Raw genomic sequence first — 55,551 nt, 5'->3', positions numbered from 1 at the left:
GCTGCCACCCGCCCGAGGGCGACGATGGCCTTCGGCTCCAGGAGCTCGAGCTGCCGGCGCAGGTAGGGGGCGCAGGCGGCCACCTCGTCGGGCCGCGGGTCGCGATTGCCCGGCGGCCGGCACTTGACGATGTTGCCGATGTAGACCCCGCCGCGGTCGCGGCCGCGATCGATGGCGGCGAGCATGGCATCGAGGAGCTTGCCGGCGCGACCGACAAAAGGCTCACCCTGACGGTCCTCCTCCGCGCCAGGCCCCTCGCCGATGATCACCAGATCCGCCTGCCGATCGCCGACCCCGAAGACCGTCTGCGTGCGCCCCTCGCAGAGCTTGCAGGCGTGACACCCGGCCACCCGCGCCGCCAGGGCGTCCCAGTCGAGGCCATCGCAGTCGTTGCTCGGATCGGCCGGCGTCGCGGGGGCGGCGGGCTCGAACGCCGCTGCGGCCGGCTGCGTTTGCGCCCCGCCGGCGGGCACCGAGGCAGCCGGCGCAGCGGCCCCCTCCGGCTCGGCATTCTGCCGGGCACCGCCCTGCGGCGGATGGCCACTGCTCGCCGTCCGGCCCGGCGCGCCACCGGCGGTGCCGGCTGGAGCCGGCATCGTCGCCGGGGCCGGCTCCAGCACGGCCGCGCCGCGGGGGATGTAGCAGTCGACCCCCAGGCGGCGCAGGTACTTCAGCCGCCGCGTATCCACGCCCTAGACGTCCCCGGCCTGCGGGTGGCGACGATCCGGCGCGGCCAGGATCTTGTTCAGGGCATTGATATACGCCTTCGCCGAGGCGATGACGATATCGATATCCGCCCCCTGCCCATTGGCCACCCGGCCGCCGCGCTCCAGGCGGATGGTCACCTCGCCCTGGGAGTCGGTACCCGAGGTGATGTTGTTCACCGAGTAGAGCAGCAACTCCGTGCCCGACTGGACCAGCGAGTCGATGGCCATCAGCGAGGCGTCCACCGAGCCACTGCCCGGGGCCACGGCCTTCTTCTCCTCGCCGTCGATCAGCAGCGAGACCGAGGCCTCCGGCGTCTCACCGGTCTCCGAGCAGACGTGGAGGCTGAGCAGCTTGATCCGCTCGTTCTCCAGCGCCGCGCCGGCCTCGGTGACCAGCGCCTGCAGATCCTCGTCGAAGATCTCGTGCTTCTTGTCGGCCAGCGCCTTGAACCGGGCGAACGCCTCGTTGAGCTGCTCCTCGGAGTCGAGGTGGATGTCCAGCTCCTCGAGCCGCGAGCGGAAGGCGTTGCGGCCGGAGTGCTTGCCCAGGATCATGCGGTTGGTGTGCCAGCCCACATCCTCGGCGCGCATGATCTCGTAGGTCTCGCGGTGTTTGAGCACACCATCCTGGTGGATGCCCGACTCGTGGGCGAAGGCGTTGACGCCAACGATGGCCTTGTTCGGCTGTACGTGGAAGCCGGTGATGTTGGCCACCAGCTTCGAGGTGGGCACGATCTCCCGGGCGTTGATCCGCGTCGTACAGGGGAAGACGTCCTGGCGGGTCTTCACCGCCATGACCACCTCCTCCAGCGCGGCGTTGCCGGCGCGCTCGCCCAGGCCATTGATGGTGCACTCCACCTGCCGCGCCCCGGCCTGCACGGCGGCCAGGGAGTTGGCCACCGCCACGCCCAGATCGTTGTGGCAGTGCACCGAGAAGACCGCCTTATCGGAGTTGGGGATGCGCTCGCGCAGGGTGCGGATGAGCCCGCCGAACTGTTCGGGCAGGTTGTAGCCCACGGTGTCCGGGATGTTGATCGTCCGCGCCCCGGCGTCGATGGCCGCCTCGATGATCCGGCAGAGGAAATCGTGCTCGGAGCGCCCGGCGTCCTCCGGCGAGAACTCCACGTCGTCGCACAGCTGCCGGGCCAGACTCACCGCGTGCACCGCCGCATCCACCACCTGATCCGGGGTCATGTGCAGCTTGTTCTGCATGTGGATCGGCGAGGTGGCGATGAAGGTGTGGATGCGCCCGGCCTCGGCCTGGGCCAGGGCCTCGCCGGCGGCGTGGATATCGGGATCCCGGGCCCGGGCCAGGGCGCAGACCCGGCTCTCCTTGATGGCCTCGGCCACGGCCCGGACGCTCTCGAAGTCGCCGCTGCTCGCCGCCGGGAAGCCGGCTTCGAGGACGTCGACGCGCATGCGCTCAAGCCCCTTGGCGATGCGCACCTTCTCCTCGCGGGTCATGGAGGCGCCGGGGCTCTGCTCCCCGTCGCGCAGCGTGGTATCGAAGATGTAGAGATGGTCGCTTGCACCCATGGCTGCTCAGCCCTGTGTCGTGGCGGCCTACGCCGCCGAATGGAATACGTTCACGGCGCCGCCGCGGGCGCCCGTGCAGAAACGGTCGTGGGGAAGGATTCGAGCCGGCCGTCAGGCCGGCAGTCGATCCCCGCCGCGCAGGCGGGCGTTGCTAAGCAGCCGCACGCCGCCAGCGCCGCTGCAGCGAAGCCAGCGGACGTGGGGCGCGGGATTGGCCGGGCAGGTATTCATAATGCCTTCGAATATATCGCCGCAGCACCGCCCGGGCAAGCGTTCAGGCGCGCCGGTGGCGACGCCGGCGGCGCAGCCGCAGCACGGTCAGCACCGGGCCGGAGAACATGTAGATCAAAAAGCCCAGACAGATCGCCGTCGGCGGGTGCACCGCCACCAGCGCCATGGCCAGCACCAGCCCCACCACCGAGGTGAACCGCACCCGGTAGCGGAAGTCGAGCTCCTTGAAGCTCTCGTAACGGACGTTGCTGACCATCAGCACCGCCCCAAGCACCACCACCACCCCCACCGGGATGGCGGCCTCAAGCCCGGTCAGCCCGATACGGTCGCCGAACCAAACCAGACCGACCACCGCCCCGGCCGCCGCCGGACTGGGCAGCCCCTGGAAGTGGCGCTTGTCGTCCACCCCGCTCTGGGTGTTGAACCGCGCCAGGCGCAGCGCGGCCCCGGCGACGAAGAGGAAGGCCACCAGCCAGCCAACGTTATCCCAGGGCGTGCCGGCGCCGGTGTTGCCCAGCGCCCACAGGAAGGCCACCGCCGCCGGGGCGAGGCCGAAGCTGACCATATCGGCCAGGGAGTCGTACTGCACCCCGAAGTCGCTCTGCGTACCGGTCAGCCGCGCCACCCGGCCGTCGAGGCCGTCGAAGACCATGGCCACCAGCACGGCCACCGCGGCGCGACCGAACTCGCCGTCGATGGCGGAGATCACCGCCATGAAGCCGAAGAACAGGCACCCCGTGGTGAACAGGTTCGGCAGCAGGAAGATGCCGCGGCGACGGACCCGCTTATTCATGCCGCGCCCCCGGCGCCGTATCCAGCGGGAGGCCGTCGGCGTTCCAGGCCATCACCCCGCCCTGCAGGTTGAAGACCGGCTCGAAGCCGTGCCGGGTGAGCAGGTGCGCCGCGCCGGCCGAGCGCATGCCGCTATGGCAGTAGACCACCACGGGACCACCATTCGGGCAGTGGCCGCGCAGCTCCTGCAGACGCCGACGCAGTTGATGCTTGGGGATGTGCACGGCGCCGGGGAGGACGCCGCCGCGGACCTCGGGACCGGTCCGCACATCGAGGAACAGGGTCTCGCCGTCGTTGACCCGGCGCACCGCCTCGGCCACCGGCAGCGGCCGATAGCGACGCGTCAGGCGACGCCAGAGCAGCCGCCCGCCGAGCACCGCCACGGCGGCGATCGCGACGAAACGGACAGGGTCCTGCTCGATCCAGTGAAGCAGCTCGGTCATGGGGCTCCCGGCGCCACCGGCGGGCGGGCCCGGGGGGCCCGCCCCACCCGCGGACGCTGGTTCAGTCGCGGTCGACCAGCTTGTTGGCCGCGATCCACGGCATCATCCCGCGCAGCCGCTCGCCGACCTCCTCGATGGGATGCTCGGCGGACAGACGACGGCGGGCGTGCAGGGTCGGCGCACCGGCCTTGTTCTCCAGCACGTACTCCTTGGCGAACTCGCCGTTCTGGATCTCCTCGAGGATCTCGCGCATCGCCTCGCGGGACTCCTCGTTGATCACCCGCGGGCCGCGGGTGAAGTCGCCGTACTCGGCGGTGTTCGAGACCGAGTAGCGCATGTTCGCCAGACCACCCTCGTAGAGCAGGTCGACGATCAGCTTGGTCTCGTGCAGGCACTCAAAGTACGCCATCTCGGGGGCGTAGCCGGCCTCCACCAGGGTCTCGAAGCCGGCCTCGATCAGCGCGGCGATGCCGCCGCAGAGCACGGTCTGCTCGCCGAACAGATCGGTCTCGGTCTCCTCGCGGAAGGAGGTCTCGATGATCCCGGAGCGGCCACCGCCGTTGGCCACGGCGTAGGCCAGGGCGATCTCCTTGGCCTGGCCGCTGGCGTCCTGCTCGATGGCGATCAGCGACGGCACGCCGGCGCCGGCGACGTAGGTCGAGCGCACGGTGTGGCCGGGGCCCTTGGGGGCGATCATGATCACGTCGTGATCGGCCGCCGGCTGGATCTGCCCGTAATGGATGTTGAAGCCGTGGGCGAAGGCGATCGCCGCGCCGTCCTTGAGGTTCGGCGCCACCTGCTGGTGGTAGATATCCGGCGCCGCCTCGTCGGGGACGAGCATCATCACCACGTCGGCGCCCTGGGTGGCCTCCTCCACCGAGGCGACCTCCAGGCCGGCCTCCTGGGCCTTCGCCGCCGAGCTGGAGCCCGGGCGCAGGCCGACGACCACGTTGACGCCGGACTCCTTGAGGTTGTTGGCGTGGGCATGGCCCTGGGAGCCGTAGCCGATGATCGCCACGCGGCGGCTGGTGATCCGCGAAAGATCGGCGTCCTGATCGTAATAGACCTTCATGTTTCCCCCTGAACGGATTCGCGAGTCCGCCCGCCGCCGGGCGGGCGGGAATGAGACGGGACGGCGCTAGACGCGCAGATGGCGCTCGCCGCGGCTGATGCCGATGACACCGGAGCGCACCACCTCCAGGATGTTGCTCGAGCCGATGGCGTCGATAAAGGCGTCGAGCTTGTCGCTCGTGCCGGTCATCTCGATGGTATAGATCTTCTCGGTGACGTCGAGGATGCGGCCGCGGAAGATGTCCGTCAGGCGCTTGAACTCCTCGCGCTGCTCAGCCACACCGGCGGTGACCTTGATCAGCATCATCTCGCGCTCGATGTGCTTGCCCTCGGTCATGTCCACGACCTTGATCACATCAAGAAGCTTGTTCAGCTGCTTGATGATCTGCTCGATGATCTGATCGTCGCCGATGGTGACCAGGGTCAGCCGCGAGATGCTCGGGTCATCGGTGGGGGCGACCGTCAGGCACTCGATGTTGTAGCCACGGGCCGTGAACATGCCCGAGATGCGCGAGAGCGCACCGGACTCGTTCTCCACCAGCATCGAGATGATGTGCCGCATGTAGCTCTCCCCCGGGACCGCGTTGTGCGGAGTAAATGCGGGAAAATACTGGCCGGTGGGGCGGAGGTCAAGCGGAGCGGGGGGGGGGGGGTCGGGACTGATCCCGCCCCTCCCCTCCCCTGGCGTCGGGGCCGGATGCCTAGACCTGCGCGGACTAATCCTCAAGTTCCACGGTGACGGTGATGGTATCCGAATAATCTCCGCGGGCATCCTCCGGGATCCGCTCCGGAAGGTAGACGTGCAGCGGCAGGTTGGCCTCGCCTTGCCCCCGATCGAATCGATAGGAGTTGCCGTCCGGGACGGGGGAGACGAAAAAGTCTATGGGGGCCGCACCGTCCACATCACTGGTCAGCTCATAGCGGAAACCTTTCCGATCGTCGCCGAACGGGACATCCTCCGGCTCGGCTGCTGCTCCCTCTACACCGACCTCAAAGGCGCTGCCCCGAGGGCCACTGAGTACGACCCGGACCGAGGTCTCACGGGCCTCCTCTCTGGGCAACTCTTCCCCCGGAAAACGGACACCATAATCCACTGGGTTATCCTCAAACACCAGACCGGCCGGCTGGGCTTCAACTTCCATAGAAACAGTAAGTTGGTCCTCGCCGTGTGCAGCCGAATCACTGCCACTGATCACGCCCGGCATGACGGCAAGGAGGCTGCCCACCAGCCAGAACGCTCCCGACACACGACACTTCCCAATAAGCCGCCGGGTTGGAAGCGCGCACCCTTTTCGCACCATGACGCTCTCCTTCGCCTATCGACAACGCCCACCTTCCATCCCGTCACCGTCCAGAGGGAGCGTGCCTGAGAGCTCCCAATGAGAGATCCGATCCAGCGGCGACTGATCAGCCGGTACGTAGACCGTGTCTCCGCTTTCAATCTCGCCATTGAGCATACGCACCTCCTCCAACAGGGATGCCCGCCTAGCCTCCGAGAGATCCGCCCCATCCACGATTTCCAGCAGGTAGGCCAGATGCTCCTCCAGGGGGTGCTCGCCGTCGTACTCGAACTCCACCCCGTCCACCGGCTCAACCGGATTCCTCGCAGTGACCCAGCGCCCTTGATCATCAACCGTTAGCCCCTGGCCGCGGACCAGCTCGCCGCCCTCGCCTAGATTCACCTTCTGGGCCAGCGCGGACTGGGGTACCTCGAGTCGCTCTGCCTGCTCACGGGTCGCCTGAACCCGATACTCACCCGGGGGCAGGCGGTCGAGGATATAAAGCCCGTCGTAGGCACTACGTTCGGTGGCGACCACCTCCCCCGTGTCCAGATCCACCGCCTCCATGGCAAACCCGGAAACCCCGGTGCGCCCACCATCATTGCGGCGACAATGGACGTGTCCATCCACCTCCCCCGTGACATGCAAGTCCTGTTCAAACGCTACGGCGTTACCCGGTCGCAATACATAGCTGCGGCCCTCGTCGCTGGGCTGAACAAAGGGATCGTCGATGGATGCCGTTTCCACCTGAAGGTCTACCGGCTCGTGAGTGTCGAGACGGCTGAGCCAAGCCTCGCCCTCCTCGTCGGTCTCCGTGCAGCTGCGGTCGGCGCAGACTCTTACACCCTCCTGCGGCTGTCCGTCGAGCTCAACACGCCCGAGGGCAGACCCCCGGTTGTAACCGCGACCGGCTGCCGGATCCATCTGCCACCCGCCATCCGGATGCGGGAGCGCCCCGACATCCACCCCGGCGCGAACACTCCAGCCACCGTCCGTGTCGATATCAGCGCGCCCCGTTAGCCGCCAGTAGTCGTGGGCGCCGCGCGAGAGCCCGAGGTGAAAGCGGTGGGGACGATCGTTCAGGCTGGCCGCAACACCACCATCGCCGCGCCAATCCGCGCCAAGATCACGGCTATGGCTAAGCGAGACGGTATTGAGCGAGGACTGCGGGTGTAAGTCGTAACTGCTGGAGAGATTGAACCGCCCCTCGCGACTGCGCCCCCATCGGGTACTGAGACTGCCGGAGGCGGTAACGTCGCCGTCCTGGTCCTCGCTAATACGCAATGCGTGGCGCAGCGTTAGATCAGCAACCCGCACGTTCTCCCGTGTACGCAACCTACGTCGGCGGTCGCCGTCGGTATCCCTCTCCTGCTCTAGACGCAGCCGGGTCCGGAATAGGCCTCCCACGGGCCCGGACGCCTCCAGTTCATGGCGCTCCGCCAGGCCACCGCGCAGGTCATCGGAATCCAGTCCATCGTTGTGCAGCACCTCATAACTGAGGTTCCAGGCACCAACGCCCCGCGTCGTTGCAACCTGCCAAGCGCGGTGCTCATCGTTTTCGAAGGCACCGCGCAACCGCGTCCAGAACCCGAGGGCGCTGACCGTAGTATCGACGCCGGCCAGTTCACGGGAGGGCTCATCCTCTTCTCCACCCTCGAACCAGTGAAAGTCCGACCCCACCGACCAAGTTCGGGTCAGTCCGACATCCATCCGGGCTCCAGCCCTCACGGACTCGCGGCGCTCGTCGCGCTGATAGAGACTCTGCCGCGGTCGCACTGCGTCCAAGCTGTAATGGACCGTCCCCGGCGGCAGCAGCCCCGGCCCGATCTCGATACGCCGAGCTATTTCCTCACGCTCGCCGTGGGGGCCGTAGAGCTTCACGGTATAATGGTTGGTGCCAGGTCGTGCGTCGATGTCATCGAACTCGTAGCGCTCGCCATCCCGCGCTGCGGGGTCGATGAAATCAATCAGATCCTCATCTCGATAGAGCTCCACCGCCCAGTCTTCGGGGGCCTCCCCCTCGATGATCTGGTCCGTAAACGTGGTGCGCGCTGCCCCGTCGGGGCGATTGGTCACGCTTGCGCCAGCACCGGAGCGACCGCCTCGCAGCAGATCGTAGCCGGGAGCCGAAACCCGGCCGAACTCGTAACGCTGCAGGGCGGCATGGCCCACTTCCTGGCCCAGCGTGCCATCAACCCTCCGCACCCCCTCCTCATCGGCCTGCGCGCGCCAATCGGCCTCATGGAGAAGGAAGTCTCCAGCAGCCGCCAAGCTCGCGCGGCTGGAGGAGCGTTGATCGCCCAGGGATTGATCCACAGAGAGTGACCAAGCCGGTCGCGCTATCCAGCGGCGTGGGTTGTCAGCCGGCGGGAGACGCCTCTTTCCACGCGCCCCCGGGGTACCGCCAGTCAGACTGGCCCAGCGCGCCTCCCGCTCCAGGCGGCTGAGCAACGGGAGTTCATCTAGTGCCCTCCCGCGCACCTCGGCACGCCGTGGCCGGTACTCGAACTCCACGGGCAGAAAGTGCTTTAGGGCATCCTCGCGGATATAGAGGTCGTCATGCTCCTCAATCCAGGCGTCGGCGTCGAGTTCGAACGCATCATTACCGACTCGACCCTCACCGGTTGCGGTCTCGAACGAGACGGACTCGTCCGGATCCAGCACCCAGCCGCTCACCCGTCCCTCCATCGCGTCGACCTCGATGGCCAACTCCAGATGGCGGGCCATCTGGCCAAGCGGGTAGAAGATCTCCCCGTCCTGCTGACGCATGTACTCCGACTCGGTCAACACGTGCCCCTCCAACTCCAGTCGGACGACCATATCCTCCTGCTCGTCCTCCTCCAGGGCATCGACCGAGAGAGGCGCCGGGGCCGGCAGCGGCCACCCGATTACGCAGGCGAGCGCCAGCGCGCCCGCTGGCCGGGTAAAACCGCCGCTCGGGTGTCGCATGGCACGCCTAGTTGACTTTTAGCGTGCGCTCAGTCTTCACGTGACCTCCGGCTTCCCCAAACCCGTCTTCGGGGTCATCGAAAGCCCGGTACACGACCCGAACCTCGTCACCGGCCTCAATGGCCGGATTATCCGCCGTAAAACCGAAGGTCCGCTGCTCCATGGCGGACGAGACCACGGCGCGGTTGCGAACCCAGAGCGGCTCGTCCGGATTCTCCGCATCGTAGACCTCAAGGCTACCGTATGCGCCCCGCTCTCCCTCGCGCTCGACGGCCACGTCCAATCGGGGATCGCCGTCTCCCTCGGCTGCGACCCATTGCGCCGAGGCAATGCGCGGCTCCGCCTCCGCCTCACCGTGGAGGATGGCAACCGGGATGGTCATGGCGAACAGCGTCTCGACCTCCAGCGCAATCTCGTCGTCATCGAGTTCGTCCTCCGCAAAGGCCTGCTGATCGCGTGAGGGCATGGTGCGCACAGCCAGACGGGCGCGGTACTCCCCCGGATCCACGCCATCGGGCACACGCGCCATCACCCGAACGGTCTGGTTCTCCCCCGGCGCCAGGGTCATCTGACGCGGGTGGTAACGCAGGAAGTCGGCGCCGTAGTGTGCTCGGTCATCTTCGGCACCTGGCTCCACGGGATCGATAAGTTCCGTAGAGCCGTCCTCCTCCACGGCCTCATCGGCCACGATCACGCGGTACTCCTGGGTCTCGCCAGATCGATTGAAAACCTCCACCTGTGCGCTGCGGCTCTGATCATCCAAGAACAGGCGCTGCGGCAGCATCTGCAGCGAGGCGGATGCCTTAATGGTCAGCGACCCGAGCAACACCCCGAGACCTAGGACGACAAACCGCTTTGTGGTGCTCATGAGTCCAGATTGCATCTCTGAGCCCGTTCCCCGAAGAAAACTAAAGGGCCCCGCCCCGGGGGCCCGGCACCTCGAAGAGAACTTCAGTCTGCGTAAGAGGCAATCACCTCAACCTCGGCCGAGTAAGTCCCGGAGGGCTGATCCTCGGGGACAGTTAATCCGTTGTCACTCCAGTTGACAGATTGTTCGTCCTCACCGTCTTCGTCCAACAGAAGGTTGCTACCGAACGACCAGCTGGTACTAAGCTCTAGATCCAGCGTCTCGTCCCCACCGTTCTCAAGCTCCAAGGTGACGATATTGTCCGCCTCGTCCTCGACGTAATCCCCGCCAAGCTCGAGCGTGTACTCCTCTTGCGACGCACCCGTAACGTCGATCGAAACGGGCTCGTCGCCGCCACCGGCATCCGGCGGGTAGTACGGTCCTTCACCGGGCAGGATCGGCTCCTCCCAGACGATATTCCCATCCGTAGCCACCGAAATGGGATTGCCGACCGTCAGGCTCGCATCCAGCGACGCACTATCCGAGGAGAAATCCGGATCATCTGCTAGCGCGGGAGCAGCCGCACCTAGAGCAAGCGCCGAGACGAACGTCACGGCCGGCGTACGGCATCTTAGGCGCATCAATGACGGCGCAGGTGCCTTGTTCGGAAAACCCATGGTTCGTTCCTCCGTGCATGGTCACCAAGGGCAACGGGGCGGGCGCGATTACCCGCCCCGCCCTGCAGGCAAGGGCTCCACGCTATTCAGTCGGCGTAGTCCACTTGGCCGGTCACCTGGATGCCGCGTTCGCCCTCTTCAGCGTCCTCCTCCACATCAACGGAGAAGTCGTGGTCGATGTCGTGCTCGCCGTCTGTGTCCAGACTCTGGTCATTCAGATCTACATGACCATCGAGCAGGTCGTCGCTACTGACGTCACCATCGACACCGAAGGTGATGCCTTCGGCACCATCATCTCCTGGGGATGCCGACAGCGTGTAGTCAAAGCTTGCATCGTCCTCACCGGTGACCTGGGCCGTGACATCGTCCATTGACTCAGACTCCCCCGGGAGCACGGTGTCGAAATCCAGGTCCCCATCAAGCCACTTAATCTCGAGGGGGGCGCCGACCTCGAGCGAGACATCAAAAGAATCGGTGTCAGTCGTGAAGTCGTCATCCGCCATCACATTCCCGGCCCCGATGGCCAGAACGGAACCCGCGGTCAGCGCCAGCGCACCCTTGGTCCAGTCGAACTTCCGCATGACTGCTTCTCCTCTGTTTCCCTGTGCGAATCCTTTGGTCTGCTTCAGCCAAGAAGCGACCTCCGGTGGTCCAGCCCCGGGTCATTTCTCCGGTCGTCGACCCGGGATTGGCTAGCACTTGGGACGCTACCAAAGGCCCCTGACCGTCTCCGTCCAGCTGTTCCGACGAATGGGCGCCCTCGACCGTCCGAAACATCAGACACCCGCGCACTGGCCGATCTGTCCATGGATCTGGACACTACACCCTTCCATCGCCCGTCGCCCCTCCGGTTAACTAGACGTTTACCAGTAAGGGGCCGCAACGCGGCCCCGGGAGGAGCGCAAGCGCGGGGCCACTTGGACAAGGAGTGCACCGATGAGCACGGAGCTCGAGGTCTTCATCCGCCGCTGTGCCAACGAGCAGGGCCTGTCCCTGGCCGAGGTCGCCCGGCGGGCCGGGATGAGCCGGCAGTCGCTCTACGATTTCTGGTCCCGCGACGGGTATCCGAACCTGGGCACGGTGGCGGAGGTGGCCGAGGTGCTCGGGGTGCACCCGCTGCGGCTGCTGGAGCTGCAGTTTCCGTCCAACGACCAAGACACCGACGACTGCCACACCCTGCGCTGGAACCTGGACCGGGCCGGTCTGGCCGCCGCGCTGCTTGAGCACGGCCCACAGCCCGTCGTCGGCCTGGACGCTGAGGGCCGGGTGGCGCTCTGCAATCCGGCCGCCAGCGAACTGCTCCAGCGCGCACCGCAGCGGGTCTTGGGCGAGCCGGCCGAGCGCATCCTGCCCGGTGAGGCGCTGGCGCGCGTCCGGGCGCAGTGTCCGCTGCTGGCCGACGGGACCGCCCCGCCGCGGGCTACGCCCTGCGGCAGTCTGCGGCTGAGCACCCGCCGCGGCGAGGATGGCGGCCTCTTGCAGGTTCGCGCGCAGGTGGTTGAGGCACCGCTCTACGAGCGCCCCCTGGTCCTGCTGCTGCTCGACTCCGGTCTGCCTGGCAGTGGTGCGGCAGACGAAGCACCACCACGGACCATCGACCGGGAGCCACTCACCGGCCTGCCCGATCGAGACTCCACGGAGGCGCTGCTGCGCTGGAGCCTCCAGCGCGCGGAGGCCCGGGGCGCCGAACTGGCCGTGCTGGTCGTTCAGCTCGACGGCTTCGAGCGCACCGAGGCCGGCCTTGGCGCGGAGATCGCCGATCGGGTGGTGCACGGCGTCGCCGAGCGTGTGGATGGCCAGCTGCGCCACGCCGATCTGCTCGGCCACCTGGGACGCGGCCAGTTCGCCGCCATCCTCCCGGAGACCGCCTCGCGGGACGGCGCTTTGCAGGTGGCACGGCGCATCGGCCAGGCCCTGGAGCAACCGGTCGAGACCGGCTCCTGCGCCTGTCAGCTACAGCCGCGCATCGGCATTGCCCTGTTCCCGGAGCACAGCCGCTGCGCCGCCACCTTGCTTGAGCAGGCCTGCTCGGCGGCTGGCCACACGGCCGCGGAACAGGCCCCCGCGCAGGTTATCGAGCCGGAGCTGAGTGACCGTGTAGCCCGCCGGGTCGCCCTGGTCCGCGACCTGCAGCGGGCCCTGACGCGGCACAGCCTGTGCGTCCATTATCAACCGGTCTTCGACCTGGGCAGCGGTGAGCTCACCGCCTTGGAGGCCCTGCTGCGCTGGCCCGAGGATCACGCCGCACGCCCTTCGATCCAGGAGGTCATCGACGCCGCCGAGCAGGCCGGGCTGCTCGGCGAGCTGGACCGCTGGGTGGTGGAACAGGTGCTGGCCGACCTCGCCGAGTGGCACGCCCAGGGGCACCGCGTCCCGCGGGTGAGCGTCAACACCGCCGGGCGCACCCTGGGCACCGGAGCGCTGGAGCCGGCGGTGCTCAGCAAGCGCCTGGAGCGCCTGGGCCTGCCGGCCCAGACAGTGGACATCGAGCTCTCCGAGCGCCAGCTGCTGGAGACCGGAGGCGCCGACCACCAAGGCCTGGCCCGGGTCCGCCAACACGACCTGGGGGTGACCATCGATCACTTCGGCACCGGCTACGCCTCGCTGGTCTCCCTGCGCGATCTGCCCGCCGGGCGGCTCAAGGTGGACCAGAGGCTGATCCGGGACCTACCCACGGACCCGGACCAGCAGGCCCTGGTGAGCAGCATCGCCCAGCTGGGCCAGCGCTTCGGTCTGGGACTGGCCGCCGAGGGGGTGGAAACATCCGCAGAGGCCGAGCTGCTCGCGCAACTCGGCTTCGCCGAGGCGCAGGGCTACCACTTCGGGCCGCCACTGCCGGCCGAGGCCATCACCGAGCGGCTGGTCGCGGCGTCCTGACCCGCCCCTCCCTTCGCCCCTGCGCCCCGGCTGCGCTACCCTATTCCGGTTCCGCGACGCAGCCGTCGCCGACGACCGGACCCAGACAGGGAGCGAATCGATGCGCGTCACCCGTTTTCCCCTATCCACCACCCGCGAGACCCCCGCCGACGCCGAGATCGTCAGCCACCAGCTGATGCTGCGCGCCGGCATGATCCGCCGCCTCTCCTCGGGGCTCTACACCTGGCTGCCCCTGGGGCTGCGCGTGCTGCAGAAGGTGGAGCGGATCGTGCGCGAGGAGATGAACCGCGCCGGGGCGCTGGAGGTGCTGATGCCGGCGGTGCAGCCGGCGGAGCTCTGGCAGGAGTCCGGTCGGTGGGATAAGTACGGCCCGGAGCTGCTGCGCATCAAGGACCGCCACGACCGCGAGGGCTGCTTCGGTCCCACCCACGAGGAGGTGATCACCGACCTCTTCCGCCGGGAGATCCGCAGCTACCGCCAGCTGCCGGTGAACTACTACCAGATCCAGACCAAGTTCCGCGACGAGATCCGCCCGCGCTTCGGCGTCATGCGCGCCCGCGAGTTCCTGATGAAGGACGCCTACTCCTTCCACCTCGATGAGGACGACCTGCGCGCCGAGTACCAGCGCATGCACGAGGCGTACTGCCGGATCTTCCAGCGCACCGGGCTCGCCTTCCGGCCGGTGGAGGCCGACACCGGAGCGATCGGCGGCAGCGTCTCCCACGAGTTCATGGTCCTGGCCGACTCCGGCGAGGACGCCATCGCCGTCTGCGAGCCCAGCGGCTACGCCGCCAACGTCGAGCTGGCCCCGGCGCTGCCGCCGCAGGAGCCGCGCCCGGCGCCCGGCGCGAGCCTGGAGGAAGTCGCCACGCCGGGGCAGCGAACCATCGCCGAGGTGGCCGACTACCTGGGCCTGCCCGAGTCGCAGAACCTCAAGACCCTGCTGGTCGAGGGCACCGAGGGCGGACTGGTGGCGCTGCTGCTGCGCGGCGATCACGAGCTCAACGAGCTCAAGGCCGAGAAGCACCCGGCGATCAAGGCACCGCTGACCTTCGCCGAGGCCGAGCGCGTCGAGCGCGAGCTGGGCTGCCCGTTCGGCTCCCTAGGCCCGGTGGGGCTGGAGGGGATCCCGCTGATCGCCGACCACGCCGCCGCCGCGATGGCCGATTTCGCCTGCGGCGCCAACCGCGAGGGTTATCATCTGACCGGCGTCAACTGGGGCCGCGACCTGCCCGAGCCGGAGACCGCCGACCTGCGCGAGGTCAAGGCCGGCGACCCGAGCCCCGATGGCGAGGGCACCCTGACCCTGCGCCGCGGTATCGAGGTCGGGCACATCTTCCAGCTCGGCACCACCTACAGCGCGGCCATGGGCGCCAGCGTGCTCGATGAGCAGGGCCAGGAGCGCACCGTGACCATGGGCTGCTACGGCATCGGTGTCTCGCGGGTGGTGGCCGCAGCCATCGAGCAGAACCACGACGACAAGGGCATCTGCTGGCCGGCACCCATCGCCCCGTTCCAGGTCGCCCTGGTAGCCATCAAGGCCGAGGATCCGGCGGTGGCCGAGGCCGCCGAGGCCCTCTACGCTGAGCTGACCGCCAGCGGCATCGATGTCCTCTTCGACGACCGCGACGCCCGCCCCGGGGTGAAGTTCGCCGACATGGAACTGATCGGCATTCCCCACCGGGTGGTGGTCAGCCCCCGGGCCATCCAGGATGGCAGCGTCGAGTACAAGGGTCGGCGCGACGATGAGCCGACCAGCGTCCCCCGCGCGGAGATCGTGACATGGCTGAAGAACCGTCTGACCTAGGCGGCCCCCGCGGCCGCATCCTCATCGCCGGCTGCGGGCGCATCGGCCAGGCCCTGGGCAGCCGCCTGGCCGCCGGCGGCGCCGAGGTCTTCGGCCTGCGCCGCCGGCCCGAGGGCCTGCCCGAGGGGATCACCCCGATCGCCGCCGACCTCGAGGACCCGGCGACCCTGGCCGAGGCGCTACCCACCGAGCTCGACACCGTCTACTACATCGTCACCCCGGGCAGCTACGACGACGACGGCTACCGCCGCGCCTTCGTCGACGGCCTGGACAACCTCGCCGGCGTACTGCGCCGCCACCCGGCCCCGCCGCGGCGGCTGGTCTTCGTCTCCAGCACCGCCGTCTACGGCCAGCAGGATGGCGAGTGGATCGACGAGGACAGCCCCACCGAGCCCGGGCGCTTCTCCGGACAGCGCCTGCTCGAGGCCGAGGCCATCGCCCTCGCCGGCCCGTGGACCGGGGTCGCCGCCCGGTACGGTGGCATCTACGGCAGCGGCCGCGATTTCCTCATCCGCAAGGTCGAGGCCGGCGAGCCGTGCCAGGAGGGGCAGTACACCAACCGCATCCACAGCGAGGACGTGGTCGGCAGCCTCGCCCACCTCGGCCGCGACGATATCCCCGGCGGGGTCTACCTCGGTGTCGATGACGCCCCCTCGACCCAGTGCGAGGTGATGGACGGCATCGCCGAGTTGCTCGGTGTCCCGCGCCCCCCGCGCGGCGAACCGGGCAGCGGCGGCATGCGCGGGGTGGGCAGCAAGCGCGGCTCGAACCGCAAGCTCAAGGCCAGCGGCTACCGCCTTCGCTACCCGACGTTCCGGGAGGGGTATGCTGCGCTGATCGGCGGCGGGGTGTAGCGCGCCGCCCTCCACGATCCAAGCACGATAGCCGCTGCGCCCGGCCCGCTTAGCCGATCGTGAAATCCGCCGGGGCCGGGTCGTCGGCCGGCTCGCAGTGGACCGCGGTGACACTGGCCGCCGGCGGCCCCTGATGCAGCCACTCGCGCAGCTGCGCCACCGCCTCCGGTGGCCCGCAGGCAAGCACCTCCACGCGGCCATCGCGCAGATTGCGCGCGTAGCCGGTCACGCCCAGGCGCACCGCTTGTTCCTGGGTGGCGGCCCGGAAGCAGACGCCCTGCACCCGGCCGCTGATAATACAGCGTGTCTTCTCGTCGGTTGTCGTCATGCCACCTCCGCACGGGCCGGGCGCCCCGCTGCGGCCGCCTCCTCGGCGGTGGGCTCGAGCAGGGCGCTCAACGGCAGATCGAAACTCTGCTCCCAACGCTCCTCCACCCGGCGCAGCCGCTCGGCCAGCCGGCGATCCCACGCCACGCCCGACTCCAAGCCCGCCGCCGGGGGCAGCGGGTAGGCGAGCATGCGGTGGAGCTCGGCCAGCTTGAAGGTCGAAGGATCCCGCGCCAGGAGCCAGGCGCCGTCGGCGCTGCGCTCGATGACGTGGTGCCGGCGCAGCGCCTCGAGGGCCTCGGCCAGGCCGGGCTCGCCGGCCTCCGGCTCCTGCTCGAGCAGCTCGGCGAAGGTGACCCCCTCGCCCCGGCGCTGCGCCTGATAGAGGTGCCCCAGGATATGCACCGCCAGCACCAGTGCCCACCGGTCGCGGGCCAGGTGGCCGCCGGTGCGCCAGCGGTAGCCACGCAGGGCCTGGGTGACCTCCGCACCGATGAGGATCACCAGCCAGGAGATGTACAGCCAGACCAGGAAGATCGGCAGTGCCGCCAGCGCCCCGTAGATGACCTCGTAGGTCGGCGCGCGGGCGATGAACGCCGCAAAGCCGCCCTTGGCCAGCTCGAACAGCCCCGAGGCCACCACACCGCCGATCACCGCGTGGTGCACCGGCACGCTGCGGTGCGGCACCAGGCTGTAGAGCAGCGTAAAGACAACGGCCTGCACCACGAAGGGCGCCAGGTTGAGCAGCTGGGCGATGAGATCCGACGGCGGCTCCAGCGGGCCGAGGCTCACCGTGCCCATGTACGAGGTGGAGGCCACGCTCACGCCCAGGAGCAGCGGGCCCATGGTCAGCACCGTCCAGTAGACCATGAACCGCTGCAGGGTCGGCCGCGGCCGCTCCACCCGCCAGATCTCGTTGAGCACCCGCTCGATGGTGTTGAGCAGCAACAGTGCGGTCACCGTCAGACCGGCGATGCCCACCGCCGTGAGCTCGGCGGCGCGTCCCATGAAGTTCTCCAGGTGCTCGTCGATGGCGTCGCTCGCCGCCGGCACCAGGTAATCGACCATGGCCTCGCGCAGGCGGTCGGTGACCCCCTCAAAGACCGGGAAGGCCGCCAGCACCGAGAAGCCGATGGTCATCAACGGCACGATGGCCAGCAGGGTGACGTAGGCGAGCATGCCGGCGCTCTTGGCGCACTGATCGGCCTGGATGCGCTGGATCAGATACTCAGCAAAGCCCCGCGCCTGACCGACGCCCGGGTGGGCAGGCAGCGCCCGGAGCCGATCGCCGGCGGCCCGCAGCCGGCCGCGCAGTTCCTTCATGGTGGAGCCTCTCCGTGCAGGCGTTAGAATGCCGGGTACCGCAATCGAGGGAGATACCGCCGTGGCCAGGATCCTGGTGCTTTACTATAGCCGAAGCGGCGCCACCGCCGATATGGCCCGCTATGTGGCCCGGGGCGTGGAGGCCGTCAACGGCGCCAGCGCCGTGGTGCGCACGGTCCCACCGGTCTCGCCGGACTGGGAGAGCGTCGCCCCGGCGGTCCCCGACGAGGGGGCGCCCTACGCCATTGTGGAGGAGCTGGAGCACTGCCACGGGCTGATCCTGGGCAGTCCCACGCGCTTCGGCAACATGGCCGCCCCGCTGAAGTACTTCCTGGACACCACCAGCGGCGCCTGGCTCTCCGGGACGCTGGCCGGCAAGCCCGGGGCGGTTTTCACCTCCACCGGCAGCCTCCACGGCGGGCAGGAGTCCACCCTGTTGAGCATGATGCTGCCGCTGCTCCACCACGGCATGTACCTGGTCGGCCTGCCGTACACCGAGCCGACCCTGGCCAAGACCACCAGCGGCGGCACGCCCTACGGCCCCAGCCACACCGCCGGGACGGCGGGTAACCGGCCGATCACCGACGAGGAGCGCAAGCTGTGCAACGCCCTCGGCCGCCGCGTGGCGCGGTTGGCCGTCCAGCTCTACGGACCCGAGGCATGATGTCGGCCAAGGCCCTGCACCGGATCGCCATCACCGCCTTCATCGGCCTGGTCGTGCTGATGACCAGCTGGCTGCTGTGGCTGCATCCGCCCGCGGATGCGCTGATGCCCATCGCCCTGATCACGCTGCTCGGCCCGCTGGCGCTCACCGCCCGCGGGGTCCTCTACGGCCGCCGCTACACCGTGGCCTGGAGCGCGATCTTCGTGTTGATCTACTTCATCCACGGCGTCACCTACGCCGCGGTGCCCGGCCCGGAGCGCTGGCTCGGCATCCTGGAGATCACCCTGGCGGTGGTCTACTTCACCGCCGCCCTGATGTATCTGCGTCAGGCCGGGAGCGCTCGGCAAGGATCTCGCGGACAAACGGCACCGTAAGCCGCCGCCCGGCCGCGAGCGAGGCCCGGTCCAGGGTCTCGAAGAAGGCCAGCAGCCCGGGCAGCTCCCGCGGCAGGCGGCGAATCAGATAGCGCGCGGTGGCGTCCGGCAGCTCCAGCCCGCGCTGTGCCGCGCGCTGGCGGAGGATGGCCAGGCAGGTGGCCTCATCCGGCTCGCGCACCGCGACCACCGGTCCCCAACCCAGGCGCGAGCGCAGATCCGGCAGCCCCAGCGGCAGCTCCGCCGGCGGCCGCTGCCCGGCGAAGAGCAGCCGCCCGCCGCGCTCCACCACCCGGTTGTAGAGATGGAAGACCGCACCCTGCCACTCGTCGCGCCCGCGCAGCGCATCGAGATCGTCGAGGGCGATCAGCTGCGCCTGCTCCCAGCCGTCGAGCACCGCCGCGCCGTGGCCGAGCAGCTGATCCAGCGGCAGGTAGACCGCCACCCCGCCGGCGCTGGTCACGCGGCGGCAGGCCCCCTGGAGCAGGTGGCTCTTACCGACCCCGTGGGGGCCGTGCAGGTAGAGCGCCGGCGCCTCGAGCACGCCGTCGGCCAGGTCCGTGACCAGGCGCAGGGCCGTATCGTTCTCGCCGGGCACGAAGCGGTCGAGCTCGGCGGCGGCGTTCCAGCGGATGTTCAGTGGCAGTTGCACCGATCCCCCCGGTGGGCATTGCGGGTGGGCTCATTCCAGGGCGCCGTCGCCGCCCTGTCAAGCGCCGCCTTGTCCAGCGGCGCAGGCCTGTTAATCTCCCGCGCACGGAACCCGGCCCGCGGTCGCCGCGGGCCGCCGACCCGACACCCACACGGATCGAGGAGCCGCTCACCATGCGCAGACGTTCCATCCACCTGGCCGCGGCCGTGGCACTGGCCACCGCCGGCGGCAGCGCAGCCGCCGATGGCCGCGAGGCCTCGGCCAGCCTTGGCATCGCCATCAACCAGGGCAACACCGAGTCCGAGCGCTACAACCTCAACGCCGACTACCTGGAGCGCACCAACGCCCACCGCTTCACCGCCAACCTGGAACTCAACCGCGGCAAGGACGGCGATGGCGAGGAGGACGTGAACAACTCGCGGATCGGCGGCGGCTACGACTGGTTCTTTCACGGCCCCTGGTACGCCAACTCCAACCTCTCCTGGCGCCAGGACCGCAAGGCCGACCTGCGCCAGCGCTACGTCGCCGGTATCGGTGCCGGCTACCAGTTCTTCGACGACGACCGCATCCGCCTCTCCGCCGAGGCCGGCCCCACCTACATCAGCGAGGAGAAGCTCGCCACCGGCGAGCGCAACCGCGAGGCCGCCGCGCGCTGGGCGCTGGATTACCGGCAGTACTTCATGGAAGGGGCTCTGCGCTTTTTCCACCGCCACGAGCTGATCGCCGAGCTGAGCGACTCCGACGCTTGGTTCGTCACCTCGCGCACCGGCGTGCGCATGCCGCTGATGGAGAACCTCAGCGCCAGCCTGCAGCTCAACTACGACTACGACAACGACACCGAGGCGGAATCCCGCTACGACGCCACCACCCTGGTCAACCTGACCTACGACTGGTGAGCACGGGCGCCGACTACGGCTGCCAGCGGTAGCTGCGGGTCAGCTGCCCGCCGCCGGGACCGATCTCGGTGGTGGGCAGCGCCTCCGGCCAGAGGCGCTCGGCGTCATCCAGGTCCTCGGCCACCCGCTCGGGGCTGCGGGCCAGGAGCAGGCGCAGGGTGACCCGATCCCCGGCGATCCGCTGCACATCCACCTGTTCGACACCCGTCACCTCCTCCAGGTAGCGCACCGCACCCAGGTAGTCCTCCACGGCGTCGATGTCGGTCAGGGCGATCTCCAGCTGCTGACCATCGTGCTCGCCGGGGACCACCGCAAAGCGCCGGGTCAGGGCACCGCCGACCTCATCCAGCCCCTGCTCAACCACCCCCTCCAGATCGCCGGGGCCGGTGTGGTACTGCAGGGCGTCGTCACCAGCGAGCACCGTCCAGCGCGCCCGCCAGGCCCCGGTGCTCGCCTTGCGCAGACCCGCCGCCACCACCGCGGTGCTGCCGTAGCGCTGCGAGGCCTCACGCAGCGCCTCATCGAAACCACCCCAGATATCCACGAAACCCACGGCCTGGCGATCGCGCAGATCCAGGGTCGGATACATCAGCGGCAGGGCCCGCTGCCCCGCCCCCTCGTGGAGCGCTTCGAGCACCTCGCCCTCGGTCCCCGAGGCGGCGAAACCAAGCAGATCGCGCCGCCCACCGATCTCGGTCCCGACCCAGAGCAGGATCGGCGCCCGGTGCTCACCCCAGACGGCCACGTCGCGCTCGCCCAGGTGGCGCAGCAGCACATCGCCCTCGTAGCGCAGCTCCACCGCCAGCTCATCGTCCAGGCGCAGGTAGCGGTAGCTCTCGAGATAACGCTGCGCGTCGTCGAGAAGCTCACCGGCCGGGTGATCCTCCAGGCCGTGGTAGACCCCCACCATGCGCCCGATCACCCGTTCCAGGCCGGCCTCCACGGCGGCATCGCGCTCGGCGTCCTGGCGGCCGTCCACACGAACCTCGGCGGTGTAGAGATCACTCGCCGCCGCCTGCCCGGCCCCGAGCAGGGCGCAGGCGGCCAGGACCATGGCCGGCAGGACGCGGCAACGGCGGTGGAGGCGACGATCGGAGGCGGAGGGTGCGGCCGTGCTCATGGGCGGGCTGTCGATCATCCGTAGGGGTCAGGGTTCAGGGTGGATCACTGAGGGTGCAGAGCGCACGCCTGCTGTCCAACATACCACGAGCCACGGGGCCCCATGGAGCCGCGATCCACGTCGCCGGGGCCCGACAGGCTGCACCGACGCCGTGGCATCAGGGCGCCCTGCAACCCCGGCCGCCCGCGTTCAGCCGGGCGCTTGGCGCCGCCGGGGGCCGGGCGTCATACTACGCGGCATTGGCTTACGAGCCCTGCCCACCGGTACACCCCAGGAGAACCGCCTTGGAAGAGCAACGCCCGCTGACCTATCGCGACGCCGGGGTCGATATCGACGCCGGCAACGACCTTGTCAGCCGTATCCGCCCGGCTGTCGAATCCACCCGCCGCCCCGAGGTGCTCGGCGGCATCGGTGGCTTCGGCGGCCTGGTCGAGCTGCCCGACGGCTACCGCCGCCCGGTGCTGGTCGCCGGCACCGACGGGGTCGGCACCAAGCTGCGCCTGGCCATCGAGACCGGGCGCCACCAGGGGGTGGGCACGGATCTGGTGGCCATGTGCGTCAACGACGTGGTGGTCCAGGGCGCGGAACCGCTGTTCTTCCTCGACTACTACGCCACCAGCCGCCTCGACGTGGATACCGCCGCCGCCGTGGTGCAGGGCATCGCCGCCGGCTGCCGCGACGCCGGCGCCGCGCTGCTCGGCGGCGAGACCGCCGAGATGCCCGGCATGTACGCCGACAGCGACTACGACCTGGCCGGCTTCTGCGTCGGTGTGGTCGAGCGCGAGCAACTGATCGAGGGCACCACCGTCACCCCCGGCGACGTGCTCATCGCCCTGCCCGCCTCGGGCCCGCACTCCAACGGCTACTCGCTGATCCGCAAGATCCTTGAGCGCCACCCCGGGGCGCTGGACGAGCCCCTGGAGGGCGAGTCGCTGGCCGATCACCTGATGCGGCCGACGCGCATCTACGTCACCCCGGCGCTGCGGCTGGCCGAGTCGGTGCGGGTCAAGGCCTTCTGCCACGTCACCGGCGGCGGTCTGCCGGAGAACTTGCCCCGGGTCCTGCCCGAGCACTGCGCCGCGGCGCTGGAGCGCTGGCCGTGGCCGGCGGTCTTCGACTGGCTGGCACGCGCCGGCAACGTCGAGCGCGGTGAGATGCTGCGCACCTTCAACTGCGGCGTCGGCTTCGTGGCCTGCGTCGACGCCGCCGACGCCGAGCGTGCCCTGGCCGTGCTCGAGGAGCAGGGCGAGTGCCCCTGGCGGCTGGGCGAGGTGGTCGCCGCCGAAGACGGCACCCCGCGGCTGACCATCGACGGGGCCACGCCGTGAGCCAGGGCCCGCGGATCGCCGTCCTGCTCTCGGGCAGCGGCAGCAACCTGCAGGCCCTGCTCGATCAGCACGCCGCCGGGCAGCTGCCCGGGACCTTCGCCTGCGTGCTCAGCAACCGGGCCGACGCCTACGGGCTGCAGCGGGCCGAGGCCGCCGGCGTACCCACGGCGGTGGTCGATCACCGCCCCTTCCCCGACCGCGAGACCTTCGACGCCGCCCTGGTTGAGCGGCTGGAGGCGGTGGGCGTGGATCTGGTGGTGCTCGCCGGTTTCATGCGCATCCTCACGCCGGTCTTCGTCCAGCGTTTCGAGGGCCGGCTGCTGAACATCCATCCGTCGTTGCTGCCGGATTTCCGTGGGCTGCACACCCATGAGCGGGCCCTGGAGGCGGGGGTCGAGGAGCACGGCTGCACGGTGCACTTCGTCACCCCGGAACTCGACGCCGGACCGGCCATCGTGCAGGGGGTGGTGCCGGTCCATGCCGGGGATTCGCCCGAGGCGCTGGCGCAGCGGGTGCAGGTGCAGGAGCATCGGGTCTATCCGCTGGCGGTGCGTTGGTTGGCGCAGGGGCGGCTGGCGCTGACGGAGGCCCGGGTGGAGCTGGATGGGCGGGTGCTTTCGGAGCCCGTGCGCATCCGGGCGGAGGATGCGGTCGATGCGCTATAGGGGCGGTTTCGGTTGCGGCGACGAGCACCATCCGGGTGGGCCCCCGGGGTCGAGCGCAGGACGCGCCCCTGCGGGGTCCCCTGTGCTGCTCACCCCGGCGGGGCCGCTCGCTTAACTCGCGGCGCTGACGCGCCGCTCGGACAAAACCTCGCTGATCCGCGCGAACCGCGATGGGTTCGCGCGGATCCCCCGCCGGGGCTGCGCTGCTCGGCGCGCCCTGAAGGCTCGACCCGGGGGGCCACCCGGACGGTCCCTGGCCGCCCTCAAAGAGATCGCCTGGCGGGAGGCCGGACAGGCACCGCGAACCTCCCGCCCGCCCGGCTGCCCAAGGTGGTAGAAGGACGGCACCCGCCCGGAAGGAGAGATGATGAGCCACAGAACACACCCTGCGCCCAAGCACCGCTCGCTGTCCGTCTGGCTCGCCGCCGGTCTTTTGGCTGCGGCGGCCGCCCTGGTCGCCCCCGCCGCACTGGCCGAAGCGGAGCGCATCCCCGAGTTCCGGGCAGAGTATGAGGTGAAGTACGGGCGGCTGACTTTGGGGACCAGTCGGCTGGAGCTGGAGTATCTGGGTGATGACCGCTACCGCTACGAGATGTTCGTCCGTCCCCGTGGGCTCGCCCGGGCGGTGCTGGGCACGGACCTGACCGATATCAGCGAGGGGCGTGTCCTGGAGGACGGCACCCTGCGGCCGGAGCGCTTCATCCATAAGCGCGAGGGCCGCGACGAGCGCCATGAGGAGATCACCTTCGACCACGACGCCGGGCAGGTGACCTTCGAGGACGGCGAGCGTATGGACCTGGAGGAAGGCGCGGTGGACCGGCTGCTGCCGCAGCTTCTGATCATGCGCGATCTCTCGGCCACCTTCGACCGGGTGCTGACCTACCGGATCGCCGACGACGGGGAGATCTCGGACTACAGCTTCGAGCGCAAGGGCCGCGAGCGCGTCTCGGTCTCCGCCGGTTCCTACCGGGCCGAACGCATCCAGCGCGTGCGCGACGGCGACAGTTCCCGGGAGTCGAACGCCTGGGTCTACCGGCGCATGCACAACCTGCCGGTGAAGATTGAGCACGCCGACAGCGGACGCACCTTCGTCATGGAGCTGACCGACGTCAGCGGGCCGATTCGCGACGACTGAGCCCGGCGGTCAGGAGCGCGGCAGCGTGACCCCGTCCTGGCCCATGTACTTACCGCCCCGATCGGCGTAGGAGATCTCACACGGCTCGTCGGACTCGAAGAAGAGCATCTGCGCCACACCCTCATTGGCGTGGATCTTCGCCGGCAGCGGGGTGGTGTTGGAGAACTCCAGTGTCACCCGGCCCTCCCACTCCGGCTCCAGGGGCGTGACGTTGACGATGATCCCGCAGCGGGCATAGGTCGACTTGCCCAGGCAGATGGTCAGCACGTTCCGCGGGATGCGGAAGTACTCCAGCGTGTAGGCCAGGGCGAAGGAGTTCGGCGGGATGATGCAGACATCGCCGTGGACGTCCACGAAGCTCGCGGCATCGAAGTCCTTCGGGTCCACCACCGCGGAGTTGATGTCGGTGAAGATCTTGAAGTCCTTCCCGCAGCGGACGTCGTAGCCGTAGCTCGAGGTCCCGTAGGAGATGACGCGCTCTCCCTCTGGTGTATCGCGCACCTGACCCGGCTCGAACGGCTCGATCATGCCGTGCTCCTGCGCCATGTGCCGGATCCACCGGTCCGATTTGATCGTCATGCGGCGCCTTCTCCTGACTGCGTTCTGGCGGGGATTCTAGGGCGCAGAGCCCCGGATGACCAGGGTGCACGCCCGCCCCCGCGGACGTGCACCCCGACGCGGCACTAGAGCATGTGCCCGAGCATCGCCGTGGCGATGGTGAAGTAGATCAGGATGCCGGCGATGTCGGCGATGGAGGTGATCAGCGGCGCACTGGCCGTGGCCGGGTCCAGGTTCAGCCGGGCCAGGCCGAAGGGCAGCAGCATGCCGATCATGCTGCCCATGAAGACCACCGCCACCATGGCGAAGGCGACCACCCAGGCGATGTCCAGGCCGCCGCGGTAGAGCCCCAGCGCCCAGACCGCCAGGCCCACGGTCAGACCCAGGGCGATGGCCACGCCGGCCTCCTTGCCCCAAAGCCGCAACCAGTCCCGTGCCTTGACATCCCCGGTGGCGAGCGCGCGCACCATCAACGTGGCCGACTGGGTGCCGGCGTTGCCCCCGGTGTCGACGACCAGCGGCAGGAAGGTGACCAGGACGATGACCGCCTCGATGGTCTCCTCGAAGGAGGCGATGATCTCACCGCCGAACATGTTGATGAACACCAGCAGCACCAGCCAGCCGACCCGCCGCTGGTAGAGCAGCTTCATGCTGGCGTCACGCATGCTGAAGTTGAGCACGCCGACACCACCGACCTTCTGGAAGTCCTCGGTGGCCTCGGCCTCGGCCACGTCCATGACGTCGTCCGGGGTCACGGTGCCGAGCAGCACCCCCTCGGTATCGACCACCGGCAGCGCCGTCAGGTCATAGCGCTGCACCGTCTCCACCGCCTTCTCGCGATCCTCGAAGGCCGAGACACTGATGAAGTGATAGTCCATCAGCTCTTCGACCTTCGTCTCCGGCGAGGCGACGATGAACCGGCGGATGGTCAGCGCGTCGAGCAGGCGGCCGTCGCGGTCGGTGACGTAGATCACGTTCACCGTCTCGGCCTTCTCGCGCTGGCCGCGGATATGCTGCAGGCTGCGCTCCACGGTCCAGTCGGCGCGCACGGCGATGTAGTCCGGCGTCATCAGCCGGCCCACGCTCTCCGCCGGGTAGCCGAGCAGCTCGCGGGCCTCGCGCTGCGCCCCCGGGGGCAGCAGTTCGAGCAACCGCTGGGTGGCCTCGGCGGGCAACTCCTGGAACAGCGCGGTGCGGTCGTCCGGTGTGAGCGCGGCGACGATCTCCCGCGTCTCGTGGTCGGTCATGTCCTGGAGCAGCGCGTCCTGATTGTCCCCGGAGAGGTACGAGAAGACCGTCGAGGCCCGCGGCCGCGGCAGCAGCTTGAACAGGAAGATCCGCTGCGACTTCTCCAGGCTGAGGATCAGTTCGGCGATGTCCTGATCCGGCAGCTCCTCGATGCGAGCGCGAACGTCTTTCCAGCGCCTCCCATCGAGGAGCTGCCGAATCTCGTCGAGCAGCTCTTCGTAGGCCATGCTTGGCTCCTTGTCGTGCCTCTTCTTGGTTGGGCTTACCTCGGGGCGGCGTCAGCCGCCCTGCCCGCGCGCGCCGCCACGGCGGAACCGGCCACCCAGGCCGAGGCGCGGCAGCCAGCCCCGGCGTTCCGGAGCGCTCGCCTGGACGGCCGCTCGCCGGAGCACCCCGGTCAGCCGCCCGTAGCGATCGACCACCGGCAGTTCGTCGGTCCCGGCGCGGTCCATGGTGCGCACGGCGTGCGGGGCGTCGTCCAGCTCCTCGAGCGAGGGGCGCGATGCGGCCAGGCGGCCCACCGGGGTCTCGCCGGCGTCCTGCAGGACGCCGCGGGCCACCACCCCACGGTAACGCCCATCCCCCTGGACAACGTACGCCTCGCGGCCACCGTGGGCGTCGAGCATGCGCGCGGCGGCCGCGGCAGGCACGGCGTCGTTGACGGGGACGAAACCGTCGCTCTGGCAGGCCCCGACGCAGGCGCTCGGCAGCGTCAGCAGATGGCGCAGGGCCTGGCGACGCTCCTCGGGGAGGCGGCGCTCCAGATCGCGGTAGACATCGCGCGGCAGGTGGCGGGCGACCCGGGCGAAGGCGTGCAGCGGGGTGTGCTGCGCCTCGCGGGCGGCCTCGCGGATGGGCTGCTGCGCCAGGCGGCGGGCGCGGGCGATGGCCTCATCGGTGGCGTGGCGGGTGTCCGTGGCGGCGGTGCGCGGCTTGTCGAACATGGCGACTCCTCCCTGTTGGCGTGCAGCGGCACGCAGCGGCGCATGCAGCCGCGCCGCGTGGATTCGTATCAGGGGGAGGCCCTGCCCGTTGCGAGGCCCCCGGCCCTGCCTGTTGCGGAGCGCCGTCGCGGCGGGCTCCGGGCAGGGCCGGGTCGGATCAGACCCGGGCCGAGCGGCCCGCCGCGTGGCGGTCGTGCCGCAGCGCGCCGGACACGGGGTCCGGGGCCACGGCGCTGGTACTCGGTACTTGGCTATCCATTCGTTCCGTTCGGGCGGCCCCGGGGGCCATCCACACACTCGGTCGGCTGAGATCGGTCCTTAAAATAGCGGCAGGCGGCGCTTGCGTCAATTTTTGCAGCGCATCACGGTTGACCCGCCCGCCCCCCTCGCGTATGAAAGCCGACTTCGGATCGACACAGATGAGGAGCGCGCCGGATGGCCCTTTGGATCGCCGTGCTGCTGGGGGTTGTGCAGGGGATCTTCATGTTCCTGCCGGTCAGTTCCACGGCCCACATGGTGCTGCTCGAGCACTGGCTGATCGGCCAGGATCACCCGATGCCGGCGCCAGAGAGCGCCGAGATGATCCTGTTCAACCTGGTGGTCCACGTCGGGACCCTGGTCTCCATCGTGGTGGTCTTTGCCCCGAGCCTGCTGCGCTTCACCCGCTACAGCCTGCGCGACGCCTACGGCTGGGCCCGGGCCGGGCGCTTCCAGGGGCCGCCGCTCTACGCCCGGCTGTTCCTGCTCGGGATGCTCTCGGTGCTGTTCACCGGCGTGGTGGGGCTGACCCTGAAGGCCGTCTTCGAGCAGGTCTTCGCCAACCCGTGGATGATCGGCATCACGCTGATCCTCACCGGCGCCCTGCTTTTCTGGACCGACAAGCTCCCGCCCCGGCGCCGCGGGCTGCGCCAGACGGGGGTGGGAACGGCGACGATCATCGGCATCGCCCAGGGCTTCGCGCTCATGCCCGGGCTCTCGCGCAGCGCGCTGACCATCGTCTTCGGCCTGTTCGCCGGTCTCAAGCGGCGCTGGGCGGCGGAGTACAGCTTCTTCCTGGCCATCCCGACCATCTGCGCAGCCACCCTGCTCCAGGCCATCGAGGTCTACCGGCTCGGCGGCCTGGAGAGCGTGAGCGTCGCCGCGCTGGCCACCGGCTTCGTGGTCGCCGCAGTGGTGGGCATCGTGTCGCTGAAGCTGGTGATCTACTTCCTCTACCGGGCCCAACTGAAGGTCTTCTCCTTCTACGTCTGGGCCCTGGCCGCGGCCATCCTCTTCGGCTGGATCGACCTGCCGATGTAGGGCCTCACCCGGCTGGCGGGCGCCGATACCCGCCAGCCGGTGGGGTCAGAAGCGGATGGCGTCGAAGGAGACCCCCAGGTAGAACTCGTCGTCCTCGCCGGAGGACATCACCCGGCCGTAGGCCAGATCCACCTGGACCAGATCGTCGAGCAGGCTGCGCCGCAGCCCGAAAGCTCCGCGAGCGTCCTGATCGCTGTCGGTATCACCACTGACCTGCAGGATCACGTCCCAGCGCTCGGTGAAACGCCAGTCCAGGCCCAGGCCCCAGATGCCGTCGGTGTCGTCGGCCTCGCGGTTGTGGTTGACGCCCAGGTTGGCGTGAACCGTGGTGCGCTGGCCCCAGTCCACGGTCAGCGGGAGCAGCAGGTAGTGGTCGCGGCGCTGGTCGTTGCTGATGTCGTAGTCAGCCCCGGCGGCCAGCCCCAGCCCGTAGCCGTCGCGGTGGCGGTCGCGCCAGAGCCACAGCCCCTCGACATCCAGGAAGGCATTGGCATCGGCGCCCTCGTCACCCTCGGTGCCCAGGCCCACGGTGGTCTGCCAGTTGCCGGTACCGCGGGTGGTCAGGGCGCCGAAGGTGCCCACGCGGTCCGCCTCGCTGCGATCAACCTCCTGGTGCCAGAGCTCCACGGTGCCGCTGCGCCGGTCGATCAGCTCGGCCTCGATGATGTCGTAGGCGTCGCCGGGCAGCGGCCCGCTGAGCGCCGCGCCACTGGCCAGGGCGCCGCCGAGGCCGGCGGCCGCCGCCATCCACCCACCGTAACGTTGCATACTGCCTCCTGTTCATGTTGCGGGATCTGGCATAATGCGCGGTTTCCCGCACAGCAAACCGAATCCGGAGATATGGCACGCCGCATCCTCGTCACCAGCGCCCTGCCCTACGCCAACGGCCCGATCCACCTGGGCCATCTGGTGGAGTACATCCAGACCGACATCTGGGCGCGCTTCCAGCGGCTGCGCGGCAACGAATGCTACTACGTCTGCGCCGACGACGCCCACGGCACGCCGATCATGCTGAAGGCGCGCGAGCGCGGCGTCGACCCGGAGCAGCTGATCGAGGAGATGGCCGCCAGCCACCAGGCCGATTTCGCCGACTTTCTCATCGGCTTCGACCGCTACCACTCCACGCACTCGGAGGAGAACCGCCACTTCGCCGAACTCATCTACCAGCGCCTGGAGGCCGGCGGCCACATCGAGCGCCGCACCATCGAGCAGCTCTACGACCCGGGCGAGGGGATGTTCCTCCCCGATCGCTACATCAAGGGCACCTGCCCGCGCTGCGCCGCCGCCGAGCAGTACGGCGACTCCTGCGAGGTCTGCGGGGCCACCTACACCCCCGCAGAGCTCCAGGATCCGGTCTCGGTGATCTCCGGCGAACGCCCGGAAATCCGTCAGAGCGAGCACCTGTTCTTCCGCCTGCAGGACTTCGAGGCCATGCTGCGCGAGTGGGCCAGCACCGAGCACCTGCAGCCGGAGATCATCAACAAGCTCAACGAGTGGTTCGAGGCCGGGCTGCGCGACTGGGACATCTCCCGCGACGCGCCCTACTTCGGCTTCCGCATCCCAGGCACCGAGAACAAGTACTTCTACGTCTGGCTCGATGCGCCCATCGGCTACATGGCCAGCTTCCGCCGTCTGGCCGAGGAGCGCGGCATCGACTTCGACGCGTTCTGGGATGCCGAACGTGCCGACGAGACCGAGCTCTATCACTTCATCGGCAAGGACATCGCCTACTTCCACACCCTGTTCTGGCCGGCGATGCTCCACGGCGCCGGCTACCGCACGCCGACGTCGGTCTACTGCCACGGCTTTCTGACCGTCAACGGGCAGAAGATGTCCAAGTCGCGGGGGACGTTCATCACCGCGCGCACCTACCTCGAGCACCTGGACCCGGAGTACCTGCGCTACTACACAGCGGCCAAGCTCTCGGACTCGGTGGAGGACATCGACCTCTCCTTCGACGACTTCGTCCAGCGCGTCAACTCCGATGTGGTGGGCAAGCTGGTGAACATCGCCAGCCGCTGTGCCGGGTTCATCACCAAGCGCTTCGACGGCCGCCTGGCGCCGCGGCTCAGCGCCCCGGAGCTGTTCCGCACCTTTACCGCCAGCGCCGAGCGCATCGCCGAGCTCTTCGAGCAGCGCGAGTACGCCCGCGCGGTGCGCGAGATCATGCACCTGGCCGACCAGGCGAACCAGTACATCGACGCCGAGAAGCCGTGGGAGCGGATCAAGGACCCCGAACAGGCGCAGGCGGTGCAGGAGATCTGCACCATGGGGCTGAACCTCTTCCGCATCCTGGTCCTGTACATCAAGCCGATCATGCCGCGGCTGGCCGAGGACGCCGAGGCGTTCCTGAACATCGAGCCGCTGAGCTGGGCGGACGTGCAGGCCCCGCTGCTCGATCACGGCATCAACAAGTTCAAGCCGCTGAAGACGCGGATCGACCCGCAACAAGTGGAGGCCGTCGTGGACGCATCCAAGGAGACCCTGGCATCAACCGAGGCGCAGAGCGAGGCGCCCAAGGGCCGTCTGGCCGAGGACCCCATCGATGAGCAGATCACCATCGAGGACTTCGCCAAGCTGGATCTGCGCGTGGCGGAGGTCAAGGTGGCCGAGACGGTGGAGGGCGCCGACAAGCTGCTGCGCCTGGAGCTGGACCTTGGCGGCGAGACGCGTCAGGTCTTTGCCGGGGTGCGTCAGGCGTACAGCCCGGAGCAGTTGCTGGGCAAGCGGGTGGTCTGTGTGGCCAATCTCAAGCCGCGCAAGATGCGCTTTGGTGTTTCGGAGGGGATGGTGCTCTGCGCGGGGCCGGGCGGTGAGGATCTGTGGGTGGTCGGTCCGCAGGACGGTGCGGAGCCGGGGATGCGGGTGAAGTAACCCTTCGCTGTGATCCGGCGGGGCGCGGACTGTTCACGGTCCCGGGCTCGAGTTGGTTGGGTGAGGGGGTGCCGGGTGCCGCTGAGTGCGCGCCGCCTGACGGCGGGGCACGCTCATCGGCACCGGGTCCCCACCACCACAACCGCCCACGGGGGCCCCGTACAAGCCGACGCGGGCCTCGGCCCTGAACTACCGGCGCCGCTGCTGCTCCCGCGGCACCTCCCGGAGCTCCACCTCAACCTCACGCTCCGAACCATCCCGCAGCACCGTCAACGTCACCGAATCCCCCGCCCGCCGGGCAAAGACCAGACGCTGCAACTGCCGTGGCTCCGAAACCGCCTCACCGTTGACATGCGTGATGACATCACCATCCGCCGGCATGGCACGCCCCTCGACATTCACCTCGAACGACGCCCCCTGCAGCCCCGCCTCCTCGGCCGGACTGCCCGACTCCACATCGACCACCATCACGCCGCGCTCCGGCAGGTTCAGCCGCTCGCGGATCCCCTCGGGGTACCCCTCCAGGCCGGCGACCATCACCCCCAGACGGGCCCGGGAGGTCAGATCCGTCAGACCGCCCTCCTCCATCTCGCCCAGGCTCTCCTGGAGCAGATTGCTCGGCACGGCAAAGCCCACGCCCACCGAGCCGCCACGGCCGGCCAGCCCGCCGCCGCCGGGGACGATGGCGGTGTTCACGCCGATCACCTCGCCGGCGGAGTTGAGCAGCGGCCCGCCGGAGTTGCCGGGGTTGATCGCGGCGTCCGTCTGAATCATGGGGATCTCGATCTGCCCGATCCCCGGCAGGTCCCGGCCGACGCCGGAGACGATCCCCGTGGTCACCGTGGAGCTCAGCCCGAAGGGATTGCCGATGGCAATGGTCTTCTGCCCGACCAGCGCCTGATCGGAATCGGCCAGGGTCAGCGGCTCGGCGTCCTCCGGGACGGCCCCCGGATCCTCGGGCTTGAGCAGGGCCAGGTCGTAGAGGGCGTTGGCGCCGACCACCCGGGCCGGTACGGCGTCGTGCTCAGCAAAGCTGAGCTTCACCGATGCGCCCTCGCGCAGCTCCACGCCCTCCTCCTCCAGGGCGTTGCGGATGACGTGGTAGTTGGTGACGATATGGCCGTCGCTATCGATCAGGAAGCCACTGCCCGCCCCCTGGCGCCGGGGCGCCTCGCCGCGCGGACGATCGCGCTCGAAGAACTCGCGGAACTGCGGCGGGATCATCCCCTCCGGAATACGCTCGAAGGGATCCACGCGCTCACCCCGGACCTCCACCTCGATGGCCACCACCGAAGGCCCGTAGCGCTGGAAGATCTCCACCGTATTGCGCTCGTCCGGCTGGAGGTGCTCCAGATCGTCGGCCAGCGCCGGCGTGCTCACCAGAGCGATCAGGGCCATTGCCAGCACGGCCCCCAGAACCAGCGGCGTACGTCGATGCTGCATTCCGTGTGCTACCGTCATAAGGCTTTCCACCTGTGGGTTGTTCATCAAGTAGTGGACAATAAGGTTGGGGTGTTAAGTTCACCCTGTTCGTAACGGATCAAGCCACCGATTTCCAACACGGGGATGGCGATGGATCTCCTGTTATTGGCCGTGGCGGCCGTGCTGGTCAACAACTTCGTGCTCACCCAGTTCCTCGGGCTGTGCCCGTTTCTGGGCGTTTCGCGCAAGGTGGAGACCGCCGCGGGCATGGCGGCGGCCACCGCCTTCGTGCTGACCCTCGCCTCGGTGCTGAGCTACCTGGCCTTCACGTACATCCTGGTGCCGCTCGATGCCGAGTACCTGCGCACGCCGACCTTCATCCTGATCATCGCCATCGCCGTGCAGCTGACCGAGATGGCCGTGCGCTTCACCAGCCCCATGCTGCAGCAGGTGCTCGGCCTTTACCTGCCGCTGATCACCACCAACTGCGCGGTGCTCGGCGTCGCCCTGCTCAACCTGCGCGGTGACCACGACCTCATCGCCTCGGCGGTCTACGGCGCCGCGGCGGCGGCCGGCTTCGGGCTGGTGCTGGTGATCTTCGCCGCCCTGCGTGAGCGCCTGGAGAGCGCCGAAGTGCCGCGCGCCTTCCGCGGCGCGCCGATCGCCCTGGTCAGCGCCGGCATCCTCTCCATGGGCTTCATGGGCTTCGCCGGCCTGGCCCAGGCCGAGGAGCGCGAACTGGCTGTCGAACCCGAGGACATGGTGGCCGTCGAGGTCACCACCCTGGCCCTGGAGGAGGGCGGCGCGCCGGCGCCGGTGGTCCTGCTCGGCGAGCCGGACAGCGAGCGGGTGGTGCCGATCTTCATCGGCCCGGCCGAGGCGCAGGCCATCCATGACGCCCTGCACGGCGTCGAGCCGCCGCGGCCGATGACCCACGATCTGTTCGGCAGCGTGCTGCGCGCCACCGGCTACAGCCTCGAGGCGGTCTACATCGACGCGATCGTCAACGGCGCCTACGTCGCCGCCCTGGCCCTCAAGCCGGAGGACGGCGATGCGGTGCGCTACATCGACAGCCGCTCCAGCGACGCCATCGCCCTGGCGCTGCGCGCCGAGGCCACCATCTACGCCGCCCCCGAGGTCCTCGAGGCGGCCGAGGAGCGGGAACAGCCCCGCCCCCAGGACGAATCCCTGCGCATGACCCGACTGAACCTGCTGCCGGGTCCGACGACGTGAGGCCACCACCGATCATGTTACCCTGTATCGTATGTTCAGCGCGGTCCTGACCCTCACAGCCATCGCCGGTCTCTGCGGTGTCGGTCTCGGCGCCGCCGGGCGCCGCCTGGCCGCGCAGCGCGACCCGGTGGTCGGGCACATCGACGAGCTGCTGCCGCAGACCCAGTGCGGACAGTGCGGCTACCCGGGCTGCCGCCCCTACGCCGAGGCCGTGGCCGCTGGCGAGGCCGCCACCAACCTGTGCACCCCCGGCGGCAACGCCACCGCGCGGGCCATCGCCGATCTCCTGCAGGTCGACCCCGAGCCGGTGGCCGACGACAACACCGGCCCGGCGGTGGCCTTCATCGACGAGAGCCAGTGCATCGGCTGCACCCGCTGCCTGCCGGCCTGCCCGGTAGACGCCATCGTCGGCGCCCAGCGCCAGGTGCACACCGTCCTCGCCGACGAGTGCACTGGCTGCCGGCTGTGCGTCGAGGCCTGCCCCATGGACTGCATCACCATGGAGTCCGTGGAGCCGCCGCTGAACGCCCGCATCCGGCCGCTGCCCACGCCCCAGTCCACCGCCGCGCGGCCGGAGCAGCGCCCCGGCCCGCTGCGCCACCAGCAGGTGCAGCCGCGCCGGCGCGGCGTGGCCGTGGCCGGCGCCAAGGACCGCTCGCGCAGCGGCCCGATCGGCAGCCTGGCCCTGCCGGCGCAGCTGGTGCTGCCGCTGCTCGATCACACCGGGGCCGAGGTCGCGGCCACCGTGGCCGTGGGCGAGCACGTCCGCCGCGGCACCCGGGTCAGCGAGGGACGCAGCGGCGTGCCGCTGCACGCGCCCACTTCCGGCGTGGTCAGCGCCATCGAGCGCCGGCCCATCGTCCACCCGGCCGGTGGTACCGCGCCGTGCCTGATCCTTGAGGCCGACGGCGCCGACTGCCGCGAGACGGCCATGGCGACCATCGAGGACCCGCTGCAGGCGGAGCCCGAGGTCCTGCTGCGACGCATCGCCGATGCCGGCGTGCGCGGCATGGGCGGGGCAGCCTTCCCCTCGGCACTGAAACTCGCCGACGCCGCGCGCAGCGGCGTCGATACCCTGGTGGTCAACGGGGTCGAGTGCGACACCTACCTCACCTGCGATGAGACGCTGCTGCGCATGCGCGCCGAGGCGATCATCGACGGCGCCCGCATCGCCGCCCGGGCCTGCGGCGCCGAGCGCATCCTCGTCGCGGTGAAGAACTCGGCCCCGGAAGCCGCCGCGGCGGCCGAGGCGGCCATCGAAACCGCCGAGGCGGACATCCAGGTGGTGCGCGTCGGCGGCGACTACCCGGCCGGCAACGAGCGCCACATCGTCTACCCCGCCACCGGACGCACCGTGCCCGCCGGCGCCCGGCCGCCGGCGGTGGGGGTGGTCTGCCAGAACGTCTCCACCCTCGACGCCATCCACCGCGCCGTCCACCAGGGCGAGCCGTCGGTGGAGCGGCTGGTGACCGTCACCGGCGGCGGCATCGCCGAGCCGGGCAATTACTGGGTCCGGGTGGGCACGCCGCTGGCCGCCCTGATCGGCCGGGCCGGCACACCCGGCTGCCGGACCATCGTCGGCGGCGGCATCATGGGCACCCCGGTCACCGACCGGCAGGTGCCGCTGACCCACGGCATGAACGGCGTCGTGGTCGAGTCCGCCGACGAGGCGCCGCTGTTCGAGCAGCCGTGCATCAGCTGTGGACGCTGCGCCGAGGTCTGCCCCGAAGGCCTGCAACCGTTCGAGATGGCCCGACGCATCCGCGCCGGTGTCGGCGTCGGCGAGGCCGCCGAGCACATCGACATCGACCCGATGCGCTGCACCGGCTGCTCGAGCTGCGAGTTGGTCTGCCCCAGCTCCATCCCCCTGGCGGCGATCACCGGGCACGCCCGGGACGTTGCCCGCTCCCGCATGCGCGAGCGGGAGCAGGCCGAACGGGCCCGGCAGCGCCACGAGGCCCGACAGGCCCGCGAGGCACGCCGCCAGCGCGAGAAGGAAGAGGCGCGCCGGCGCAAGCGTGAGGCCATGGCCGCCAAGGCCGAGCAGAACCGCTCGAGCGAGACCACGGAGGGTTGAGCTTGGCGGCACCCACAACGCCCAGGATCATGGGACTGGTCCTGCTCGCCCTGTTGCCGGGGGCGGGCGTCATGGTCTGGCTCTTCGGCGTGGGCGTACTGCTCAATATCGCCGCCGCCCTTGGTGCCGGCGTCGCCGCCGAGGCGCTGACCCTGCGCCTGCGCGGCCGCCCGGTGGGTCCGGCGCTGGCCGACGGCAGCACGCCGCTGGCGGGGCTGATCATCGGCATCGCCCTGCCGCCGCTGCTGCCCTTCTGGATCCCGGCGCTGGCCGGCGCCCTGGCGGTACTGCTGGGCAAGCAGGTCTACGGCGGGCTGGGCCAGAACATCTTCAACCCGGCCATGGTCGGCTACCTGGCGGTGGTCCTCGCCTTCCCGCAGGCGGTGAGCCTGTGGCCGGCCCCCGACCCCGCCCTTGGCGCGGCGATCCCCGCCGCAGAGGCCCTGCAGTACTTCCTCACCGGCGGCCTGGCGCCCATCGCCGACGCCATGACCCACGCCACGCCGCTGGACCGGCTGGCCACCGAGGGCTTCGCCGCCCTGCCCGGCGATGGGGGGCTGCTCGGACAGACCCAGGCCGCCGGGGCCTGGCTGTGGCTCGGCGGCGCCTTCCTGCTCGGCGGCGCCTTCCTGCTCGCGCTGCGCATCATCGACTGGCGCCTGCCGCTGGGCGTGCTCGCCGGCACCGCCGCCACCGCCGCACTCCTGCAGCTCGGCGACGGCGCCCCGGTCCTCTTCCACCTGCTCTCCGGGGCGACGCTGCTGGTGGCGTTCTTTATTGCCACGGACCCGGTCAGCGCCCCGCGCGAGCCGAGCGCGCGGCTGATCTACGCCGTGCTCATCGGCGCCGTGGCCCTGGTCATCCGTGAGCTCGGCGGCCACCCGGACGGCTTCGCCTTCGCCGTGCTGATGCTCAACGCCACCGCACCGCTGCTCGACTATGTGGTGCGCCGCAGCGCCGGGGAGGCGGCATGAGGCTACCGGTGAGCCTGCGTGCCGGGGGCATCCTGGCCCTGTTCGTGGGCATCGGCCTGGCTGCTGTGGCACTGATCCACGAGCAGACCCGCGAGCAGATCGCCACCGCCGAGCGCCAGGTGGTGCTCGATCGCCTGGCCGCGGTGCTGCCCGACGGCCACGACAACGCCCCGGAAGACCAGGTCTACGAGCGCCCCAACCCGCTGGATCACGCCACGCCGCTGCGCATCTACCCCGCCTACGCCGAGGACACCTACCTGGGCGCGGCCGTCGAGGTGGAAACGCCGGAGGGCTACGCCGGCACCATCCGGCTGCTTGTCGGCATCGACGCCGACGGCGAGATCATCGGCGTGCGCACCGTGGCCCACCGCGAGACACCGGGGCTTGGGGACGCCATCGAGACGGCACGCAGCGACTGGATGTACGGCTTCGATGGACGCGCCCTGGGCGACCCACCGGAAGACGACTGGCACGTGCGCCAGGACGGCGGGGCGTTCGACGGCATCACCGGGGCGACCATCACCGCCCGGGCGGTGGTCGATGCCGTGCGCGCCGTGCTGATCGACTACACCGCCGAGCCGGAAGCCTACCGCGGGGTTGAACACGCCGAGGACGCCACCGCCATCGACCCGCAGGCCGACGGTCACAGCGACGAGGGGCCCACCGGATGAGCCAGACACCGACGACCCGCAGCATCTTCCGCGACGGCCTGTGGGGCAACAACGCCGCCCTGGTCCAGCTCCTCGGCCTCTGCCCGCTGCTGGCGGTGACCACCACCGCCGTGGCCGGGCTGGGGCTGGGCATCGCCACGCTGCTGGTGGTCACCGCCTCGAGCGTGGTGGTCTCGCTGATCCGCAACATCGTCCCGCAAGATGTGCGCATCCCGGTCTTCATCCTGGTCATCGCCGCCTTCGTCACCATCGTCGAGCTGGTGGTGGCGGCGTGGCTCCACGACCTCTACCGCACCCTCGGACTGTTCCTGCCGCTGATCGTCACCAACTGCGCCATCCTCGCCCGCGCCGAGGCGTTCGCCTCACGGCAGCCGGTGGGCCCGGCGGCGCTGGATGGGATCGCCACCGGCACCGGCTTCGCCGCCGTGCTGATCGTCCTCGGCGCCCTGCGCGAGCTCATCGGCCGTGGCACCCTGCTCGATGGCGCCGAGCAGCTCTTCGGCCCGGCCGCCGCCGGCTGGACGGTGGAACTGGTCGACGGCGACGTCTTCCTGCTCGCCATCCTGCCGCCGGGGGCGTTCATCGGCCTCGCCCTGCTGCTGGCGATCAAAAACCGCATCGACGACCGCCATGGACGCTGAGCACCGCCACGAGCTCTACCGACGGCTGAGCGAGGCGCTGCCCGAGCCGCAGACGGAGCTGCTCTACGAGACCCCCTTCGAGCTGCTGGTGGCGGTCTCGCTCTCGGCGCAGAGCACCGATGAGAGCGTCAACCGCGCCACCCGCGCCCTCTTTCCGGTGGCCAACACCCCGCAGGCGATGCTCGAGCTGGGCGAGGACGGGCTCAAGCCGTACATCCAGCACATCGGCCTCTACAACAACAAGGCGCGCAACATCATCGCCGCCAGCCGGCAGCTGATCGAACACCACGGCGGCGCGGTCCCCCGCGAGCGCGCCGCCCTCGAGGCGCTGCCCGGCGTCGGGCGCAAGACGGCCAACGTCATCCTCAACGTCGCCTTCGGCGAGCCGACCATCGCCGTGGATACGCACATCTTCCGCGTCGCCAACCGAACCGGGCTGGCGCCGGGGAAGAACGTGCGCGAGGTGGAGGAAGGACTGGAGGCAGTGACGCCGGAGCCGTTCCGGCTCCACGCCCACCACTGGCTGATCCTGCACGGGCGCTACACCTGCACCGCCCGCCGCCCCCGCTGCGGGGCATGCGTCATCGCCGATCTGTGCAGCTTTCCGGAGAAGGACCCGGAGCGGACCTGAGAGCCGGGCCGCTGGCGCGCCCGGTCGATCTCCGCACGCGCCGCCCCACCAAGCAGCGGGCACCGCTGCCGGCGATGACCCACCGGCAGCGGCTACGCGACCCGACCGGAGTCAGCCGCGGCGCTTAGCGCCGAGGCGCAGACGCAGGGCGTTGAGGCGGATAAAGCCCTCGGCGTCCTTCTGGTCGTAGGCCCCGGCGTCGTCCTCGAAGGTGGCCACCGAGGCGTCGAAGAGGCTTTGCGGCGACTGGCGGCCGACGACGATGACGTTGCCCTTGTAGAGCTTCAGGCGCACGGTGCCCTCGACCACTTGCTGGGTCTGGTCGATCATCGCCTGCAGCGCCTCGCGCTCCGGGGCGAACCAGTAGCCGTTGTAGACCAGCTCGGCGTAGCGCGGCATCAGCTCGTCCTTGAGGTGGGCGGCGTCGCGATCGAGGGTGATCGACTCCATGGCGCGGTGGGCGCGCAGGAGGATGGTCCCGCCCGGGGTCTCGTAGCAGCCGCGGGATTTCATGCCCACGTAACGGTTCTCGACGATGTCGATCCGGCCGATGCCGTGGCGAGCACCGAGGTCATTGAGCCGGCCGAGCAGTGAGGCCGGCGAGAGGCGCTCGCCGTCGATGGCCACCGGATCGCCGCCGGCGAACTCGATGTCCACGTACTGCGGCTCATCCGGCGCCGCTTCCGGGGCGGTGGTCCACAGCCACATGCGCTCCTCGGCCTCGGTCCAGGTGTCCTCCAGGACCCCGCCCTCGTAGGAGATGTGCAGCAGGTTGGCGTCCATGGAGTACGGCGCGCCGCCCTCCTCGCGCTTGCCCTCGATGTCGATGCCGTGGCGCTCGGCGTACTGCAACAGCCGCTCGCGGGAGTTGAGGTCCCACTCGCGCCACGGCGCGATGACCTTGATCCCCGGCTCCAGGCCGTAGTAACCGAGCTCGAAGCGGACCTGGTCGTTGCCCTTGCCGGTGGCGCCGTGGGCGACGGCGTCCGCACCGGTCTCACGGGCAATCTCCACCTGCCGCTTGGCGATCAGCGGCCGGGCAATGGAGGTGCCGAGCAGGTACTCGCCCTCGTAGACGGCGTTGGCGCGGAACATCGGGAAGACGAAATCGCGGGCGAACTCCTCGCGCAGATCGTCGACGTAGATCTCGCGGATCCCGAATGCCTCCGCCTTGCGCCGGGCGGGCTCGAGCTCTTCACCCTGGCCGAGATCGGCGGTGAACGTCACCACCTCGCAGCCGTAGGTCTCCTCGAGCCACTTGAGGATCACGGAGGTATCGAGACCGCCGGAGTAGGCAAGTACGACCTTCTTGACGTCCGACATGGAAGGCTCCTGGGCAGTGTTCAGTCGTTAGGGTTCAGTGTGCAGGATTCAGCCGGCCGTGTTCACGGCTCCGGGCTGAGCATGAGGAATTCGAGCAGCGCCTTCTGCGCATGGAGGCGGTTCTCGGCCTCGTCCCAGACGACGCTCTGCGGCCCCTCGAGTACGGCGGCCTCCACCTCCTCGCCGCGGTGCGCGGGCAGGCAGTGCATGAACAGCGCCTCGGGGCCGGCGCACTCCATCAGCGACTCGGTGACGCAGAAACCGCGGAAGGCCTCCTCGCGGGCGGCCTGCTCGCTCTCCTGGCCCATGCTCGCCCAGACATCGGTGGTCACCAGATCCGCGCCCTCGGCGGCGGCGTAGGCATCGTCGAAGAGCCGCACCCGCTCGCCGCCGAGCGCCAGGATATCCGCTTCCGGGCGGTAGCCGGGCGGCGCGGCGATATGCAGGTCGAAGCCGAGCAGTCCGGCGGCCTCGATCCAACTGTGGCACATGTTGTTGCCGTCGCCGATCCACGCCACGCGCCGATCCGTGATCGGCCCGCGGTGCTCGGTGAAGGTCTGCAGGTCGGCGAGCAGCTGGCACGGATGCGAGAGATCCGAGAGGCCGTTGATCACCGGCGCGGCTGAGTAGGCGGCGAAGCGCTCGAGCATGTCGTGACCGAAGGTGCGGATCATCACCGCATCGACCATGCGCGAGATCACCCGCGCCGTGTCCTCCACCGGCTCACCGCGCCCAAGCTGGGTATCCCGCGGCGAGAGGAACAGCGCATGACCGCCAAGCTGGGCCATGCCCGCCTCGAACGAGACCCGGGTGCGCGTGGAGGACTTCTCGAAGACCATCCCCAGCACCCGGCCCTGCAGGGGCTGGTGCAGCTGCCCGGCGCGGTGCATCTCGCGCAGTTCCGTGGCCCGGCGCAGCAGCTGGTGGATCTCCTCGGCGGAGCAGTCACGCAGGGTGAGGAAGTGGCGCATCAAAGACGCCCTCCGTGGTTCGGTTCGGTTCAGTTCAGGCGCCGACCAGGTGGCGGCGCACCAGATCGATCACGCCGTCGGCGAGCTGACAGACCTCATCGTCGCTCAGGGTCAGCGGCGGCACCAGGCGCACCACACTGCCGGCGGTGACGTTGATCAGCAGCCCCGACTCCAGGGCCTGGCGCGGCAGGGCGCTGGCATCGCCGGCGAGCTCGATGCCGGTCATCAGACCCCGGCCGCGGATCTCCCGCACCCCCTCCAGATCGGCCAGCCCCTCGGCCAGCCGGGCGCGCAGCGCCTCGCCGGCGCGCTCGGCCGCGGCCGGCAGCGCCTCGTCTTCCAGGGTGTCGAGCACCGCCAGCGCGGCACGGGCAGCCAGCGGGTTGCCGCCGTAGGTGGTCCCGTGGCTCCCCGGCCCCAGGGTCCCGGCACACCCGGCCGCGGCCAGGCAGGCGCCGATGGGCAGCCCGTTGCCCAGAGCCTTGGCCAGGATCAGCACATCCGGGCAGATGCCGGCCTGCTCAAAGGCGAACAGCGTCCCGGTGCGACCCATGCCGGTCTGCACCTCATCGAGCATCAGCAGCCAGCCACGCTCATCACAGAGCCGGCGCAGCCGCGCCAGGTAATCCGCCGGCGGGATCCGCACCCCGCCCTCGCCCTGGATCGGCTCCACCAGCACGGCACAGACGGCGTCATCGTCGATGGCCGCCACGGCGTCGGCATCCCCGTAGGGCACCCGCCGGAACCCCTCGGGCAGCGGCGCGAAGCCCTCGTGGGCGGCGGGATTGCCGGTGGCCGCCAGCGCCCCCAGGGTCCGCCCGTGGAAGGCGCCGTCGGCGACCACGATCTGCGGTGCCCCCACCCCCAGCGCCGCCGCGTGGCGGCGGGCGAGCTTGATGGCCGCCTCGTTGGCCTCAGCGCCGGAGTTGCAGAAGAACGCCGCGCTCATCCCGGCGGCGGCACACAGGCGCTCGGCCAGGCGCTCCTGCAGCGGCACCCGATAGAGGTTCGAGGTGTGCACCAGCGTCTGCGCCTGCTCGGCCACCACGCGAGCGATGGCCGGATGGCTGTGGCCGAGCCCGCACACGGCAATGCCGGCCACGCCGTCGAGGTAGGCGCGACCCTGCTCGTCGTAGAGCCACGCCCCCTCACCCCGGGTGAAGGCAACGGGCAGGCGGTTGTAGGTCGGGATCAGGGCTTCCATGGACGGTCTCATACACGCGGCAACCGACTCCGGGAGCCGGGAAAAAACGTCTAAAGTAACCGGCGGCCGGAGCGGGCGCAAGCACCGCAACCCCTTGGATTCACGGTAAAGAGCCGCCGCGGCCGGTGGCGGTTAGAAGCTTGAGGGGCGACCGCAGTGCTCGTCCCAGCGGTTGACGATGGCACAGAAGAGCTCGGCGGTCTTCTCGGCGTCGTAGATGGCCGAGTGGGCCTCCTTGGCGTCCCACTCGATCCCCGCCGCCTTCACCGCCTTAGCCAGCACCGTCTGCCCGTAGGCGAGCCCGCCCAGGGTGGCGGTGTCGAAGCTCGAGAAGGGATGAAAGGGGTTGCGCTTGAAGTTGGTCCGCGTCACCGCGGCATTGAGGAAGGCCAGGTCGAAGAAGGCGTTGTGGCCGACCAGCACCGCCCGGTTGCAGCCGGTGTTGCGCAGCTCCTGGCGAACCGGGTTGAACACCTTGCCCAGGGCATCGCGCTCGGGCACCGCCATGCGCAGCGGATGCTCGGGGTCGATGCCGTTGAGCTCCAGCGCCTTGGGGTCGATGCGCGCGCCTTCGAAGGGCTGCACGTGGCAGGTGTGCGTCTCCGCCGGATAGAGCCGGCCACTGTGCTCATCGGCACGCAGGATCACCGCGGCGATCTGCAGCAGCGCATCGGTCTCCGCCTGCAGGCCACCCGTCTCCACGTCCACCACCACCGGCAGGAACGCCCGGAAGCGGGTGCGCAGCGGCGGGATCTCGGTGCTCTGGATGCGCTGTGCGTCGTCCGACGACGTCTGCGGGGCGTTGTGCTCGCTCATGGGGCTGCCGTAACTGGGTGAAGGTGCCGCATGCTACGGCGCCCCGTGCCCGCGAGCAAGCCGCCGCCGTCAGCCGCTGGCGCCGGCCCCGGCGGCCTCGACCATCTGCTGGAGCTCGCCGGAGTCGAACATCTCCATGATGATGTCACAGCCGCCGACCAGCTCCCCGTCGATGTAGAGCTGCGGGATGGTCGGCCAGTCGCCGTAGTCCTTGATGCCCTGACGGATGCGCTCATCCTGGAGCACGTCCACGTAGGCGAACTCCCGCCCGCAGCCGGCCAGCGCCTGGGCCGCCCGCTGCGAGAAGCCGCACATGGGCTGATCCGGGCTGCCCTTCATGTACAGCAGGATCGGGTTCTCCGTCACCTGACGGGCAATGGTCTGCTGAACCGTCTCATCACTCATGGTGTCTCCATCCTCTGCGGCAGGTCCGCGGCGCCGACCGAACTCGGCCACCGCCTGGCGGGCATCGTAAAACGGGTCCCGGGCACGCTCATCCCACCCACCCTAGGGTTGGCGCAGGCGCCAGGCCAGCGTCTCGCCGGCGCGCAACGGCACCACCGGCGCATCGCCACCGGGGTAGCTCGCCGGCACCTCCAGCGGGGCCCGCTCCAGGGTCACCGTCTCCTGGTTGACCGGCAGCCCGTAGAAGGCCGGACCGTTGCGCCCGGCAAAGTCCGCCAGCCGCTCCAGCGCCCCGGCGGCCTCGAAGGCCTCGGCATAGAGCGACAGCGCGATGGGCGCGGTGTAGCAGCCGGCGCAGCCGCAGGCCGACTCCTTGGCCCCCTGGGGATGGGGGGCGGAGTCGGTGCCGAGAAAGACCCGCGGATGCCCCGAGGTGGCCGCCTCGAGCAGCGCCTCGCGGTCGGCCTCGCGCTTGAGGATCGGCATGCAGTAGTAGTGCGGCTTGAGCCCGCCGACGAGCAGGTCGTTGCGGTTGTAGAGCAGGTGCTGCGGCGTAAAGGTCCCGGCCAGGCGCGGATCGTCGCCGGTGACCAGCTCGGCGCCCTCGGCGGTGGTGACATGCTCGAGGACCACCCTCAGCCGCGGGTGGCGGTCGAGCAGCGGCTGCAGGACATCATCGATGAAGGCCGTCTCGCGCTCGAAGATATCCAGCTCCGGCCCGGTCCGCTCACCGTGGATGAGCAGCGGCAGCCCGTGCTCCTCCATCGCCGCCAGGGCGTCGTAGCAGAGCAACAGATCGGTAACGCCGGCGTCGGAGTGCGTGGTGGCCCCCGCCGGGTAGAGCTTGACGGCGTGGACGAAGCCGCTGGCCGCCGCCCGGGCGATCTCCTCCGGCGGCGTGTTGTCGGTGAGATAGAGCGTCATCAGCGGCTCAAAGGTCGAGCCCGCCGGCAGCGCAGCCAGGATGCGCTGCCGATAGGCCGCCGCCTGCTCCACCGTGGTCACCGGCGGCTGCAGGTTGGGCATGATGATCGCGCGGGAGAAAACCGCCGCGGCCTGGGGGGCGACGGCCTCAAGGAGGGCACCGTCGCGCAGATGCAGGTGCCAGTCATCGGGCCGGGGCAGGGTCAGGGTATCCATGGGGGCAGTTTCCAAGGGCGGCCGGCCGGTTGCAAGGGCCGCCCGGGGGGTTTTGTGCAGCGGCCGCGCGTGGTAGAGTGCGCGACTGATCGATGGGGCCGTAGCTCAGTTGGGAGAGCGCGACATTCGCATTGTCGAGGTCAGGGGTTCGACTCCCCTCGGCTCCACCATCCCTCCCCAAACTCCTATTCTCCTGCCTCGTACGGCATCCCCGGGAAAAGCCCCGGCATGAGCCGCGGCGCCAGCCGCACCGGAAAAGCGAGGTAGAGCGGTGCGCGGCTGCTTTTGGCCCGGTTCGCCGCGATCTTCTGCCGCCTTGATGGCCGGTTCCTTGGGATGATGCAACCCGGGCGCTGTCGACGGTTTTAACACCGCATCGTCGAAGCGGCTGCCCCCTCTACAAAAAACCACTCTGATCAAATACCTGGCGCCATGGCACGGATTCTGCTGAGCGGTGTGTCCATTCCGTACCACCTGCCAGGAGAGACAATCGCATGGGAGCCCCAACCCTCGCCCGCGCCGCCGCGGGTCTGCGCAGCGTCCTGAGCGTCACCCCCGGCACCCCCGCCCAACCCGTGCGCCCGAGCGCCGAGCCGCCGGGCTGGTCCCTGACCCGTGTCGAGGACTGGGCAACCATCGAGCGGCTGCTCACCGCCGACCACCCGCCGGTGGGGCTGATGCGGGTGGTCGCCGACAATATCGACGCCTGCCAGCGCTTTCTCGCCGGAGGCAGCGGCGTGGAGTGGATCGCCCTCTGCGATCCGCCCGACGGGCAGAGCCACGATGCGCTGGAAGACCTGCTGGCCACCGCCTTCTTCGACTTCCACACCCTGCCCGCGGACCCCGAGCGCCTGGCCACGGTCCTCGGCCACGCCGCCGGCATGGGGCAACTGCGCCGCCACACCCGGGCTCGTCAGGCGGAGCTGACCGCCGATACCGGCGGCATCCTCGGCGACAACCCCGGCATCCAGGCTTTGCGCCGGGACCTGGCCAAGGTGGCGCGCTGCCCGGCCACGGTGCTCATCCACGGCGAGAGCGGCTCGGGCAAGGAGCTGGCCGCCCAGGCCATCCACCACGCCTCATCCCGTGCCGCCGGCCCCTTCGTGGCGGTCAACTGCGGCGCCATCCCAACCAATCTGGTCCAGTCGGAACTCTTCGGCCATGAGCGCGGCGCGTTCACCGGGGCACAGCAGCGCCGCTGCGGGCACCTGGAGCGGGCCCAGGGCGGCACCATCCTCCTCGATGAGGTCGGCGAGCTGACCCTGGAGCACCAGGTCAATCTGCTGCGTGTGCTCGAGGAGCGGGCAGTGACCCGGGTCGGGGGCACCGAGCGCGTGCCGCTGGACGTGCGCGTCGTCGCCGCCACCCACGTGGACCTGGCCGCCGCCGTGGAGGCCGGGCGTTTTCGCGAGGACCTCTACTACCGGCTCAACGTGCTGCGCATCGACATCCCGCCCCTGCGCGAACGGGGCGACGACATCGAGCGCCTGGCCCACGTCTTCCTGGAGCGCTTTCGCAGCGCCTACCTCAGCCCGGTACGCGGCTTCACCGGCCCGGCGCTGGGGGCGCTGCGCCGGCACAGCTGGCCGGGCAACGTGCGCGAGCTGATCAACCGCATCCAGCGCGCCGTGGCCATGAGCCAGCGCCCACTGCTCGCCCCCGCCGACCTGGGCCTGGAGGCTCGGCAGGGCGCCGTGCGCCAGGCCGAGACCCTGGACGACGCCCGCGCTCGGGCGGAACGGGCGGCGATCCTCGGCGCCCTGGCCCGCTGCGAGCGCAACGTCTCACGGGCGGCCCGCGAGCTGGGCATCTCCCGGGTGACGCTCTATCGCATCATGCACCGCCTGGGGCTGCAGCCATGAGCCGGCGGCGGCGCTGGACCGGCGCCACCCTGGCCGCGCTGCTGGCCACCGCGCCGCTGCTGGCCGTCGCCGACACCCCGGCGGAGTCGGTGGGCACCCCGCCCCCGCCCCAGGAGACCGCCGGCGGGCTGCAGCAGCGCACCATCCTCTCGCCGCAGGGCTCGTTCACCGCGGAGCCTTCGCTGAGCTACTCGCAGTCCACCTCGACCCTGGTGGCGATCGACGGCGTCACCATCCTGCCGGCCATCGCCGTGGGACTGATCTCGGTGCGCCAGACCCAGCGCGAGAGCCTCACCGCCGCGCTGGGCCTGCGCTACGGGCTCACCGACCGGCTGGAAGTGGAGGCACGCGTCCCCTACGTCTACCGCGAGGAACAGGTGCGCGAGCGCGAGATCCTCGAGCCGAGCGACACCCCGGGCGTGGACGATTCCACCGGCTACGGCCTGGGCGACGTGGAGGCCTCCCTGCGCTATCAGCTCAGCAGCGGCCGCGGTGACGGGGTGATCTTCACCGGCGGCCTGCGGATGAAGAGCCGTACCGGCCGGGACCCGTTCGAGTTCGAGGTGGAGACCACCGAGATCCCGCTCGACGACAGCGACGGCGATGGACCCAACGTCTCCATCTACACCGAACAGCCCACCGGCAGCGGCTTCTACGCCGTCCAACCCAGCCTCAACTGGGTCTACCCCTCGGAGCCGGCGGTGCTCTACGGCAGCCTGAGCTACCTCTACAACGTCCCCCGCACCGTCACCCTGCGCAGCGGCGATCGCGTACGCATCGAGCCGGGCAGCGCCATCGGGGTGAGCTTCGGCATGGGCCTGTCGCTCAACGACCGCACCTCGCTGAGCCTCGGCTACGACCACACGACGGTGCAGCGCACGCGTACCGACGTGCAAAACCCCGATCCGGAGTTTGGCCGTTTCCAGGTGGGCTCGCTGCTGCTTGGCGCCTCGCACCGGCTCGGCCCGCGCAGCAGCCTGGGGCTTTCCGTGGGCGTAGGGGTCACCGAGCAGGCCCCGGACGTACAGGTCACCCTGCGCCTGCCGGTGCGCTTCTAGGCAGCCCGGGGGCGGCGCTCAGCCGCCCCCGTAGCCGCCGCCACCGGGGGTCTCGATGACGACCTGATTGGCCGCGGCGAGCTCCCGGGGGGGCAGTAACTGGACACGAAGACCATCTTTTTTTAGCCTTCGTGTCTATTACTACGCGGGTGCTTGCCATGCGCCAGAATACTGCACTCAAGATCCTCAATGCCCAAGCCGATGCGGGCCGCGCCGTCTTTACTCGGCGCGATCTCGACAGTTTGTTCCGCTCGGATCGCACCAAGGCCCGGAAGGCAGGGATCGCTCGGCTGGTCGAAGCCGGCTGGCTAAAGCCCGCTGCCCGCGGGGTCTATGTCTACCCACCCGGATTGCCTCAGGATGGTTACACACTGGAGCGGATTGCCCGGGCCCTGCGCAGGGGTGAGTACAATTACATCAGCCTTGAGTCCGCTCTCTCTGAGTGGGGCGCCATCTCACAAATCCCGCTAGGTCACCTGACGGTCATGACCACGGGCCGCAAAGGGGTTTTTCGGACCGCGTGGGGTACACTCGAATTGACCCACACTGCCCGCCCCGTTCAGGACATCCTTCAGCATACCGTCCACGACAGGCAACGGCCGCTTCGCATCGCCACCCCGGAGGCCGCCTGGCGAGACCTCAAGCGCGTAGGACGCAATACGGAAATGGTGAATCAGGAAGAGCTGCAAGACATCATTCAAGACCGCGCGGAGGCTCTGCTTGGAACTCCGGCAACTGGCTGAAGCGGCTCTGGCTGAGATCACCGGTGGCGAGGTCATGCGCCCGGTGATCGAGAAGGAGTTGCTCCACTACGACATCCTCCGCGCGCTGGAACAGAGCAGCCTGCTGGGTCGCCTAACCTTTCAGGGGGGTACCGCGCTGCGGCTGTGTTACGGCTCCGCGCGTTACAGCGAGGACCTTGACTTCGTCGGCGGCCGGGAATTCGCCGCCAGTGACCTCGCCGAACTGGCCGAGGTCATCGAGGCATTCATCGGAAAGCGCTACGGACTGGAAGTACGGGTCAAAGAACCCCCTTCACCGGGAACCCCATCGCCATCGGGCGGGATCACCGTGCACCGCTGGCAGGTTGCACTGGTCACCGCGCCGGCCCGCCCGGACATCCCCAAGCAGCGAATCCGGATCGAGGTCACCAACGTTCCCGCCTACTCCAGCGAGTTACGCGCACTACAGCGTAATTACGCAGCTTTGCCCGATGGCTACGAGGATATCCTCGTTCCCGTGGAATCCATCGACGAGATCATGGCCGACAAACTCCTTTCACTGGTTGCCAACGATCAGCGGATTCGGCATCGCGACCTTTGGGATCTACCCTGGCTGCAACAGCAAGGGATCTCACCTTCCATCGAATGGCTCCAGTTCAAGATCGCCGACTACGGGGTTCGCGATTACGAGGCAAAGCTCGCCCGACGACGGGCCGAACTCCCTTCGATCATCCACGGGGACGCCTTCCGGGAGCAAATGACCCGCTTCATCCCGCCGACCGTCGTGAGACGGACGCTTGAGCGCCCCGGCTTTCTCGACTATCTGCAGCACACGAACCAGCAGCTGCTGGACGCTGTGGCCCGTGGGCTCACGGGAGGCCCCGAGGGGCCGGAATTCCCCATGTAGCGCGGGCACAGGCGGTGCGTCCATCCGAGGGCGGCGCTCAGCCGCCCCCGTAGCCGCCGCCACCGGGGGTCTCGATGACGATCCGATCCCCCGCGGCGAGCTCCCGGGTGGCGGTGCCCGGCAGTTCCTCGACGCTGCCGTCGCTGCGCTCGATGGCATTGCGCCCGCACGCCGCATCCCCGCCCCCGGCCAGCCCGAAGGGCGGCACCCGGCGCCGATTCATCAGCGTGACCACCGTCATCGGCTCAAGGAAGCACAGCCGCCGGATTACGCCATCCCCGCCGGGATACGCCCCGGCACCGCCGCTGCCGTGGCGGATGGCGAAACGCTCGACGCGCACCGGGTAGCGCCACTCAAGCACCTCCGGGTCGGTCAGCCGCGAGTTGGTCATGTGCGTATGCACCGGCGAGCTGCCGGCGAACCCCGGCCCGGCCCCGGCACCGCCACAGAGGGTCTCGTAGTACTGGTGGCGCTGGTTGCCGAAGGTCAGGTTGTTCATGGTGCCCTGGCTGGCGGCCATCGCCCCCAGCGCCCCGTAGAGGGCATCGGTGACCGCCTGGGAGGTCTCCACGTTGCCGGCGACCACGGCCGCCGGGTGGCGCGGGTTGAGCATCGAGCCCTCCGGCACGGCGATCTCCAGCGGCTGCAGGCAGCCGTCGTTGAGCGGGATATCGTCATCGACCAGCGTGCGGAAGACGTAGAGCGTCGCCGCCCGGGTGATGGCCAGCGGCGCATTGAAATTGCTTGGCAGCTGCTCCGACGTGCCGGCGAAGTCGATGCGCGCCCGGCGGGCGGCGTGATCCGGGCGCACCGCCACGCGGATCCGCGCCCCGCTGTCCATCTCCACGGTGAAATCACCGTCACGGAGCCCATCGATGACCCGGCGCACGTGCTCGGCGGCGTTCTCCTGGACGAACCCCATGTAGGCCTGGACCACCGGCAGGCCGAACTGCTCGACCATGCGCCGCAGTTCGGCCACGCCCTTCTCGTTGGCGGCGATCTGCGCCTTCAGATCGGCGATGTTCTGCGCCACGTTGCGCGCCGGATACGGCCCGGCGCCCATCGCCGCGGTGAACGCCTCCTCCAGAAAGCGCCCCTCGGCGACCACCTGCAGGTCGTTGATGAGCACCCCCTCCTCGCTCACGCAGGTGGAGTCCGCCGGCATCGACCCCGGCGTGCGGCCGCCCACATCGGCGTGGTGACCGCGGCTGGCGCAGAGAAAGAGCAGCTCCTCCCCATCCGCGGAGAAGACCGGCGTCACCGCCGTGAGATCCGGCAGGTGGGTGCCGCCGTGGTACGGGTCGTTGAGCAGATAGCAATCCCCGGGACGCATGCTCGCGCCACGGGCGCGCAGGATGGCGCGCACCGACTCCGACATCGAGCCGAGGTGGACCGGGATGTGCGGCGCATTGGCCACCAGGTTCGCCTGGGCGTCGAAGAGCGCGCAGGAGAAGTCGAGCCGCTCTTTGATGTTCACCGACTGCGCCGTGCCGGCGAGCGTCGTCCCCATCTGCTCGGCGACGGAGCGGAACAGGTTGTTGAACACCTCCAGCAGCACCGGATCGGGACGGCGGGTGTCGACCTGCGGCGCCTGCGCCGGCGTCCCGGCCCCCACGGTCACCGCGCGGCGCAGGATCAGGTGATCGCAGGCGGTGACCTCGCCCGCCCAGCCGGCATCGATGACCGTGGTGGCATTCTCCTCCTGGAGGATCGCCGGCCCCGGGATGCGCATCCCCGGCACCAGGTCGGCGCGGGCGTAGACCGGCTGCTCGGCCATCCGTCGGCCGTCCCAGGCCTGCACCCGAGCCAGTGGCTGCGGCGGGTCCGCCGGCGACGGCGTCTCGTCTCCGGGGGCCTCGACGGCCGCCGCGCGGTGGATCGCCTCGACGCTGAGCGCCTCGATCACCCGCGGGCGGTCTTCCAGGACGAAGCCAAACCGCTGCCGGTGCGCTCGGGCGAAGGCCTCGTCCAGGGCGGCCACATCCGCACCACCGGGGACCACCAGCGCGGTATCGGTGCCGGCGTAGCGCACATGGGCCTGCACGTGCACCGTCGCCGCATCGCCAGCCAGCCCCTGCTCGGCCAGCTCGGCCCGCGCCTCGGTGGTGAGCTCGTCGATGACGCGCTCAAGCAGCGGCGCGCTGGCCGGCTCCAGCGGCGCCTCCACGCTACGCTGGGCCATGGCGGTGATATCGGCCAGGCCCATGCCGTAGGCCGAGAGCACCCCCGCCAGCGGGTGGATGAACACGGTGCGAATACCCAGGCAGTCGGCCACGGCGCAGGCGTGCTGACCGCCGGCACCGCCGAAGCAGTTGAGGGCGTAGCGGGTCACATCGTGGCCGCGCTGTACGGAGATCCGCTTGATCGCCTGCGCCATGTTCTCCACGGCGATGCGCCGGAAGCCGGCGGCCACCGCCACCGGATCGCGGGCGTCACCCGTCTCGGCGCGGATCCGCTCGGCAAGCTCGGCAAAGCCCTGGCGGACCCCGTCGGCATCCAGCGGCTGATCGGCGTCGGGGCCGAAGAGATGCGGGAAGAACGCCGGCCGGATGAGGCCGAGCAGGACGTTGCAGTCGGTGACCGTCAGCGGGCCGCCCCGGCGATAGGCCGCCGGCCCCGGATCGGCGCCGGCGGAATCGGGCCCGACCCGGTACTTCATGCCGTCGAAGTGGCAGATGGAGCCGCCGCCGGCGGCGACGGTGTGGATCTGCATCATCGGCGCGCGGATGCGGTTGCCGGCGATCTCGGTCTCGAAGGTGCGCTCGTAGGCGCCGTCGTAGTGGGCTACGTCGGTGGACGTCCCGCCCATGTCGAAGCTGATCAGCCGCTCGAACCCGGCCATCGCCGCCGTGCGCACCGCCCCGACGATGCCGCCGGCCGGACCCGAGAGGATGGCGTCCTTGCCCTGAAAGTGCGCGGCACTGGTCAACCCGCCGTTGGACTGCATGAACAGCAGCGGCGCATCGCCCAACTCCGCGGCCAGGCGATCGACGTAGCGGCGCAGCACCGGCGAGAGGTAGGCATCCACCACCGCGGTGTCGCCGCGGCCGACGATCTTCATCACGGCGGCGGCCTGCGCACTGGTCGAGACCTGCGTAAAACCCACTTCGCGGGCGATACGCGCCACCGCCTGCTCGTGCCCGGCATCCCGCCAGGCGTGCATGAGCACCACCGCCAGCGCCCGATAGCCGGCGGCGTGGGCGGCGGCCAGGCGCTCGCGCACGCAGGCCTCATCCAGGGGGCGGACCACCGCGCCGTCGGCACCCAAGCGCTCGGGGACCTCCAGGACCTCCGAGTAGAGCATCTGCGGCAGGCGCACGCGGCGGTCGAAGAGATCCGGGCGGTGCTGATAGCCGATGCGCAGCTGATCGGCGAACCCCTCGGTGACGGCAAGCACGGTGGGCTCGCCGCGGTGCTCGAGCAGGGCGTTGGTCGCCACCGTGGTACCCATGCGCACCGACTCGATCCGCTCGGCCGGGATCGGGGCGTCGGCGGGAAGGCCGAGGATGGCGCGGATCCCGTGGAGGGCCGCATCGCTGTACTGCTCCGGGTTCTCGGAGAGGAACTTGCGGGCGATCAGACGCCCATCGGGGGCGCGGGCGATGACGTCGGTGAAGGTCCCGCCCCGATCGATCCAGAACTGCCAGCGCTCTCCCGCCGCATGGCCGTCCGTCATGGCCCACTCCTGCGTCCGAACACGACCGGGCATCTTCGCACAGAGCGCGGACGGGAGGCATCCGCGGGGCAGCGGACGGGGTGCAGGGCGCCTGCGAGGCAATCGGCGAACGTGGCGCCCCGGGCAGGATTCGAACCTGCGACCTATCGCTTAGGAGGCGATTGCTCTATCCGACTGAGCTACCGGGGCCGGAGCCCAACTTGTACGCATCCACCCACCACCGGTCAACCGGCACGGCGGTGGCGCAGTAGGACGTTGCGCAACCGATACAGCAGGAATGCGGCAACGGCGACCAGAAGCAATAGCGTAACCACGGTGCCATAGGTGCCCAGATAGGCCTCCACGCGCGCCCAGTTGGAGCCCGTAGCGTAACCGGCGGCCAGGAGCACCCCGTTCCATACGGTCGTGCCGAGCAGGGTCAGCAGCAGGAACGGCCCGAGCCCCATGGGCAACAGCCCAGCGGGGATGGAGACCAGGCTGCGCACAGTGGGCACGAAGCGCCCGAAGAGCACGATCCACGCCCCGTGGCGACGGAAGATCGCGGTGGTCACCGCCAGGTCGCGCTCCTGGATCAGGTACCAGCGGCTGCCGCGCCGGACCCATGCGCGCACCCGCTCCCCGCCGATGGCGCGCACCACCAAGTAGATCAGCGTCGACCCTAGGGTCGCCCCGGCGCTGGCGGCAGCCAGGGCGGTCAGCGGATCGAGTTCCGCCCGGTAGACGGCGTAGCCGAGGAAGGGCATCACCGCCTCCGGCGCCAGCACGATCATCACCGCGAAGATCCCCACCCAGCCCAGCAGCTCCACGGCCTCGACGATCAACTCCGGCATGCACCCTGCCTCCTCTGCGGCCGCCCGCCCGCGACCCGGGCCCGTGGCGTTACAGCCTATCAGCCTGACCCGGGTTCCACCCGGGCAACCGGTGTAAGGGCGCAGCAACAACCGCCGCACACCGGGCAAAAGCGCGCACCGCCTGGCCTGCGCCCCTCCGGGCCCGAGCGCCTGTCACACCGGCGCAGCACTCCGCTGCGCGCAGCCGCCCCTCGCCCGCCCCACCCAAAAACAAAAGCACCAACCAAAACAACAGCCTACACCGGCTTCGCCGAGTTGGCCCGACAATTGCTCAGAAGAGGATGCGGCGCCGCACGTCCCCCCAGGCGGCGCCTCCGCGGAGGCCCGGCCCCGACGGCCGGGCCCCGCGTTAACCACAATGACCGAGAGAGAGGGAACGACATGATCAAGCAGACGACGCTCGCCAGCACCCTGGTCCTGGCCATGGCCCTCGGCAGCACCGCATGGGCCAACCCGCAGAACACCGTCGAGGGCGAGGACAACGAGGTCAGTGCCTCCGTGAACTCCGACGCCGAAGGTGGCAGCTCCGCCGCCAGCGAGGGCTCGACGTCCAGCGTCGACAACAGCACCAAGGAGGGGTCCTACAACACGGACAAGACCTACAGCTCGGAGCGGACTTACAACAAGGATGACAACTCCGACAACAGCCTGACCGACTCCCAGAACAGCTCGAGCAGCTCCGAGATGTCCTGGAACAAGGACGACAACTCCGACCGCAGCGACAACTCGGACCGCAGCTCGAGCGTGGCCGACTCGCACAACAGCGAGAAGAACTACAGCTCGGAGTTCACGTACAACAAGGATGACAATTCGGACAACAGCGTTGCGGATTCACACAACTCGGAGAAGAACTACAGCTCCGAGCGGACCTACAACAAGGACGACAACTCCGATAACAGCTCCAGCATCGCCGACTCGTACAACGACAACTCGGACCGCAGTGACAACTCGGATCGGAGCCTGACCGACTCCCAGAACGACAACTCCGATCGCAGCACGAGCGTTGCGGACTCCAACAACTCGGATAGCAGCATCAACGACTCGCTCAACAAGGACTCCAGCGATCACTCGGACAACAGCATCGCCGACTCGTACAACAGCGACGATAGCGACAACTCCGACAACAGCATCGCGGACTCCTACAACACCACGGACTCGCACAACACGATGAAGGACTCGCAGAACGAGATCACCGACTCGTTCAATCACTTCCTCGACATGGAAATGACCGTGGCCAGCTCCGAGCTGCGCGGCACGGTCAGCGGCAACACCCTGCGCATCGGCGGTGACGACGACGCCTGGCTGCACGTCAACAACCGCATGGCGGAAGGCTCGGTCTCCGGCAACGCGGGCATCACCCAGGTTTCTCAGAACGGTGGTGTCGGCAGCCTGATCCAGCAGAACGTCACCATGCAGGGCAACGTGCGCATCAACCCGGCTCAGTAAGGACACGACCGGCAACAAAAAGCCGGAACCGGGGCGGGGCCCC

At 69.6% G+C, this 55,551-nt stretch carries 50 protein-coding genes, 2 tRNA genes and 1 pseudogene (1 of these 53 only partly in view); 24 read left to right on the top strand and 29 right to left on the bottom strand.

The annotated features are described in order from the left end of the window. The 11 genes from LRA98_RS09205 to LRA98_RS09155 all read right to left on the bottom strand — a co-directional run. Window positions 1–689 carry the 5' portion of a uracil-DNA glycosylase gene (locus LRA98_RS09205; RefSeq protein WP_238633781.1) on the bottom strand. Its footprint begins 205 nt before the window's first position, so the window shows 689 of its 894 coding nt (coding positions 1–689); the start codon lies at window positions 687–689; its stop codon lies off the left edge, out of view. A gap of 3 nt (window positions 690–692) precedes the next feature. Then, the gene (locus LRA98_RS09200) at window positions 693–2,243 is read right to left on the bottom strand and encodes a 2-isopropylmalate synthase (protein WP_238633780.1); all 1,551 of its coding nucleotides are present in this window, start codon (window positions 2,241–2,243) and stop codon (window positions 693–695) included. A gap of 274 nt (window positions 2,244–2,517) precedes the next feature. After that, window positions 2,518–3,267: a CDP-diacylglycerol--serine O-phosphatidyltransferase gene (gene pssA / locus LRA98_RS09195; RefSeq protein WP_201243064.1), complete on the bottom strand. Its 750-nt coding sequence runs from the start codon at window positions 3,265–3,267 to the stop codon at window positions 2,518–2,520. Beyond that, window positions 3,260–3,709 (bottom strand): rhodanese-like domain-containing protein, encoded by a 450-nt coding sequence (locus LRA98_RS09190; RefSeq protein ID WP_238633779.1) that lies wholly within the window; start codon window positions 3,707–3,709, stop codon window positions 3,260–3,262. The genes pssA and LRA98_RS09190 overlap by 8 nt, the downstream gene beginning before the upstream one ends. 61 nt (window positions 3,710–3,770) lie before the next feature. Continuing rightward, window positions 3,771–4,799, bottom strand: coding sequence for a ketol-acid reductoisomerase (gene ilvC, locus LRA98_RS09185; protein ID WP_338018555.1), 1,029 nt, complete (start codon window positions 4,797–4,799; stop codon window positions 3,771–3,773). A gap of 48 nt (window positions 4,800–4,847) precedes the next feature. Next, on the bottom strand, window positions 4,848–5,342 hold the full coding sequence (gene ilvN / locus LRA98_RS09180) for an acetolactate synthase small subunit (protein ID WP_238633777.1): 495 nt from the start codon (window positions 5,340–5,342) through the stop codon (window positions 4,848–4,850). A gap of 154 nt (window positions 5,343–5,496) precedes the next feature. After that, window positions 5,497–6,027 carry a hypothetical protein gene (locus LRA98_RS09175; protein ID WP_238633796.1) on the bottom strand — a complete coding sequence of 177 codons (531 nt, stop codon included), beginning with the start codon at window positions 6,025–6,027 and terminating at the stop codon, window positions 5,497–5,499. A gap of 69 nt (window positions 6,028–6,096) precedes the next feature. After that, window positions 6,097–9,009 carry a hypothetical protein gene (locus tag LRA98_RS09170; RefSeq protein WP_238633776.1) on the bottom strand — a complete coding sequence of 971 codons (2,913 nt, stop codon included), beginning with the start codon at window positions 9,007–9,009 and terminating at the stop codon, window positions 6,097–6,099. A 7-nt stretch (window positions 9,010–9,016) separates the two neighbouring features. Further along, complete coding sequence (locus tag LRA98_RS09165; RefSeq protein ID WP_238633775.1) at window positions 9,017–9,877, bottom strand: hypothetical protein; 861 nt, start codon at window positions 9,875–9,877, stop codon at window positions 9,017–9,019. Window positions 9,878–9,960: 83 nt separating this feature from the next. Beyond that, on the bottom strand, window positions 9,961–10,533 hold the full coding sequence (locus LRA98_RS09160) for a hypothetical protein (protein WP_238633773.1): 573 nt from the start codon (window positions 10,531–10,533) through the stop codon (window positions 9,961–9,963). Between the two features lie 86 nt (window positions 10,534–10,619). Further along, complete coding sequence (locus LRA98_RS09155) at window positions 10,620–11,114, bottom strand: hypothetical protein (RefSeq protein ID WP_238633772.1); 495 nt, start codon at window positions 11,112–11,114, stop codon at window positions 10,620–10,622. Between the two features lie 355 nt (window positions 11,115–11,469). On the opposite strand from LRA98_RS09155, the gene LRA98_RS09150 reads away from it, so the two are divergent. From LRA98_RS09150 to LRA98_RS09140, 3 genes are all read left to right on the top strand, one after another. Next, entirely contained in the window at window positions 11,470–13,410 is a 1,941-nt protein-coding gene (locus tag LRA98_RS09150; RefSeq protein WP_238633770.1) for an EAL domain-containing protein, read from the top strand. A 100-nt stretch (window positions 13,411–13,510) separates the two neighbouring features. Continuing rightward, the gene (locus LRA98_RS09145; RefSeq protein WP_238633768.1) at window positions 13,511–15,217 is read left to right on the top strand and encodes a proline--tRNA ligase; all 1,707 of its coding nucleotides are present in this window, start codon (window positions 13,511–13,513) and stop codon (window positions 15,215–15,217) included. After that, a complete protein-coding gene (locus LRA98_RS09140; RefSeq protein ID WP_238633766.1) occupies window positions 15,193–16,071 on the top strand; it encodes an SDR family oxidoreductase in 879 nt (292 codons plus the stop codon). The genes LRA98_RS09145 and LRA98_RS09140 overlap by 25 nt, the downstream gene beginning before the upstream one ends. A gap of 49 nt (window positions 16,072–16,120) precedes the next feature. Here the strand turns inward: LRA98_RS09140 and yccX are convergent, their stop codons facing one another. Both yccX and LRA98_RS09130 read right to left on the bottom strand, forming a co-directional pair. Continuing rightward, complete coding sequence (gene yccX / locus LRA98_RS09135) at window positions 16,121–16,399, bottom strand: acylphosphatase (RefSeq protein ID WP_238633764.1); 279 nt, start codon at window positions 16,397–16,399, stop codon at window positions 16,121–16,123. Further along, the gene (locus LRA98_RS09130) at window positions 16,396–17,721 is read right to left on the bottom strand and encodes a virulence factor BrkB family protein (RefSeq protein WP_238633762.1); all 1,326 of its coding nucleotides are present in this window, start codon (window positions 17,719–17,721) and stop codon (window positions 16,396–16,398) included. Before LRA98_RS09130 ends, yccX begins: the two co-directional genes overlap by 4 nt. Window positions 17,722–17,782: 61 nt before the next feature. Here LRA98_RS09130 and wrbA point away from each other — a divergent pair, with 61 nt between their 5' ends. Then, complete coding sequence (gene wrbA / locus LRA98_RS09125; RefSeq protein ID WP_238633760.1) at window positions 17,783–18,385, top strand: NAD(P)H:quinone oxidoreductase; 603 nt, start codon at window positions 17,783–17,785, stop codon at window positions 18,383–18,385. Next, on the top strand, window positions 18,382–18,759 hold the full coding sequence (locus LRA98_RS09120; RefSeq protein WP_238633758.1) for a DUF2069 domain-containing protein: 378 nt from the start codon (window positions 18,382–18,384) through the stop codon (window positions 18,757–18,759). The genes wrbA and LRA98_RS09120 overlap by 4 nt, the downstream gene beginning before the upstream one ends. Here the strand turns inward: LRA98_RS09120 and hda are convergent. Continuing rightward, window positions 18,686–19,411, bottom strand: a complete 726-nt coding sequence (hda, locus tag LRA98_RS09115; RefSeq protein ID WP_238633757.1) for a DnaA regulatory inactivator Hda — start codon at window positions 19,409–19,411, stop codon at window positions 18,686–18,688. The genes LRA98_RS09120 and hda overlap by 74 nt on opposite strands. A gap of 173 nt (window positions 19,412–19,584) precedes the next feature. Here hda and LRA98_RS09110 point away from each other — a divergent pair, with 173 nt between their 5' ends. Continuing rightward, window positions 19,585–20,307 (top strand): DUF481 domain-containing protein, encoded by a 723-nt coding sequence (locus tag LRA98_RS09110; RefSeq protein ID WP_238633756.1) that lies wholly within the window; start codon window positions 19,585–19,587, stop codon window positions 20,305–20,307. A 13-nt stretch (window positions 20,308–20,320) separates the two neighbouring features. Here LRA98_RS09110 and LRA98_RS09105 read toward each other — a convergent pair whose 3' ends face one another. Then, window positions 20,321–21,427 carry a DUF2066 domain-containing protein gene (locus tag LRA98_RS09105; RefSeq protein WP_238633755.1) on the bottom strand — a complete coding sequence of 369 codons (1,107 nt, stop codon included), beginning with the start codon at window positions 21,425–21,427 and terminating at the stop codon, window positions 20,321–20,323. Window positions 21,428–21,711: 284 nt separating this feature from the next. On the opposite strand from LRA98_RS09105, the gene purM reads away from it, so the two are divergent. From purM to LRA98_RS09090, 3 genes are all read left to right on the top strand, one after another. Beyond that, entirely contained in the window at window positions 21,712–22,755 is a 1,044-nt protein-coding gene (gene purM, locus LRA98_RS09100) for a phosphoribosylformylglycinamidine cyclo-ligase (protein ID WP_238633754.1), read from the top strand. After that, window positions 22,752–23,420, top strand: coding sequence for a phosphoribosylglycinamide formyltransferase (gene purN / locus LRA98_RS09095; RefSeq protein WP_238633752.1), 669 nt, complete (start codon window positions 22,752–22,754; stop codon window positions 23,418–23,420). The genes purM and purN overlap by 4 nt, the downstream gene beginning before the upstream one ends. A gap of 367 nt (window positions 23,421–23,787) precedes the next feature. After that, the gene (locus tag LRA98_RS09090) at window positions 23,788–24,555 is read left to right on the top strand and encodes a DUF3108 domain-containing protein (RefSeq protein WP_238633750.1); all 768 of its coding nucleotides are present in this window, start codon (window positions 23,788–23,790) and stop codon (window positions 24,553–24,555) included. A gap of 9 nt (window positions 24,556–24,564) precedes the next feature. Here the strand turns inward: LRA98_RS09090 and dcd are convergent, their stop codons facing one another. The 3 genes from dcd to LRA98_RS09075 all read right to left on the bottom strand — a co-directional run bounded on the left by dcd (window position 24,565) and on the right by LRA98_RS09075 (window position 27,305). Further along, entirely contained in the window at window positions 24,565–25,134 is a 570-nt protein-coding gene (dcd, locus tag LRA98_RS09085) for a dCTP deaminase (RefSeq protein WP_238633748.1), read from the bottom strand. A 104-nt stretch (window positions 25,135–25,238) separates the two neighbouring features. Beyond that, complete coding sequence (gene mgtE, locus LRA98_RS09080) at window positions 25,239–26,588, bottom strand: magnesium transporter (protein ID WP_238633746.1); 1,350 nt, start codon at window positions 26,586–26,588, stop codon at window positions 25,239–25,241. A 51-nt stretch (window positions 26,589–26,639) separates the two neighbouring features. Beyond that, window positions 26,640–27,305, bottom strand: a complete 666-nt coding sequence (locus tag LRA98_RS09075; protein WP_238633745.1) for a CBS domain-containing protein — start codon at window positions 27,303–27,305, stop codon at window positions 26,640–26,642. A gap of 435 nt (window positions 27,306–27,740) precedes the next feature. On the opposite strand from LRA98_RS09075, the gene LRA98_RS09070 reads away from it, so the two are divergent. After that, window positions 27,741–28,604: an undecaprenyl-diphosphate phosphatase gene (locus LRA98_RS09070; protein ID WP_238633743.1), complete on the top strand. Its 864-nt coding sequence runs from the start codon at window positions 27,741–27,743 to the stop codon at window positions 28,602–28,604. 45 nt (window positions 28,605–28,649) lie between these two features. On the opposite strand, the gene LRA98_RS09065 is transcribed toward LRA98_RS09070, so the two are convergent. Then, the gene (locus LRA98_RS09065) at window positions 28,650–29,372 is read right to left on the bottom strand and encodes an autotransporter outer membrane beta-barrel domain-containing protein (RefSeq protein ID WP_238633741.1); all 723 of its coding nucleotides are present in this window, start codon (window positions 29,370–29,372) and stop codon (window positions 28,650–28,652) included. 24 nt (window positions 29,373–29,396) lie between these two features. Here LRA98_RS09065 and metG point away from each other — a divergent pair, with 24 nt between their 5' ends. After that, complete coding sequence (gene metG, locus LRA98_RS09060; RefSeq protein ID WP_338018554.1) at window positions 29,397–31,478, top strand: methionine--tRNA ligase; 2,082 nt, start codon at window positions 29,397–29,399, stop codon at window positions 31,476–31,478. Between the two features lie 189 nt (window positions 31,479–31,667). Here metG and LRA98_RS09055 read toward each other — a convergent pair whose 3' ends face one another. Beyond that, entirely contained in the window at window positions 31,668–32,939 is a 1,272-nt protein-coding gene (locus LRA98_RS09055; protein ID WP_238633737.1) for a S1C family serine protease, read from the bottom strand. Between the two features lie 111 nt (window positions 32,940–33,050). Here LRA98_RS09055 and rsxA point away from each other — a divergent pair. From rsxA to nth, 7 genes and pseudogenes are all read left to right on the top strand, one after another. After that, window positions 33,051–33,620: pseudogene (rsxA, locus tag LRA98_RS09050) on the top strand (electron transport complex subunit RsxA); the annotation flags it as partial. After that, the gene (locus LRA98_RS09045) at window positions 33,600–34,133 is read left to right on the top strand and encodes a bifunctional nuclease family protein (protein WP_425307291.1); all 534 of its coding nucleotides are present in this window, start codon (window positions 33,600–33,602) and stop codon (window positions 34,131–34,133) included. The pseudogene rsxA and the gene LRA98_RS09045, both read left to right, overlap by 21 nt. Window positions 34,134–34,164: 31 nt before the next feature. Continuing rightward, window positions 34,165–36,210 carry an electron transport complex subunit RsxC gene (rsxC, locus tag LRA98_RS09040; protein ID WP_238633736.1) on the top strand — a complete coding sequence of 682 codons (2,046 nt, stop codon included), beginning with the start codon at window positions 34,165–34,167 and terminating at the stop codon, window positions 36,208–36,210. A gap of 2 nt (window positions 36,211–36,212) precedes the next feature. Continuing rightward, the gene (locus LRA98_RS09035) at window positions 36,213–37,184 is read left to right on the top strand and encodes an RnfABCDGE type electron transport complex subunit D (protein ID WP_238633734.1); all 972 of its coding nucleotides are present in this window, start codon (window positions 36,213–36,215) and stop codon (window positions 37,182–37,184) included. Next, on the top strand, window positions 37,181–37,855 hold the full coding sequence (locus LRA98_RS09030; protein ID WP_238633732.1) for an RnfABCDGE type electron transport complex subunit G: 675 nt from the start codon (window positions 37,181–37,183) through the stop codon (window positions 37,853–37,855). The genes LRA98_RS09035 and LRA98_RS09030 overlap by 4 nt, the downstream gene beginning before the upstream one ends. Further along, window positions 37,852–38,496: an electron transport complex subunit E gene (locus tag LRA98_RS09025; protein ID WP_238633730.1), complete on the top strand. Its 645-nt coding sequence runs from the start codon at window positions 37,852–37,854 to the stop codon at window positions 38,494–38,496. Before LRA98_RS09030 ends, LRA98_RS09025 begins: the two co-directional genes overlap by 4 nt. Continuing rightward, a complete protein-coding gene (gene nth, locus LRA98_RS09020) occupies window positions 38,486–39,127 on the top strand; it encodes an endonuclease III (protein ID WP_238633729.1) in 642 nt (213 codons plus the stop codon). The genes LRA98_RS09025 and nth overlap by 11 nt, the downstream gene beginning before the upstream one ends. A gap of 111 nt (window positions 39,128–39,238) precedes the next feature. On the opposite strand, the gene LRA98_RS09015 is transcribed toward nth, so the two are convergent. The 6 genes from LRA98_RS09015 to pyrC form a co-directional block, all read right to left on the bottom strand. Beyond that, window positions 39,239–40,450, bottom strand: coding sequence for an argininosuccinate synthase (locus tag LRA98_RS09015; protein WP_238633728.1), 1,212 nt, complete (start codon window positions 40,448–40,450; stop codon window positions 39,239–39,241). A gap of 62 nt (window positions 40,451–40,512) precedes the next feature. Then, window positions 40,513–41,421 (bottom strand): ornithine carbamoyltransferase, encoded by a 909-nt coding sequence (argF, locus tag LRA98_RS09010; protein WP_238633727.1) that lies wholly within the window; start codon window positions 41,419–41,421, stop codon window positions 40,513–40,515. A 34-nt stretch (window positions 41,422–41,455) separates the two neighbouring features. Beyond that, complete coding sequence (locus LRA98_RS09005; RefSeq protein WP_238633726.1) at window positions 41,456–42,625, bottom strand: aspartate aminotransferase family protein; 1,170 nt, start codon at window positions 42,623–42,625, stop codon at window positions 41,456–41,458. A 132-nt stretch (window positions 42,626–42,757) separates the two neighbouring features. Then, window positions 42,758–43,441 (bottom strand): ribonuclease T, encoded by a 684-nt coding sequence (rnt, locus tag LRA98_RS09000; protein WP_238633724.1) that lies wholly within the window; start codon window positions 43,439–43,441, stop codon window positions 42,758–42,760. 69 nt (window positions 43,442–43,510) lie between these two features. Then, window positions 43,511–43,846 carry a Grx4 family monothiol glutaredoxin gene (gene grxD / locus LRA98_RS08995; RefSeq protein ID WP_201169058.1) on the bottom strand — a complete coding sequence of 112 codons (336 nt, stop codon included), beginning with the start codon at window positions 43,844–43,846 and terminating at the stop codon, window positions 43,511–43,513. 102 nt (window positions 43,847–43,948) lie between these two features. Continuing rightward, the gene (gene pyrC / locus LRA98_RS08990; RefSeq protein ID WP_238633723.1) at window positions 43,949–44,986 is read right to left on the bottom strand and encodes a dihydroorotase; all 1,038 of its coding nucleotides are present in this window, start codon (window positions 44,984–44,986) and stop codon (window positions 43,949–43,951) included. 94 nt (window positions 44,987–45,080) lie between these two features. On the opposite strand from pyrC, the gene LRA98_RS08985 reads away from it, so the two are divergent. From LRA98_RS08985 to LRA98_RS08965, 5 genes are all read left to right on the top strand, one after another. Further along, window positions 45,081–45,156 (top strand) — tRNA-Ala (locus LRA98_RS08985). Between the two features lie 324 nt (window positions 45,157–45,480). Further along, window positions 45,481–46,848 carry a sigma-54 dependent transcriptional regulator gene (locus LRA98_RS08980; protein WP_238633722.1) on the top strand — a complete coding sequence of 456 codons (1,368 nt, stop codon included), beginning with the start codon at window positions 45,481–45,483 and terminating at the stop codon, window positions 46,846–46,848. Continuing rightward, window positions 46,845–47,906 (top strand): hypothetical protein, encoded by a 1,062-nt coding sequence (locus LRA98_RS08975; protein WP_238633721.1) that lies wholly within the window; start codon window positions 46,845–46,847, stop codon window positions 47,904–47,906. Before LRA98_RS08980 ends, LRA98_RS08975 begins: the two co-directional genes overlap by 4 nt. A gap of 158 nt (window positions 47,907–48,064) precedes the next feature. Then, complete coding sequence (abiEi, locus tag LRA98_RS08970; protein ID WP_238633720.1) at window positions 48,065–48,649, top strand: type IV toxin-antitoxin system AbiEi family antitoxin; 585 nt, start codon at window positions 48,065–48,067, stop codon at window positions 48,647–48,649. Beyond that, the gene (locus LRA98_RS08965) at window positions 48,627–49,535 is read left to right on the top strand and encodes a nucleotidyl transferase AbiEii/AbiGii toxin family protein (protein WP_238633719.1); all 909 of its coding nucleotides are present in this window, start codon (window positions 48,627–48,629) and stop codon (window positions 49,533–49,535) included. Before abiEi ends, LRA98_RS08965 begins: the two co-directional genes overlap by 23 nt. Window positions 49,536–49,572: 37 nt before the next feature. Here the strand turns inward: LRA98_RS08965 and LRA98_RS08960 are convergent, their stop codons facing one another. From LRA98_RS08960 to LRA98_RS08950, 3 genes are all read right to left on the bottom strand, one after another. After that, window positions 49,573–53,211: a hydantoinase B/oxoprolinase family protein gene (locus tag LRA98_RS08960; RefSeq protein ID WP_238633718.1), complete on the bottom strand. Its 3,639-nt coding sequence runs from the start codon at window positions 53,209–53,211 to the stop codon at window positions 49,573–49,575. 112 nt (window positions 53,212–53,323) lie between these two features. Beyond that, window positions 53,324–53,400: transfer RNA gene (locus LRA98_RS08955), tRNA-Arg, on the bottom strand. A gap of 35 nt (window positions 53,401–53,435) precedes the next feature. After that, window positions 53,436–54,041 carry a DedA family protein gene (locus LRA98_RS08950; RefSeq protein ID WP_201243155.1) on the bottom strand — a complete coding sequence of 202 codons (606 nt, stop codon included), beginning with the start codon at window positions 54,039–54,041 and terminating at the stop codon, window positions 53,436–53,438. Window positions 54,042–54,443: 402 nt separating this feature from the next. Between LRA98_RS08950 and LRA98_RS08945 the strand changes: the two genes are divergently transcribed. Beyond that, a complete protein-coding gene (locus LRA98_RS08945) occupies window positions 54,444–55,508 on the top strand; it encodes a hypothetical protein (protein WP_238633716.1) in 1,065 nt (354 codons plus the stop codon). Window positions 55,509–55,551: the final 43 nt, after the last annotated feature.

It is taken from the genome of Halorhodospira sp. M38, assembly GCF_022227985.1.
GTDB classification, from domain to species: Bacteria; Pseudomonadota; Gammaproteobacteria; order Nitrococcales; family Halorhodospiraceae; genus Halorhodospira; species Halorhodospira halophila_A.
The sequence above is the reverse complement of the archived record's forward strand: the minus strand, read 5'-3'. Positions and strand labels throughout refer to the sequence as shown.

What these genes read in the sequence shown, in the direction of transcription:
- LRA98_RS09145 (WP_238633768.1), top strand. Translation starts at nt 13,511, where the DNA reads ATGCGCGTCACCCGTTTTCCCCTATCCACCACCCGCGAGACCCCCGCC.
- LRA98_RS09110 (WP_238633756.1), top strand. Translation starts at nt 19,585, where the DNA reads ATGCGCAGACGTTCCATCCACCTGGCCGCGGCCGTGGCACTGGCCACC.
- LRA98_RS09160 (WP_238633773.1), bottom strand. Translation starts at nt 10,533, where the DNA reads ATGGGTTTTCCGAACAAGGCACCTGCGCCGTCATTGATGCGCCTAAGA.
- dcd (WP_238633748.1), bottom strand. Translation starts at nt 25,134, where the DNA reads ATGACGATCAAATCGGACCGGTGGATCCGGCACATGGCGCAGGAGCAC.
- LRA98_RS09025 (WP_238633730.1), top strand. Translation starts at nt 37,852, where the DNA reads ATGAGCCAGACACCGACGACCCGCAGCATCTTCCGCGACGGCCTGTGG.
- LRA98_RS09150 (WP_238633770.1), top strand. Translation starts at nt 11,470, where the DNA reads ATGAGCACGGAGCTCGAGGTCTTCATCCGCCGCTGTGCCAACGAGCAG.
- LRA98_RS08945 (WP_238633716.1), top strand. Translation starts at nt 54,444, where the DNA reads ATGATCAAGCAGACGACGCTCGCCAGCACCCTGGTCCTGGCCATGGCC.
- abiEi (WP_238633720.1), top strand. Translation starts at nt 48,065, where the DNA reads ATGCGCCAGAATACTGCACTCAAGATCCTCAATGCCCAAGCCGATGCG.
- LRA98_RS08960 (WP_238633718.1), bottom strand. Translation starts at nt 53,211, where the DNA reads ATGACGGACGGCCATGCGGCGGGAGAGCGCTGGCAGTTCTGGATCGAT.
- rnt (WP_238633724.1), bottom strand. Translation starts at nt 43,441, where the DNA reads ATGAGCGAGCACAACGCCCCGCAGACGTCGTCGGACGACGCACAGCGC.
- LRA98_RS09045 (WP_425307291.1), top strand. Translation starts at nt 33,600, where the DNA reads ATGGGCTTCGCCGGCCTGGCCCAGGCCGAGGAGCGCGAACTGGCTGTC.
- pyrC (WP_238633723.1), bottom strand. Translation starts at nt 44,986, where the DNA reads ATGGATACCCTGACCCTGCCCCGGCCCGATGACTGGCACCTGCATCTG.
- rsxC (WP_238633736.1), top strand. Translation starts at nt 34,165, where the DNA reads ATGTTCAGCGCGGTCCTGACCCTCACAGCCATCGCCGGTCTCTGCGGT.
- mgtE (WP_238633746.1), bottom strand. Translation starts at nt 26,588, where the DNA reads ATGGCCTACGAAGAGCTGCTCGACGAGATTCGGCAGCTCCTCGATGGG.
- LRA98_RS09090 (WP_238633750.1), top strand. Translation starts at nt 23,788, where the DNA reads ATGAGCCACAGAACACACCCTGCGCCCAAGCACCGCTCGCTGTCCGTC.
- LRA98_RS09120 (WP_238633758.1), top strand. Translation starts at nt 18,382, where the DNA reads ATGATGTCGGCCAAGGCCCTGCACCGGATCGCCATCACCGCCTTCATC.
- LRA98_RS09165 (WP_238633775.1), bottom strand. Translation starts at nt 9,877, where the DNA reads ATGAGCACCACAAAGCGGTTTGTCGTCCTAGGTCTCGGGGTGTTGCTC.
- LRA98_RS09190 (WP_238633779.1), bottom strand. Translation starts at nt 3,709, where the DNA reads ATGACCGAGCTGCTTCACTGGATCGAGCAGGACCCTGTCCGTTTCGTC.
- LRA98_RS09005 (WP_238633726.1), bottom strand. Translation starts at nt 42,625, where the DNA reads ATGGAAGCCCTGATCCCGACCTACAACCGCCTGCCCGTTGCCTTCACC.
- ilvN (WP_238633777.1), bottom strand. Translation starts at nt 5,342, where the DNA reads ATGCGGCACATCATCTCGATGCTGGTGGAGAACGAGTCCGGTGCGCTC.
- LRA98_RS09015 (WP_238633728.1), bottom strand. Translation starts at nt 40,450, where the DNA reads ATGTCGGACGTCAAGAAGGTCGTACTTGCCTACTCCGGCGGTCTCGAT.
- argF (WP_238633727.1), bottom strand. Translation starts at nt 41,421, where the DNA reads ATGCGCCACTTCCTCACCCTGCGTGACTGCTCCGCCGAGGAGATCCAC.
- yccX (WP_238633764.1), bottom strand. Translation starts at nt 16,399, where the DNA reads ATGACGACAACCGACGAGAAGACACGCTGTATTATCAGCGGCCGGGTG.
- pssA (WP_201243064.1), bottom strand. Translation starts at nt 3,267, where the DNA reads ATGAATAAGCGGGTCCGTCGCCGCGGCATCTTCCTGCTGCCGAACCTG.
- LRA98_RS09130 (WP_238633762.1), bottom strand. Translation starts at nt 17,721, where the DNA reads ATGAAGGAACTGCGCGGCCGGCTGCGGGCCGCCGGCGATCGGCTCCGG.
- grxD (WP_201169058.1), bottom strand. Translation starts at nt 43,846, where the DNA reads ATGAGTGATGAGACGGTTCAGCAGACCATTGCCCGTCAGGTGACGGAG.
- LRA98_RS09105 (WP_238633755.1), bottom strand. Translation starts at nt 21,427, where the DNA reads ATGAGCACGGCCGCACCCTCCGCCTCCGATCGTCGCCTCCACCGCCGT.
- LRA98_RS08950 (WP_201243155.1), bottom strand. Translation starts at nt 54,041, where the DNA reads ATGCCGGAGTTGATCGTCGAGGCCGTGGAGCTGCTGGGCTGGGTGGGG.
- LRA98_RS08980 (WP_238633722.1), top strand. Translation starts at nt 45,481, where the DNA reads ATGGGAGCCCCAACCCTCGCCCGCGCCGCCGCGGGTCTGCGCAGCGTC.
- LRA98_RS09070 (WP_238633743.1), top strand. Translation starts at nt 27,741, where the DNA reads ATGGCCCTTTGGATCGCCGTGCTGCTGGGGGTTGTGCAGGGGATCTTC.
- LRA98_RS09065 (WP_238633741.1), bottom strand. Translation starts at nt 29,372, where the DNA reads ATGCAACGTTACGGTGGGTGGATGGCGGCGGCCGCCGGCCTCGGCGGC.
- LRA98_RS09155 (WP_238633772.1), bottom strand. Translation starts at nt 11,114, where the DNA reads ATGCGGAAGTTCGACTGGACCAAGGGTGCGCTGGCGCTGACCGCGGGT.
- LRA98_RS08975 (WP_238633721.1), top strand. Translation starts at nt 46,845, where the DNA reads ATGAGCCGGCGGCGGCGCTGGACCGGCGCCACCCTGGCCGCGCTGCTG.
- LRA98_RS09170 (WP_238633776.1), bottom strand. Translation starts at nt 9,009, where the DNA reads ATGCGACACCCGAGCGGCGGTTTTACCCGGCCAGCGGGCGCGCTGGCG.
- LRA98_RS09030 (WP_238633732.1), top strand. Translation starts at nt 37,181, where the DNA reads ATGAGGCTACCGGTGAGCCTGCGTGCCGGGGGCATCCTGGCCCTGTTC.
- LRA98_RS09140 (WP_238633766.1), top strand. Translation starts at nt 15,193, where the DNA reads ATGGCTGAAGAACCGTCTGACCTAGGCGGCCCCCGCGGCCGCATCCTC.
- nth (WP_238633729.1), top strand. Translation starts at nt 38,486, where the DNA reads ATGGACGCTGAGCACCGCCACGAGCTCTACCGACGGCTGAGCGAGGCG.
- LRA98_RS09055 (WP_238633737.1), bottom strand. Translation starts at nt 32,939, where the DNA reads ATGACGGTAGCACACGGAATGCAGCATCGACGTACGCCGCTGGTTCTG.
- LRA98_RS09200 (WP_238633780.1), bottom strand. Translation starts at nt 2,243, where the DNA reads ATGGGTGCAAGCGACCATCTCTACATCTTCGATACCACGCTGCGCGAC.
- LRA98_RS09075 (WP_238633745.1), bottom strand. Translation starts at nt 27,305, where the DNA reads ATGTTCGACAAGCCGCGCACCGCCGCCACGGACACCCGCCACGCCACC.